Genomic DNA, 55,791 nt, shown 5'->3' with positions numbered 1-55,791 from the left:
GAATGAGCTTTTCAACGAGACGGTTTGCCGTCTCTTCGCCGACAGGAACTGCGACGGAAACAGCCATGCAGCGCTCGCCGGCCGAACCGTAACCGGCGCCCATCAGCGCGTTCACGGCCTGATCGAGATCGGCGTCCGGCATGATGATCATGTGGTTCTTCGCGCCGCCGAAGCACTGCGCGCGCTTGCCGTTCATTGCAGCGGTGCCATAGACGTAACGGGCGATCGGCGTCGAGCCGACGAAGGAAACCGCGCCGATATCGGGATCGGTGAGGATGGCGTCGACGGCACCCTTGTCGCCGTTGACGACGTTCAGGATGCCGGCCGGAAGACCGGCTTCGATCATCAGTTCCGCGAGGCGGATCGGCAGCGACGGGTCGCGCTCGGAAGGCTTGAGGATGAAGGCGTTGCCGCAGGCGATCGCCGGGGCGAACATCCACATCGGGATCATGCCGGGGAAGTTGAACGGGGTGATGCCTGCGCCGATGCCGACCGGCTGGCGGATCGAATACATGTCGATGGCCGGGCCCGCGCCTTCGGTGAACTCACCCTTCTGCAGATGCGGAATGCCGCAGACGAATTCGCAGACTTCAAGCCCGCGGACGATATCGCCCTTGGAATCTTCGACGGTCTTGCCGTGCTCGCTGGAGAGCAGCACCGCCAACTCGTTCATGTCTCGGTTCAGAAGTTCGACGAACTTGAAGAAAACGCGGGCACGACGCTGCGGATTGGTCGCAGCCCATTTCGGCTGTGCCGCCTTGGCGCTTTCGACAGCCGCGCGCAGTTCGGCGTCGCTGGCAAGCGCGACCGTAGCCTGAACTTCGCCCGTGGCCGGATTGTAGACATTCGATGTGCGGCCGCTGGTGCCCGGCACATGTTTGCCATTAATGAAATGACCGATTTCCTTCATGGTGTTCCTCCAGAATGTGATGGCGCAGCATTGCCTTTCGATTTGCACAAATCAATCGCCTGAAATAAGCATCAATTGTGCAAAAATAGACACAAGGAACGTGGCATGAACTGGGATGATGTACGTTTGTTCCTGAGCGTGGCGCGAAGCGGCCAGTTTCTTTCCGCGGCCAGAAAGCTCGGTGTGAACCACGCCACTCTCAGCCGCCGGGTTTCCGCGCTGGAAGCCGCCATCGGCACCCAGCTCTTCCTGCGCAGCACCAATGGCTGCGAACTGACGGAGGAGGGTCAGCGGCTTCTTGCGAGTGCGGAGCGCATGGAAACTGAAATGCTGAATGCCCAGGCCAATCTCGGTCGCGTCGATACGGCGGTTGCGGGAACGGTGCGCATCGGCGCGCCGGACGGCCTCGGCGTATCCTTCCTCGCGCCAAGGCTTGGCAGACTGACGGCGCGGTATCCCGATCTGAAAATCCAGCTCGTTCCGGTGCCGCGTTCCTTTTCGCTGTCGCAACGTGAGGCCGATATCGCCATCACCATCGAAAGGCCGGAACAGGGCAGGCTGATGTTTTCCAAGCTCACCGATTATTCACTCGGCCTCTATGCATCGGCGAATTATCTGGCTGACTACGGACCGCCTGATGATGTCGAGGCACTGAAACGCCACCGGCGGATCGGTTACGTGGAGGACCTGATCTTTTCGCCTTCGCTGAACTTCACCGGCGAAATCATGCGTGACTGGGACGCCGCCTTTGAAATCTCAAGCGCTACCGGCCAGACGGAGGCAGTACGATCCGGTGCAGGGATCGGCATCCTGCACAATTACATCGCGGGCCAATATCCGGAACTTATACGGATCATCCCGCATCTCACCATCAGCCGGTCCTATTGGACGGCTTATCACGAATCCGCTCGCCAGTTGGTCCGTGTCCGCACGGTGGTCAATTTTCTCCAGGAACTCGTGGCCGAAGAACGACGCATCTTCACCTGATATCCGAAGCCCCGGCGTAATAGTACTATTAATTACGCAAACCCGTCCGTTCTGGACTTGACAAAGGACGGCTGGTTGGACGACCAATGCCACCATTGGGAGATCGGAACTGACATGTCGACTATGATAAAAAAGCTTTCGCCGACGGGCCTCGGCGTGGCCGTGATGCTGCTTGGAATGCTGCTGTTCGCGTTGAACGACGCCATGGGAAAATGGCTCGTATCGACCTACAGCCAGGGCCAGGTGATCCTTATCCGAAGCGCCGCGGCGCTGGTCATCCTTGTTCCGATCGTCTGGAGAGCCGGCCTCTCCGGCCTCGTGAAAATCGAGCGGCCCGGCCTTCAGGCGGCGCGCGTCTTTTTCTCCACGGCCGAGCTTTTCTGTTTCTATTTCGCGGTCGCGGCGCTGCCCCTGGCGGACGTCATGACCTATTGGCTCGCGGCGCCGATTTACGTGGCTGCGCTCTCCCCGTTTCTGCTCGGAGAAAAGGTCGGCTGGCGTAGATGGACGGCCATTGGCATCGGTTTTGTCGGCGTTCTCATCGCGCTCAAGCCGAGCTCGGCAAGCCTCACCTCCGCTGCACTCTTTTCTATCCTCGGCAGCGCTGCCTTTGCATTCATGATGTTGTCCGGCCGCCAGCTGCGCAATACGCCCGACACGGTGCTCGCCTTCTGGCAGATCATCGGCGCGGCGCTTGCGGGCATTGTCGCCGTGCTCGTCACGCCGTCGGGATGGCTGCCGGTGCAATCCGGTTTTGATCTTGCCTTCCTCGGCCTGCTCGGCGTCGTCGCCATGGCGGCGCATGTGCTGGTCAACCGGGCGCTCAAACTTGCCGATGCTGCAACGGTTGCGCCGCTGCAATATACGCTGCTGCTCTGGGCGGTCATTTTCGGATGGCTGTTCTTCGGCGATGTGCCCCAGACAAGTATCGTGGTCGGCGCGGGCCTGATTGTTCTTTCGGGCCTTTACATCTTCTTTCGCGAAAATACGCTCAAACGCCGTCGCGAAACCGCCGAAGATCTGGCCGCAGAGCAGGTTTGATCTCTGGTTGCGATCACGGGACTTGACGAAGGCGTGATCTTCAGGGAGTAAGAAGGGGCCCTGCGATGATTTGTCTCGCAAGGGCAGAGGAAACAAAGGTGCCGGGCCCCTCTGGCGAGAGTTTTACGGCGCTCTCGTGATGTCGGTACCGCCTGCAAAATTCGCCGGCGGATTAAAAACTATGAAAAACCTGAATGTGCTTCGCGCGCGTGCTTTCTGCGTGCGGCCTGACGCCCCGCGTCGGTCTGCAACCGTCCTCGTAATGAACGGTGACCGGACATGAGCGCTGCCCAGAAAACCACGCTCTCCTACTTCAAGTGGGCTTTTATCGTCACCATCGTCGGTCTCATCCTCGGCGGCTATCTTGGCTGGGAAATGACCGGTACGGTTGGCGGTACCGCGACGATCTTCTTCATCTGCGTCGTCTTGGCGGTGCTGGAAATCTCGCTTTCTTTCGATAACGCCATCGTCAACGCGAACAAGCTGAAGGACATGACGCCGGTCTGGCAGCACCGCTTCCTGACATGGGGCATTCTCATTGCCGTTTTCGGCATGCGTATCGTCTTCCCGCTGCTGATCGTTGTCGTCGCCGCCAATGTCGGTCCCTGGACGGCCATCGTCATGGCGGCAACCCAGCCGGAACGTTATGCGGAAATCATGCAGGATGCCCATCTGCCGATTGCGGCTTTCGGCGGCACCTTCCTGATGATGGTCGGTCTCAACTTCTTCTTTGACCATGAAAAGGACGTGCATTGGGTGCGCTGGATCGAGGAAAAGGCTGCGACCTATTCTTCCGTCAAGGGCATCGAGATCGCCTTCGTGCTTGTTGTCATGCTGATCTTTTCGCGCATCATCGGCGCCAGCGACAACCCGGAACTCGGTCCGGTCGCGGCCAACACGTTCTTCCATTCGGCGATCTGGGGTCTCTTGACCTTCCTGCTGGTAGAAGTTGTCGGCGGCATTCTCGATCGTAGCCAGGAAATGCTGGAAGGCGCAGCAAAGGGCGGTTTCGGTGCGTTTCTTTATCTCGAAGTGCTTGACGCCAGCTTCTCCTTCGACGGCGTGATCGGTGCCTTTGCGCTGACGCAGAACCTGTTCATCATCGCCATCGGCCTCGGCATCGGCGCCATGTACGTGCGCTCGATGACAATCATGCTGGTCGAGAAAGGAACGCTTGCCGAATATCGCTATCTGGAGCACGGCGCCTTTTATGCGATCCTGATCCTGTCGGTCATCATGTATGTGCAGACCATGGTGCATATACCTGAAGTCATCACGGGCCTTGGCGGCGCAACCCTGATCGGTATCTCGCTCTGGTCGTCGATCCGCTATAATCGGCAGCAGAATGCCGATGCAGTCGATGCCGCACGCGGCGCAGAGATTTGATCCACAATACCCCTGTCTTCCGCCGTCACGGCGGGAGACAGTTTTTAAGCATTGAGTTCGTTCTTGCCTCTTTTTATCGCCATTTACGCCTTGCAAACGCCTTCGCCGCGCGCGTCATTTATCCATTAAGTCCCTGATTTAAAATATAGTTGTGCGGCGCAGCAAAACTGGCACGATTTCTGCATCTCATCTTGCAAGTCCAGAGGGGACATATGGCCCAAAAATGGGTCAACAATTACCGCCGCGCCGCGCGATCTTTCGGATCTGCGCCGTGCGGCGGTTCTGTTTGTGGGGATGGTTCTTGAGTTTTTCGCGCTGTTGCATGAAAACGATAGGACAACGACTGGAAGGTTTATCGGCTTGCCTGCAGAACTTTCGCCCACGGCCGCCCTCGGGCTCTGGCATCGCGTCTCGATGGCGCAGGTCACGGCCGATGCGCCCGATTTGACCTTGCGTCAGACAGCCATCCTGCTGCAGATTTATCTTGTGCCGCCGCCGCATACCGTGCGCGGCCTCGCTGGCCTGCTGGGCGTGACCAAGCCGGTCATCACCCGCGCGCTCGACAGTCTCGGCACGCTAGGGCTGGTTGACCGGGCCCGGGATGAGCGGGACAGGCGCAATGTCGTGATAAAGCGCACCGTCGCAGGCGCGCTTTATCTGGAAAAATTCGGCGATCTGATTATTAATCAGGCCCGTAATATCTAACCTCTGGACGTGAACCCCATGATGCTCGACCGCCGCCTGAATGTCTTCCGCTCCGATCTCGCCGACGAAAAACTGCAAGGGGCGGTGCAGGCCGATCGTTTCGTCAGCGGATCTCCCGCACAGGTCGTGGTACCTGTCATCGGCCTGCGGCCCACGCCGGACCTTGTCGCCGGTATCGATACCGAACTGCTGTTCGGCGAGACCCTGCGCGTTTTCGACAGGGCGAACGGCTGGGCCTGGGTGCAGGCGGATGCGGATGGTTATGCGGGTTACGTGCCGGAAACGGCCATTGGTGATGTCGTTGCGGCTACTCACCGTATCGTTGCTCCCCGTACCTTTGTTTATCCTTCGGCCGAACTGCGCAAGCCACCGGTGGCGGCGCTGTCCATGGGCAGCCTGATCCGGATCGTCGGTGAAGAGGAGACCCGTGGCACCCGGTATCTCATGACCGAAAATGGCGAAGGCGTCATTGCCGCCCACTGCCGGACCGTCGATGCTGCCGCTGACGACGACTATGTCGCGGTGGCGTTGCGCTTCATCGAAACCCCCTATCTGTGGGGCGGTCGCTCCGGATTTGGTATCGACTGTTCAGGCCTCGTACAGCTTTCCATGGCGATGGCGGGCCGGCGGGTGCTGCGCGATACCGACATGCAGGTGAAATCGCTCGGTGTGGAAATAGAGCGGGACGAGTTGCGGCGCGGCGATCTGGTTTTCTGGAAAGGCCATGTCGGGCTGATGGAAAATGAGGAAACGCTGCTGCACGCCAACGGCCATACCATGAATGTCGCGCGCGAAAATCTCGCTGCAGCCATTGAGCGCATCGGTTGGCTTTATGAAAAGCCGACGGCGTTCCGTCGCCTGGAGGACTGAGGGAGCGCTTCACGAAATTGTTCCCGTCTTGCCCTTTGTGCGACAGCCGTCGCCGGCCTACATGCTGTCAATAATGGTACGGGACGGACACTGATGAAGACAAGAACGGCGGCACGATTGGCAGCGATCCTCGCGGCGGTCTTATTGAGCACTTCGGCAGAGGCCCAGACGGTGTTCCAGAACGGTTTTGCCCCGGCACCCGACGCCTATGCCAACCTGCCCGGTGTAAAAGACCCTCGAACGCTCCAACCCAAGGTCCGTTATAACTGCCATAGCGAACTGGGAAGTACCGGATATTCACGTGGGCCCTACCGGACCGTCTTCGGCAGTCGCGGACTTCCCGTCCAGGGTTACCGCTGCACCGATGAAAACGGTATTTCCAGCTTTGGCGGACGTAACCCCGTTTCCAAGGATTGGTACCCCGGCATCAATCCCGTTGATCCGACTTTCTGACGCGGCGTGCCCGTAGCCCCTGGCTGAAAACGATAATGAGGTTGCCGGGAAATCAACGCGCGGGCGGGCTGGTGAGGCATTTGCCGGGCCGGTGCTCTGGACTTGTTGTCGCTTTTTCAGATAAATCTTCCGCATGACGGGTTGATACCTGCCGGGGTGCGGATTGACATCGGCTATTCTGACCTTTGGCCGATACTGGGGAATGCAAGTATGACGAAGACCGATATAGCCACCCGTGTCCACAATCATACCTGGAAACTTGACCCGATCGTCCGCAGCCTGATCGATACGGATTTCTACAAGCTGTTGATGTTGCAGATGATCTGGAAGCTTTATCCGGAAGTCGACGCGACGTTTTCGCTGATCAACCGCACCAAGACGGTGCGGCTGGCCGAGGAGATCGACGAGATGGAGCTGCGCGAACAGCTCGATCATGCGCGTACGCTGCGTCTTTCCAAAAAAGAGAATATCTGGCTTGCGGGTAACACGTTTTACGGCCGCTCGCAGATTTTCGAGCCGGAATTTCTCTCCTGGCTATCAAGCTATCAGCTGCCGGAATATGAGCTTTTCAAGCGCGACGGGCAGTACGAGCTGAATTTCCACGGCCGCTGGATGGACACGACGCTCTGGGAAATCCCGGCGCTCGCCATCATCAACGAGTTGCGTTCGCGTAGCGCCATGCGCTCGCTCGGTTATTTCACGCTGGATGTTCTCTATGCCCGCGCAAAGGCCAAGATGTGGGAGAAGGTTGAGCGGCTGCGGGAACTGCCGGGCCTGCGCATTTCCGATTTCGGCACCCGCCGCCGCCATAGCTTTCTGTGGCAGCGCTGGTGCGTCGAGGCGTTGAAGGAAGGCATCGGGCCGGCCTTTACCGGTACGAGCAACGTGCTGCTCGCCATGGATTCGGACCTTGAAGCCGTCGGGACGAACGCGCATGAACTGCCGATGGTGGTCGCGGCGCTGGCGCAGACTGATGAGGAGCTGGCTGCCGCGCCCTATCAGGTCCTGAAGGACTGGAACCGGCTTTACGGTGGCAACCTGCTGATTGTTCTGCCCGACGCCTTCGGCACGGCGGCGTTTCTGCGCAATGCGCCGGAATGGGTGGCTGACTGGACGGGTTTCCGCCCGGACAGCGCACCGCCGATCGAGGGTGGCGAGAAGATCATCGAGTGGTGGCAGAAGATGGGTCGCGACCCGCGCAAGAAGATGCTGATCTTCTCCGATGGCCTCGATGTCGATGCCATCATCGACACTTACAGGCATTTCGAAGGCCGCGTTCGCATGAGCTTCGGCTGGGGCACCAACCTCACAAATGATTTTGCTGGCTGCGCGCCAAAAACCATCGCCAGCCTCAAGCCGATCTCCATCGTCTGCAAGGTCAGCGATGCCAATGGCCGGCCGGCTGTGAAACTCTCGGACAATCCGCAAAAAGCAACCGGTGAACCGGCCGAAGTGGAGCGTTACCTGAAATTCTTCGGCCAGGAAGATCACAAGGAACAGAAGGTTCTGGTTTGATCAAAGCGGGGCGCTCCGGTCGACGAAGCGCCCCTAAAGCCGTTATTTCGTGAACTGATGTGCGATATAATGGAAGAGGGCGCGAATACCCTGCGCTTCTCCACCGATCGATGAGTGGTGCCTTTCATTCAGCGACCAGCCGTAAATATCGAAATGCGCCCAGCGCCGGGTGTTGGTCACGAAACGCTTGAGAAACAGCGCGGCGGTGATCGATCCGCCCATGCCGCCGGAAGGCGCATTGGTAATATCGGCCGCGCGCGAGCGAATGTCCTTGTCGTATCCCATATAGAGCGGCATGCGCCACAGCGGATCGTCGGTATCGATGCTGGCTTCAGCGATGTCATGGGCCAGATCGTCGTCGTCAGTGTAGAAGGGCGGCAGATCGGGACCGAGCGCGACGCGGGCGGCGCCGGTCAATGTTGCCATGTCGATCATCAGGTCCGGCGCATCCTCATCGGCATAGGCCAGAGCGTCCGCCAGAACGAGGCGGCCTTCCGCATCGGTATTGTCGATCTGCACCGTCAGCCCCTTGCGGCTCCGGTAAATGTCGCCGGGACGGAAGGCGTTGGAAGAGATGGAATTTTCGACCGCGGGCACGAGGACGCGCAGGTCGACCGGCAGCTTCGCGTCCATGATCATCAGAGCCAGGCCAAGGACATTGGCGGCGCCGCCCATGTCCTTCTTCATCAGGGCCATGGACGCTGCGGGTTTTATATCGAGACCGCCGGTGTCGAAGCACACGCCCTTGCCAACAAGCGTCAGACGCGGATTACCCTTTTTACCCCAGTTCATTTCCAGAAGGCGTGGTGCGCTTTCGCTGGCGCGGCCGACGGCGTGGATGAGGGGGAAGTTTTCCTTCAGCAGGTCGTCGCCGGTGGTCACCTTCACCTTCGCCTTGTAATGGGCGGCAAGGGCCCGGAAAGCGATCTCCAGCTCATCCGGTCCCATGTCGTTGGCAGGCACATTGATGAGATCGCGCGCGAGGAAGACGCCCGCGAGAATGCGCTTGATCTCGCCGTCTTCGGCATCCTGGGGAATGAGCAGCTTCGCCCCGCTGGTTTTGGTGGTCTTGTATTTGTCGAAGCGGTAGCTTCCGAGACCGAAACCGAGAGCGAGGCGATTGGCCGTCAGTGGTGCGGTCTCGATGTGCCACTCGCCTTCAGGCAGTTCGCGGGCGAGTTTACCGGTGATGAACGGGATTTCAGAGGGATTGCCGCCAAGGCCGAGAAGCACGCCGCCGAGCGAACCATCGGCAGAGGGAACGAGCAGGATGGCACCGGCCTCCGCCTTGAACCCTGCTTTCTTTGCCCAGTCCAGAGCGACGGGGTCAATGGCGCCCTGCTCGATGTGGGCGGGCGTGACTGCGAAAACCGGCAGTGTACTGCCTGCCTTTGAGCTGAAAGGGGTCGGGCGTTCGATGAACTGATAGGGCGCCATTATGTGCTTCCGTAAATGTCGAGAATCGGTGCGATTAACGCTCTGTTAGGGTTAACAGATTATTGCTTAAGCGAAAGTTGCGTCATGTGAGTCTGTCGTTTGTCGGGCGCAAGATTTGTCATTCTTGGGCGAGGGCGCTGCCATGACTGCTTTTTCTTTGGCTGAGACAGGCCGGACAGGGTTGCTGCGGGGCGCGTGTTTTGCAGCATTGGTTCTTGCGGTTTCTGGATGTGCAAGCACCAACAAACCGGACCGGATGTCTACCGGCTCCATTCCCGCCGCCGCGCGCTCCTATGATCACATGAACATGGACCAGCTTCGCCAGGCGGAAGAAACCGCCGGCAAAGCCTATGAACGCAATCCCAAGGACAAGTCGGTGGGCATGAATTATGCCAGCGTCTTGATGATGACGGGCAAGAACACGCAGGCTCTTGCAGTCATGCAGCAGATAGCCATCGCCAATCCCGCCGACCGCGACGTGCTTGCCGCGTATGGCAAGGCACAGGCGGCTGCGGGACAGCTGGAGCAGGCGCTTTCAACCATCCAGCGGGCGCAGACACCCGATCGACCCGATTGGCGCCTCTACTCGGCCGAAGGCGCGGTGCTTGACCAGCTTGGACGTTCGAGCGAAGCCCGCTCCCGCTATCGGCAGGCGCTTGACCTGAAGCCGAACGATCCGAGCGTGCTTTCAAATCTCGGCATGTCCTATGTGCTGTCGAGCGATCCGCGCACTGCCGAAACCTACCTGCAATCGGCCATCGCCCAGCCTGGCGCCGACAGCCGCGTTCGCCAGAACCTCGCGCTCGTTGTCGGCCTCCAGGGTCGCTTCGCCGAAGCAGAGCGCATTGCGGTACAGGAACTCTCGCCGCAGCAGGCCCAGGCAAACCTGACTTATCTGCGGGCAATGCTGTCCCAGCAAAATTCCTGGCAGCAGCTCGCAAAAAAAGACGGAAAGGCGGCGGGCTGATGCTTTGCGCGATGCCGCGTCCTTATATCCGGAACTTGACGCGTCGCCGCGAAATTCGGGCGGCATGTTTTTCAGAACGTGTCCAGCACGCGGATGATGGCAGGGCCTAGAATGACGGCGATGAGGACCGGCAGGAAAAATACAATCATCGGCACGGTCAGCTTCGGCGGTAGTGCAGCCGCTTTTTTCTCCGCTTCGTTCATGCGTTCGTCGCGGCCTTCCTGTGCGAGAACGCGCAGCGCCTGAGCGAGCGGCGTTCCGTAACGTTCCGCCTGAATAAGCGCTTGCACCACGCTTTTCACGGCTTCGAGCTGTGTTCGCGTGCCGAAATTCTCGAGAGCGACCCGCCGGTCTTGCAGGAACGACAGTTCCGCCGTCGTCAGCATCATTTCTTCAGCCAGTTCGGGTGACTGCTCACCCATTTCCTCTGCCACGCGGCGCATCGCGGCCTCCATGGACACGCCGGATTCGATGCAGATCAGCATGAGGTCGAGCGCATCCGGCCAGGCTTTCTTGATCGACGCCTGCCGTTTGTTCATGCGGTTCGACACATAAATATTGGGAGCATAGAAACCGATATAGCCGAACAGTAACACAGCCATCAGCCGGACCATGAAGGCTTTGTCGGAGAGATTGCCGAGCACGAAGATCCAGGTGAAGGCTACGGCCAGAAAAATGAAAGGCAGGATGAAGCGGGCGGCGAGAAACGTGTTGAACGCGTTTTGGGAACGAAGCCCTGCTGCCCGCAGCTTGTTCATCGTGTTCTTGTCCGCAAGCGCTTCCTGGAGGTTGAATTTTTCCACGATGCGCCGGGCGGACTTGTTATTGTTGCCGCGCAGGGAAGTTTTGCCTTCCCTGGTAACGGTCGCAAGCCGCTCGCGCTCGCGGCTGCGGATGAGATCGCGTTCCGACGACACGGCTTTCATGCGTTTGGCGAAATCCTTCCGCTCGAAAACCGGCATGATGAGCGTATAAAGGGTGGCGAAAACCGCCAGCGTCACCAGAACGGCGACGATCGTTTGCGGATTGGTGAGGCTCGAAAGAAAACTCCCGCTCATTCTGCGCCCTCAAATATCGAAATTGATCATTTGGCGCATGATGAATATCCCGATCAACATCCAGACGGCCGACGCCCCAAGAATGATATGGCCGCGAATATCGGTAAAAAGCACCGATAGATATTCGGGCGAGGTAAAGTGCACCAGCATCATGACGACAAAGGGCAGCGAGCCGATGATGACCGCAGACGCCTTTGCCTCCATCGAAAGTGCATTCACCTTGGCGCGCATCTTCTTGCGGTCGCGCAGAACTTTTGAAAGGTTCGACAGCGCTTCGGAGAGGTTGCCGCCGGCCTGCGCCTGAATGTTGATGACGGTGCTGAAAAAGCTCACTTCAAAAAGCGGCATTGTCAGCATCATGCGCTCGATCGCCTGGGGAATGCCGATGCCGACCTGCTGTGCGTCGACAACCCGCTGGAACTCCGTTTTCACCGGCTCCTGGCCGTCAGATGCGATCAATCGCACCGCGTCGTTCAGCGGCAAACCGGATTTGATCGAGCGACACATGACATCAAGTGCGTTGGGAAACTCTTCGAGGAATTTCTTCTGCCGGCGCTTGAGGAGGAACGCCAGTGCCCAGCGCGGCAGCCCCAGCGCGATAACGGCGCCTATCGGTAGGGCGATAAGCAATGACAGGCCATAAAGAAGTGCGATGAGGGTGGCAAAGCCCGCCGCGCCGACGCTCAGCAGCTGAAACTGTCGCAGGGACAGCGTCAGCCCCGCCTGAACGAGCTTTTCGCGCAAACCGACATTTTTGGCCTTTTTTGCCCTCTCATTTTGTTTTTTTTCCATTTCCCGCAGGTTGTCCTGCATGGATTTGCGGCGTTTGCTGAGCTCATGCACGCGGTCACGTGCGGCTTTGATGTTGGTGTGGTCCGTCTCGGCGGCCTGGACCCGCTTGAAGCGGCTGGTGGTCTTTTTTTCGACCTCTATCTGCTGGAAAAGAAAAGCGTAAGCGAGCGCGCCCGCCGAAACGGCGACGAGTGCGGCCAATAAGAGGATTGTCGGGTCCATGGCGGTCGCTTTCCCTTAGGAGGTCTTTTCCATTTCATCGAGCGCGGCGGCCAGGCGTTTTTCCTCACCATAATAGCGTGCACGGTCCCAGAAATGGGGTTTGCTGATGCCCGTCGATACATGTCTGCCGATCAGTTTGCCGTTGGCATCCTCACCTTCGATTTCGTATCGCATCAAATCCTGAGTGACGATGACGTCGCCTTCCATGCCGATCACTTCCGTGATCTGGGTTATTCGGCGTGAACCATCACGCAGGCGCTGCGCCTGTATGACGACATCGATCGATCCCGAGATGATTTCACGCACGGTTTTGGCCGGCAGGGTGAAGCCGCCCATGGCGATCATGGATTCGATGCGGCTGAGGCACTCGCGTGGTGTATTGGCGTGCAGCGTTCCCATTGAACCGTCATGGCCGGTATTCATCGCCTGGAGCAGGTCGAATACCTCCGGTCCGCGCACTTCGCCGACGATGATGCGTTCCGGCCGCATGCGAAGGCAGTTCTTGACGAGATCCCTCATCGTGATCTCACCTTCCCCTTCGATGTTCGGAGGCCGCGTTTCGAGTCTGACGACATGCGGTTGCTGCAGCTGCAGTTCGGCGGTGTCTTCGCAGGTAATGACGCGCTCATCCCTGTCGATGAAGCTCGTCAGGCAATTGAGAAGCGTGGTCTTGCCGGAGCCGGTGCCGCCCGAGATGACGACGTTGCAGCGGACACGACCGATGATCTTCAGCAGTGTCGCGCCTTCGGGTGTGATCGCACCGAAACGCACGAGCTGGTCGAGCGTAAGCTTGTCCTTCTTGAATTTTCGGATTGTCAGCGCCGGGCCGTCGATGGCGAGCGGCGGCGCGATGACGTTGACGCGCGAGCCGTCCGGCAGGCGGGCGTCGCATATGGGGCTCGATTCATCCACACGTCGGCCAACCTGGCTGACGATGCGCTGGCAGATGGAAAGCAATTGCGCGTTGTCGCGGAAGCGGATGTCGGATTCGATGGTCTTGCCGCCGACTTCGATGAAGGTCTGGCCAGAACCATTGACCATGATATCGGCGATGTCGTCGCGGGCAAGAAGGGGCTCAAGCGGCCCATAACCGAGAACGTCATTGCAGATGTCTTCAAGCAGTTCTTCCTGCTCGGCAATCGACATTGCGAAATTCTTGATCGTGATGATGTCGTTGACGATATCGCGAATTTCCTCGCGCGCGCTCTCCGCATCAAGTTTGGCGAGCTGCGAAAGGTCGATCGTATCGATGAGCGCGGAAAATACCTGGCTCTTGGTATTGTAATAATCCTCCGTGCGGGCGCGCTTTTTTTGCGCCGGCTGCGTGACCGCCGTCTGTCGCGCTACGGGTGATTGGCCCGGCTCGAGCGTGTCGATGGAGAGAGAGCGCGGCTCGGGCGCCGCCACCTGCATGGGGACAGGTGCGACGGGATCCGGCTTCGTGCTTCTGGCTGGGCCCTCGGCCCCGCGTTTTCCGAACATCGGCGTTTCCGTCAATAGGCGCGGAGGGAATCCCTACTTGCGCTTGAGAATATTCTTAAGTCTGTCCAGACCGCCGCGCCGGCTTTTGCGCAGCACCGTGCGACCGGTGATGGTATGGGCAATTTGCGAGAAGGTTTCTGCGATCTGGGATTTTTCATCCATTTCGCTAATCATGCGTCCGCTGTTTGCGGCGTTTCCAAACAATTGCGCCTCGAATGGAATGATCGCAATCGGCTCGATTTCCAGCGGGTCGAAAAAATCCGCCGGAGCGATTTCGGGTCGCTTCGGCATGCCCACCTGGTTGAGGATGAGATGCGGCAATTTATCGTTGGGGCGCAGTTTTATCAGCGCGTCGAACAGGTTCTTCGTGTTGCGAAGATTCGCAAGATCCGGAACCGCGGTGATGACGACCTCATCCGCTTCCGCAAGCACAGCCCTTGTCCAGTCGCACCATTGGTGGGGAAGGTCGAGGACGGCGACGGGGGCGCTACGCTGCAAAACCTCAAGGATCGGCAGAAAGGCCTGGCGGTCTAGATCGTAAGTCCGGTCAAGAAGCGACGGTGCCGCGAGCAGCGATAGGTGATCGGAGCATTTCGTCAAAAGGCGGTCGAGAAATACCTCATCCAGCCGCTCCGGCGAGAAAACCGCTTCCGCCATGCCCTGGGCCGGATCCTGATCGAAATCGATATTGGCTGTGCCATAAGCCAGATCCATGTCGGCGAGAATGGTTTCCGTCGAAAACAGGGTCGAGATGCCGAAGGCGCAATTATGTGCGACCGTCGAGGACCCCACCCCACCTTTGGCGCCGATGAAGGCGATGTTGCGGCCAAGCGGCTCCGCTTCGGGGTCGACGAAGATCGCGGCGATCGAAGCCAGAAGATCGGCCATGTTGACCGGGGCGACCAGATATTCGGAAATACCGTTGCGGATGAGGTCGCGATAGAGCGTTATGTCATTGTGGCGGCCGACAATGATGACACGGGTGGAGGGATCGCAAACCTCCGCGAGAGGAGCAAGGTCATCCAGCAGCGAAGCCGGCGCGCTTGCCGTCTCCAGAATGATGAGATTTGGCGTAGGCGAGGCGGAGAACATCGTGGCCGCAGCGTTGATGTCACCCTTCGTCACCCGCAATGTTACCTTGCTCATGCGCCTGTCACCGGACAATGCGTCCATGACGCCCTGCATGTTGTCGCTGACGCAGAAGGCGTGGATGGAGATGCGGGGCAGGGGCCGCAGGCGGTCCATATCGGAGGTGCGCACCGGCTGCAGGGTGTCTGCTCCGTCGCTTGACTTGATGTCGTATTCTACAGCGCTCATCGTCTTTCCTGCCGTGACAATTGTTGGGACCGCATCAGTTTGCGGTGGCCGTGTTCTTGCCGTTACGATACGTATCGATAACCACTGCGCGGCGCTCGGCATCGATGGGGCTCATGCCGCGCGGGCCGACCAGATCCATCGGATTGGCGACCTGAGCCGCGAGATTGCTTTGCGAAGCGCACCCGAAATTGTACCAGTTCTTGTTGGCGAAGGTGTTGTCCGAAAGGTCTTCCGGCCACTGGCCGCATTGCCCGGTCATGGCGGTAATAGCGACATAGCTCAGTCGGATGGGGGCGGAGTCGCCGTTCGGCGAAGCCGCATAACGTGTCTCCATGATCTTGCCCGGTGCGACCCCGGCGCCGGACAGCGTAGTGCGGATCTGTTTCGCCATTCTAGCGGCGCTTGCCGAATTGGCTGATCCCGACGGCATCTGGATGTTGATGACACCCGTCGACATCGACGCATAATTCTGGGCGAAACCACGTATATTGTCCGCCATCGCCGTGGTGAGACGGCTATCGCCTGCCGAAACCGGTATATCAAGCGAATGTTCCGCTTCCGACAGGGTGATCGGATGGCGGGTCCGGTAATCGTCGGGAATGGCGTTGGTCGTGAGCGGATCGCGCGCACAGCCTTGCAGAAGGCCGGCGGTGAGTGCAACCACGGCGACAAGCCCGGCGCGCCCCAGGGAAGAAGAGGAGGATGTTTCCCGCATGCTGTTTCCTGACCTGAGGAGGCCTGTTCTGAAGAGGCGGTTTCGTGCGCGTGTCGTCATTTGTAGATGAACCCCACCGATCCCTGATAAGGAGCCGCCTGAACCTGGTCCTTGCGGCCATAGACCTTGTTGACGCGGTTCATGAAATACATGGCTGCATCGTTTTCAGGATTGAAATTGTCATCCGGGCGGGCAATCTGGTTGCGCGCGACCGGGCGCACCAGATAGGGCGTTGCAATGATGACAAGTTCCGTTTCGTTGCGAAGGAAGTCCTTGCTGCGGAAAAGCGTGCCGAAAATGGGGATTTTCGACATGCCCGGAAGCCCCGACATGGCCTGGCGGATATTGTCCTGAACGAGACCTGCGATCACGATCGAACCGCCCGACGGAAGCTCGACCGTTGTCGATGTCTCGCGTTTACGAACGGACATGTAAGTCGAACCCGGGATGTTGCGCCCGTAATTTCCGGTGACGACGTTGCCCTCATAGGTCGGTTCGGACACATTGGTCTCTATCTTGAGGCTTATCCTGCCGGGTGAAAGCACCACTGGCCTGAAGTTCAAAGTGATACCGTAGTCGACTGTTTCCGTTTCGCGTTTGACGGTCGCGATACCTGTGTCCTTGTCGAGCGAAACATCCTGTTCCGCGGCAATTCGAAAATCCCCGCCGACATAAAATTTGGCCTGTTCGCCAGAGATCGCCGTGAGGCTCGGTTCCGCCAATGTCCGCATTACCCCCGCCTGCTCCATGGCATTCAGGTAAGAGGCAAATCTCAGGGAGCCGGAGCCAATCGCGCCGCTGGCGATGCGCGTGGCGCTGTCGATGGTATTCCCGAGGTTGGAGGGATTTGAGAACGCGAAACCGTTGTTGCTTGTCGAGCTGCTGATCGAGCCGTTGAAGCCAAGTTGCTTCAGCACCTGTCTGCTGACTTCAGCGACGGTCACCTTCAGTGTCACCTGGTCCTCGCCCTCGATCGTCAGCATATTGACGATCTGCGATACCTGACGATTTTCGGCGAAAATTGCTGCGTCACCCCCGTTATTTCCGCCCGTCAGCGAGATATTTCGGGTGGTGGCTTCACCGCCTTTCAAGAAGGCTTCGGCAAGCTGAACTGCACGCGCCGAATCTTGCGGTGTGCGTACCGATCCGGTGAGAACGATATTGTCGGAGACGATTTCGACTTTGATGTCGGATTCAGGGATGAAGCGACGAATATTGGCTTCAAGACCAACAATATCCCGCTCCACTTCCAGATCAAGGCTGACGATCTCGCGCCCACCCTCGCCGAAAATGAAGATATTGGTCTGACCGACTGTTTTTCCGAACAGGTAAATGCGTTTCGATGTACGCGTTACCGCATCCGCGAGGCTGGGATCGGCGACAAGAATGTCATGGGCGTCCTCAGGCAGGTCGATGACCAGCGCCTTGTTGAGACCAAGCTTCAGCCGCTTGCGGATGCCCGAGCCGCTTTCAGTGATCCGCACGATACTGGCGCTTTGAGCCTTTGCTTCACTGAAGCGCAGAAATTCGGGCGAATGCGGGTCCGGAACGCCTGAGAAGGCCACGCAGAACGCCAGCCCGCCAACCAATGATGAACGCAGGTCTTTTGCCAGACGCCTTGTCATGAACCCCCCGGTCATTGTGTTGCTCCTTGACCGCCCTTGACAATGGAGCCGGATTTGATCACCTGGATTTCTGGCTGCCCTGCACCGCCGTTGAGAAGATAACCGGCTGACAATGTATCGTTCTCCTGCGCATCGGCGACGGAGCGCAAGGCCAACGTCAGGCGATCCGCCATCTGCTGCGCGACGGTTATGATCTTTGCCTGTTCGGGGGTCAGTTCCAGTGTTGCTGTTGCGCCAACGACTGCAGAAATGCCGTCTTCGCCTTCCTTGATCTGCTGGTCGATCGCCAGGACGCGGACGTTGTTCAAGACATTCTCTGTCAGAAAATTACCGCCGTCACCCTTCCGGACCATGATGACGTCGACGCGATCATTGGGCAGCACGAAACCGCCGGCACCGGTTGAAACGGAAATCTCCGTCGCGACGGCGCGTTTGCCCGCCGGCAGAAGCGAAGACATGATGCGTGCACTGGAATCGACCACTTTTTCCGGCCGTATCGGCTCGCCCTCGAATAGGGGCAACCGCACGACTGCACCGGCAAGGTCTTTAATCGCGTCCGGATTTTTTGTGTCGGTTATGAAACTATCGACCACGTTGCCCTGCGGCCAGGGCGTCCAGCGAACAGAACTGTCATTCAGGCGGCTGCCGACGGGAAGATTTACTGAAGAAACCAGAACGTTGACCGTCGGCTCCTTCTGGATGATCGTTTCCGCCTTTTCGATGACCTGCTTCGTGCCGGAAATATTCATGGCGACAAGGCCGGCAAGACCGGCAGCCACCAGAGCAACGGACATAATGACGATACGCGACGGTTTCATGCTCGATCCTTGAGGGAATCAGATTCTTCTCACCTCAGGATGGCGCGCGATTGGTGTAATTATGGTTAATATTGCGCTTGGATTTGTAGTTAATGATGCCTTAATTCCGGCGAGGCAGTAATTCTCTCTAGGAGAGGCTGGCGATTGCCGCTTTTACTATTGGTGCGTCACCATAGGTCAGGAATCCTGCAATGGCGATGCCGATCCCATAGGGAATTTTTTTTGCCACGAGCAGCGAAGCCGGCACGGGAATGCCGCTGGCCATGATTTCCTGGGCGCGCGACCGCAAGAGCAAAATGCCGAGGGTCAGCAGTCCTCCAACGAATGTCACTGAAAGCAGAAATTCAACAAGGGAAACGCTGAAGCCGTACCACACCGCTGCGCCAGTCAGGAGTTTCGCGTCTCCACCACCCATGACGTTTGCCGCAAAAAGCGCGAAGCAGGCAGCAAAAACTACGCCCGCCGCGGCAAGGCTCATTCCGAAAGTATGCCAGCCCATGCCGGAAAAAGGCGCGATCACGATGAACGACAGCAGCAAAATCAGCGGAATCCGGTTGGGGATAGTCATGCTTAGCAGGTCGGTAAACGCCGCGAATGCAAGGCAAAGCGGAAGTGCCAGGAAGATGACGGCTATAACCATGAAGGAAACTCCCGTTTATTCGAACACTTACAGGCGGTGTGCACAGGTATTCCAGGTATTGAACACAATGTGAAATGCCGCTCACAAGTTTTGAGCGGCATTTCGATTTCAGATTAGAAGCAATTAGAAAGTTGTGTTGCGGGCAGTCGTCATTACGCCGCCGATGCGGTCGAAGAGCGCGTCGAGCTGAGTGCCGACGACGCCTGCACCGCCAACGATTGCGACGGACAGCAGGGCAGCAATCAGGCCATATTCAATTGCCGTAGCGCCGGATTCGTCCTTGAGGAAACGAGCGAAAATCTTGGTCATGAGTATCTCCTAACTCTTGTGTAGTTCAGCACGCCGACAACTGTTCTCCGTTGTTCGGTTGCCTTCAAACTACAGACGAGCGATTTCCAAGCGCTTAAAAAAAACGATTAACTCAAAGTAAACGGCAGGATGAGTTTCCTTTGGTAAATAAACATGAAAAGTATTTAATGTATTTCTATATTTGCTTATAAACAAACTTCTTCTGTCGAAGGGCTGTTCTCATTTTGGGAAAACGGGTTCCTCAATGAGACACAGATGTTCAGTTATGATGCGGGGCGGCGCAGGTCGGGAATGCCAGGAATTATGCATGGTTACCGTGCGCATCACGCATTTTCGTCACTTAACGCTTCATTCACTAAAACCACGCATTCTTTGACGCGGTAAACTGCTGGTTAGTGAGCAAGGGCAAAAAGCGTGTCATCCGGAAAACTGACGAAAATTGTGGTCGGCTTGTCGGTCATTCTGGGAGGGGCGTTCCAGCCCGGTTTTGCCCAGGAAGACATATTGCGCGTCTCGATGAATCACGCCCGCGTCCTCCGTCTCGACCGTCCTGTCAGCAAGGTTATCGTCGGCAACTCGAAAGTTGCCGATGCCACGGTTGCCGACGCCACCACGATCGTTCTGACCGGCCGCAGTTTCGGCACGACAAATCTCGTACTTCTCGACGCCGAAGGGAATCCAATCGTCGATGAGCGGATTCTCGTCTCCATTGATGAAGGCAATACGGTCCGTGTTTTCCGCCAGACGGAGCGAACCGTTCTTTCCTGTACGCCCAATTGTGAGCAGCATTCGCAAAACAGTGGCGACAAAGACGCCCAGCCGTAACAAGGCTTGGTCCGCCTCAATCCGAACGATCGAGCCGCCGTATTCGATGACGTGAAGGCGTGAGCCTTGGCTCGTCATCTGCATCTTTTCCTAAGGGTAAGATTCGCGCTGGACGTCAGCAAAACGAAAAACCGCAACATGTACCCCTGCGTTCTGCAGGAGGGCCAAATGTTGCTGTTTTTTCGTCTAGGTATTTGATCTGGCTAAGATCAAAAATGGAATGGTGCCCAGAAGAGGCCCGTGGGCACCAAATCGAACCTGGAGAAATGGTGGATCTCTCTGTAATTTCAAGTGTTTGTGGTCTATCCGGTCTAAGTTGATATCTTCTCTGTGTACCTCAAGCAGTTAAGTTGTGTACCTGACATCCAACAATTATCAATCGCTCACCGTTCCCGTCTAACCGTTAAGGCCCTTATTTTTCCGTATTTTACGGAAGGTTCGAATGAGACCTTGTCGCCTACTGCGGGGGAGTAACCGTCAGCCAGTTGTTTCCATTGAAAGTAGTGATCCGCCTGGTCAGGGCCGCCGCGTATGAACCCGAATTTTCCTTTAGTTACAACAGTAACAGTTCCAATTTCTCGTGTTGGGCGGTTGTTTTTAACTTGAATTTTACGCCCGACATTCAGGGCTTTTGAAAGTCCGTAAAAAATCTCGTAATCGACGTAGTGCCGGATTTTCGGCGAAAGATTCGATGGAGTTCGCTCCTTGAAGCACCAGCGAATGAACGGTTCTGCGCTTGGATTATCTTCATCTAATTCTTTATAGCAAATTACGTTCAACTCATACAAAAACTGAAGAAATGCATCTGCAGATTCTAAAAACTGAGGAACTTTTACCGACTGAGAATTGCATTCAGCGATAAAAGAAATATGAGAATCTACAAACTCCCCATAACTAAACCTACTCTTTCCTCTGAGATGGCTAAAAAAACGAAGAAAAGTTTCAAAGTCATCTTGTGAATAATAAAAGAGTAGCTGGTCTCGAATCTCTCCAAGTAAGTAGTCAGCATGTGCGTCTCTGAATGATGGATCGTTAAAATCCTTGTCGGAAACGGTTTGTGCTGGCCCTTTTCTCTCGAGTATCTCCTTCATAGTTCCCATCATAGCATTTATGTCACGTGGCCTATAGTAGCTGAATCGCAAGAACGAAAGGAAAGAAGTGATTCGTTCATCGTCACGGTCTTTTGCGCTAGTGGTCTTAAACGGGAAGTAGTATTCCCAGCCTTGCCCTTCACTCATTGGTTCATCTTGCTGAGCGCTCAAAATTCTATCTGCGACTTTATACAAGGCCGACGATCGAAAATTATTGTAGGTAGTCATCCAGTTGAGGAACACCGAATTATCGCGTATTTTCGTATTAACGTTATGCAATCCCGTTCTGAGGAATATATCCGGTCGGACTAACAGAACAACTCTTACTCGGCCCTTTGAATCTTTGATGTTTGATAAGAAGTCGTTATTGATTGCCCACACAGCGTCAATAAGGCCGCGAACACATTCAAAATATTCATCGTAAGGAATATCACTTGGTCTGACATCAATTCCATCAATGAATATTACGTAATCTTCGTCGAGTTTAAGAGCCTCGATTGCATCCTCAAAGGCTCGACGTATATCGAGTAAGTTTTTCTGGAAGGTGGAGTTACTATCTTTCTTCTCGCTCTTTATCTTTGATTCTACACCGGACTTCATTTTATCGTACTTTGCTATCAGGGATGCAGAAAGCTCCGACGACTCGACGAAATTGAGAACTTTGATTATTTCCGGCGCGAATGCATTACTATAGAACTCATCAAGCGCCATTTTGAGCGCGTTGAGCTTTGTGAAGCGACGCAAAAACTCCGGCGTGTTGGATCTCTCCAAGATGCTCGCGGCTGAAAGGATGAGTAGCAACGTTCTCCAGACGTCCGAGTATTGACTCAAAGGCAGATGGCCTCTGCGCTTAAGTTCCATAAATTTATGATATTCCGTCTGTCTAACGTCATAGCTAAAAGAGTTTACGTTTTTATATTTCGTATTGCTCAAATAAGTCGAGTAGGCTGTTTTCCCGGTACCTTTTTCGCCCACTAGATAATATACATTATGATTAAGAAGCTTCTCGAGATACTCATCGCGTACAAAGTACTTTGCCAGCAACTCTTTGTTCGCTCTCTTTCTGTAATTTTCCGCGTTTGTGAAACCCAGGTTTAGCTCGGTGAAGGCCTTCATAATGCACCCCTTATTTAAGTTGAAACTTGATGACATATCGCACAGGGGTTGCGCAACAGATTTTGTGTGAGATTTTTAAATCAAAATTCGCCGAAAAATCGGAGGCACCGACCTCGACAGGTGATGAGCCGCATTCCCCCCCTTGGGGGTCGCCCATAAGGGAGCGCATGGAACTCTACGTCTTGCTCTTGATAGGGACTGCGGCTTTCGGTGGATACCTTTTGGGGCTGGAAGGACGACGCAGCGCTTCTGGCTTGATGGGGACCATGCTCGCCACTTTAGTTTTCGCTGTCCCGGTGGGTTTCTGGTTCGTATTCAATTTGTTTGCTTTCGTTTGGAAGGGAGGGCGCGGCAGCTTTCGGCCAAATGATGTTAGGGATGTGCTGACACTGTTGGTTGCGGTCGTGGCATTCTGGATGTGCGGTGTTCTCGTCGGATCGGTGCAACGGATGTGGCGAGGCTGATAGTCCAACAGGGCTTGGTCTAGCTGGACTGCTCGTCATCGCTCCTCAATAGTCCAACACGAATGGTTGTTGACTTTTTGGACTATTTGTCCGAAAGGATTAAAGAATCTATTTGGACTATGGAGGCACACATGACCAATGCCAGCTATCGCGGACAGCTTGTCGGATATGCCCGCACCTCGACCACAGATCAAAAGGCAGGACTTGCCGCACAGGTTCGGGACCTAGAGGCTGCCGGATGCGACAGAGTATTCAGCGAACAGACATCGGCCAAGGACGCTAAGAGGCCAGAGCTTCGAAGGGCGCTGGATCACCTCCGGGAAGGCGACACGTTCATCGTGACCAAGCTCGACCGTCTTGCCCGTTCGGTGGCTGATTTAGTGGCGATTGTCGGCACCCTGACGGCCAAGGGCGTGAGCCTCCGCATTCTCGCCATGAACCTCGACACCTCTACACCCACGGGAAAGCTGATGCTGAACCTATTAGGCTCCATCGCGGAGTTCGAGCGGGAATTGATGCTGGAACGCCAGCGGGAAGGCATTGCCGACGCCAAGGCCAAGGGAATGTACAAGGGACGCGCACCAACGGCCCAGAGAGAGGCACAGACGATCATTCAGCTACGGGATGAGGGAAAGACCGTCCCGCAGATTGTCGCCGCCACAGGGGCAAGCAGATCGAGTGTATTCAGCATCCTGAAAGAGGCCGGAAAGACGAACAAGGCCGGAGCCTAAGCCAATTCAATGTGAGAGGAGGGCGAGGGAAACCCTGAGCTTCCTCTCCGCTTGTGCGACTTCGATCATTCTCGCCGTGTCGTCCACATTTAGCCGCTCGTCTGGCCCCTCTCGGTAATGCCGAAAGCGACCGGCTTTCATTTCTGATAAGTCGGCATCTAGGCACTCAGGCGCTTCGGTGTATGTGGCTTCGATGTCATGGGTCATTGCCGCCTCCAATTTGTTCTTCAAATGTTCCGCGAGTCGAGCGCCCTTGTCAATCGCTAGAAACGGGCATGACCGGATTTCCTTGCTGCGACATTCTGTCCATTTACTCCCGATAGTGGGAATTCACGATCTCCGCTGCATTGCTCAACAGCCGCAGCCGCAGGGCTATTCTCGTGTCTCGATAGTGGGACGATTTCTCGCCATTTGTTCCCACTATGGGGAACCTCCCGGTAATGGGACAACATATTGATTTTCAACATCAAAATGATCTGCAAAATGTCACTTCATAACCGAACCATAGGAGCAAGAGACATGCGGACGACCCAAGCAAAGCCTACCAGCCTCTCCCTCTTTGTTGATGCCCTGCTCGAAATGGAGCGTACAGCGGAGGCCAGCGGCCTCACAGCCCGCTATGCCCTGCGGGCAGCAATGGACGCCATGGACCAGTCATTTCAGCTTGCGAGCCTCCTAGCATCTGGAGCCGACCCGCGATCTCAGGAAGTGCGGGTGCCGTTCAAGTTTGTTGTCGGGAAGCTTTTGCAGACTAATGAGCTTCTCGGATTGCCGAATGACAGCCCGGAAGCGATGTGCCTTGACATCCTACAAGGTGGCGCGGAACCTTAAAGTTCGGGGTTAACCACGCCGCAGGAGTGGGCTGCCAATTACACCCTAGTTAAGGAAGTCTCACTCCTCGGATCATGCATTGATGTTGGACATGGGACATGGTGGACATCAGTGGGGTAGGGGGCAGCTCCGTCACACATGGGAACCCATAGTGGCAACGTATCGAGACACCTACGGGGATAGCTCCTCCTTGTTCCTCCCTCATCATTCGTGATCGATCATCCCAATGCAGGGGAAGCAGAAGAGAAATTACACCCTAGTTAAGCTCCCTCGTCCTCATGCTCCTCACCGTCATCATCACGCATCGAAACACGACGCAAGCTCCTCTTGTCCTTGATCGGAGGGGCTTTCGTGGCGTTTCAGGGTCATGAACGTCAACCGGAAGTGATTACGATTTCCATGCCCTGTTCGGCTTCAACTCCGGGCGGGGCTCTCTTCCTAGTGCTTTGAACACTAGCGTCCGTGTCTCCCATCTGTTCGGCAGAAGCGACACCGGCGCACCACATCGGCCCACCCATACCCCACATCAGCCGACCTTTCGTCTCCCGGAGCTATCCGCAGGAGCGGGGTCTTCTTTTTACTCATTTGTATAAGGAGCCTACGAAGGCATGACCTCGCAAGCAGCCCGCCCTCAGTGCCTTGGCTACATCGATCAACAGGGTCGCAAGGTCCTCAAGGTCCCACTGGACAAGCAGGGCAAGCAACACGCCATTGTCCTTGAACGGGACTACCTGAACGTCCGCCGAAGTGGCGCAACCGGGACATGGCTAGCCAACGGCGACAACGGACGGACCTATGTCCGCACAAACATCCCAACCGGTACCGGTTACGTTCTTGGCACCATCGCCCGGATCATCACCGGAGCGGGACGCGGTGTCGCCATCCGATACGCTGACGGAAACCCTTTGAACCTCCTCCCGGAAAACCTTGTCTGGCGAAAGGGCAAGGCCAAGAGGTGCGACCATGAGATTGCTTTGACAGGGGCCGCAGCATGATCGAGTTCGGCCCCGATAATCGCCCCTTCACCACCATCTTCGCTTCTGGAACGGGACACGATCAAGCTTGCCGCCGATCCCAGTCCTACCTCGAAAGCCTTGTGCCCACGAGCATAGGAAAGTGCCTCAAGTGTAAGTCGAAGGTGATGTGTAATCCGGGATGGGTTGGCGTCTGTACTCGCTGTTCGTCGGCAGCGATGCAGTTGCATCTGAACGGCCCACCTGTTGCCACCATGAGCATCACGCCAGTGGCACCGGACCCCGCCCCCATTCGTGACCCCGAGCCTCCCACAGATCGTCACGGCTTGGACGGACTGGACGATTGGTGACAGTGAAGACTGACCACCACGGCACATGCCGACTCCTCAACGATGAATGGATCAGAGACGATGACCCCGACAGGGACCGCAAGATGGCGGACCGTCTCTCCGGTAGCGAACCCGGCATGAGATCGATGCATGGTCCCAACCGTTTCGCCCAACCTCACCTAGCACCGGATTGGAGGCGCGAGAAACACGGCCTCCTCTCCACCAAGAAACCCAAATAACCTGCCCTACAGGGCCACAGAAGGAAACACATCATGACCCACGTCACCTACAGCAATGAAACCTCCCCGGAAGAACTGGACGCCTTCAAGAGGGAATATGAGCGGATCAATCCTCGACAGGACGGCAAGCAGGTCGTCGGCGTCTACGTCAACGGCGGCGGCACTCAGATCGATACCGTCGATGGAAAGCAGGTCGTCCAGAAGAAGTTTGAAGGCTCCGTCGCCGTCAAATCGGCATTGCGTCCCGGTCACATCATGATCGGCGGCACGGAAACCACCATCGACGCCGCTCTAGCAGCCGGTCTCATCACCCGCGAACAGGCGGCATCCGGTTCTTTTAATCTGCCCGTCCAGCCACAGGCCAAGGTTGAAACGGGCGTAGCGGATAAGGCCCCGGAACAGAGCCAGAAGGGGCCGGAGGAGCTTTCGGAGGCCGCACAGGCGGCGAAGGAGGCATCCGAGACCCTACAGGAGCTTGACGCCACCGTGGGCGCTGCGGCGGTCGATGCTGCCCTAGAAAACGTTATCGAAAGCGGCTACCTCCCGGAGGCCGATGAGCTACCGGAAGGAGCAGACCTTGGCCATGTGGTGAAGATTACGGCGGGTTATGTCGCACAGGCAAACAACGTCCTTGCCGATGTCCACGCTAATGTGCCGCTCCTGATGGACTTCCTGTCTGACGACGAGTTGCGGGACGCCAGACGAGCCACCATCGGCAACGCCCCCGACAGCCTCCGAGACCTTGGCAGGATCGCGGTTGATCGGCTTGCGATGCTCCCGCAGACGAACCCGGAGCGGTTTGCCGAGCATCTGGAGGGGATGTCCCCTGCCGAGCGTAAGGCACTAAGACGGACCCCGAACGGGGAATGGACTGTGACTGTCCCCGGCTATCCCGAAATGGGATTTGGGGCCGCTGTACGGGCCGGGATCGTCCGTCTATGAGGGAGCTTATGACCACGAAAGGGGCCGCGCTTAGCGGTCCCTCAGTTGCTCCCGATGCTATCCCGGAAGTGTGCCGAGCGGTCCCCTTCATGTCGTCGCTGGAAATAGCGGCAATGACAGGTAAGCGCCATTCCGACGTTCTCCGGGACATTCAGCGGGAGCTATCGAAGATCGGGGAAGACGAACGCAAATTTGCGTCGGTCTACCTTGCGGGCAACGGCGAGCGCCGCCCCTGCTACTGCCTCCCCGGCACCTACCTCCTGTTCATCGCATCGGCCTATGACGCCAAGCTGCGTTTCCAGATCATTCAGCACTGGGAAGCCCTAAATAACGGCACCGCGCAGCCGGTCAAGGATGCCGCCAACGTTCTCGTCCAGCGCCTTGTGAACGGCGGGCGCAAAGCCCGGGTGCTGGAGCTTCAAGAGGCCCACCAGCACGCAAGGCTGGAAGGTAGGCTTCTGACGGCAAGAGAACGCAACTTGATCCTACTCCCCTGAAATCAACCAAAGGAATGAACATGCCCACGATCAAACGCCAGCTTTCCGAGGCCGAATTATTCATCATCCACGCTACTGCCAATGACCAGCAGAAGGCCGACGAACGGGCTGCAGTAAGGGCCGCAGCCGAGGCCCGGAAGCAAGCCGAGCGGGATGCTTACGCCGCTATGGTGGCGTCAGGCGGTAGCCGCAAGCTTCACCCGGACTAATCTTTCGAAGCGCCGCAATCTGTGAGGGGGACACTCTTTCCCCCGGTCCCCACGCAAACAACATCGCCTCGTCCTTGTGACGGGGCTTTTTCATTTGGAGAATTGAATGAACAATCCATTGGCATCTGCCATCGTCCGGGAAGCCGAACGGATCGGCGCAAACCCCGCAGACCTCGCTACCGTCATGTCCTACGAGACTGGTGGCACGTTTGACCCTTGGAAGCAGGGGCCGACAACGAAGTGGGGGCAACATATCGGCCTGATCCAGATGGGCCAGCCGCAACGAGAGAAATACAACTATTACAAGGGTATGCCGATTGAAGACGCCGTTCGAGTCTCGGCGGATTACCTTGTGGATGCAGGTTTCAAGCCCGGAATGGGCCTCCTCGAAATGTACTCGGCCATCAACGCCGGGGGTATCGGGGAGCAGTATTATGGCCGTAGTGACGCCGGGGCTGGCGGCGCTCCGGGAACAGTTCGGGACAAAGTCCAATACCAGATGGGCTCCCATAAGCAGAAGGCAGTCGCCCTGCTGAACGGCGAGTTCACTCCCACCGGGACGACCTACTACACGTCAGCCGACACTCGTGGTCCCGAAATCCAGACCACCGCGAATGATGTCGTCATGGCCCCGCAGCCGAAGACTTATGTGGAGCAGAACGCCAACCCGGAACCCGAGCCGTATTCCTTCCTTGAAGGCGTCGGCGCGAACTATGAGAGCTTCGGCATCACGTCGCACCTCACACGGTGGATGGGGGAGAGCGGGACAGACCCGTACTTCACTATTGGCGATGAGCGCGGCACGCACCTCACCAAGCAATACCCTTCGCAATACCACGACTTCCTTCTTTCCTCGGGTTCGGAGTTCAATCTTCGAAGCCGTGAGCAGTGGGTTCGGGAGGACTTGGTTCGTCAAGCCCGTATGGGCGTCTCCGGCACCGCAGCGAATATCTCGCAGGGCTTGGTGGCGGGAGCCATTGATCCCGTCTCCGTGGCGGTAGGTGTCGGTACTGGTGGTATGGGCGGCGCAGCCTTGGGCGTCGGTCGCGTAGGCCGTGCGCTTTATGGTGCCGTCTCTGGTGCAGCAGTCAACGCCGCTCTGGACTTCGCTTCCGGCGAGGTGACAGACAACCCTTATGCCGATCCGGTTACGGCCGGAACGTTCGGTGCCGTGTTCGGTGCCTTCGGTGGAGCCCTCGCAGCCAACCGTGGTTCATCGTTCGAGGCCCATGCGGCCTACGATACAGCGGCCAGCGTTCGGCGCGGCATCAAGCCCCCGGAAGTGGCCCCGGAAGGCGGCTCGATCCAGTTATCCGGCTCGGGAGGCGCAGCGCGTAACCCCGAAATGAGGGACAGCCTGATTGGACTTGATCGCGGTCTGTCCATCGAAATGTCCGACGAGAGTGTGCCGAGAGGCTTCGGCGGGTGGTTCCGAAAGGGCGACGTGACAGGTCAGATGACCACGGCAAAGAACCCGTTCACCCGCCTGATAGGCGCTCACTTCTTCGAGGAGACCGCTGGTTTCACCGATCACAGCGTTGTCCCGGACAGCGTAAACTCCCGCTTCACAGCGGCTCACCGGAAGGCCGAGGGCAACTTCAACGCCTCGTATCTCCCGGCCAAGAACGCCTTCATCAAAGAGGCGGGGCTTTCCCGGCTGAACCTAACAGGACAGGCCAAGCTCGAACGAGACTTCAACCGCATGGTTGCGGACTATATTTGGGACCCGGCACCGTCACCGGATTCAAACCCCCATGTGGTCAAAGCCGCTGGAGCGTTCCGCAAATCTATGGCCGACTTCGCTCGGGATATGGAGGAAGCGGGTCTCTGGAAGGGCGGACCTGACGCCAATTACGTCCCGCTCGTCGCTGACCATAATGTGATCGCGCATGTGGACCAGATGGTTCACCACGAGGTCATGGAGAAGTTCTTCAAGGACGCCATCAAAGACCACGGTGGCGCTCGGATTTCCGATGACCTGGCCGCCCGCATGGCGAAGGGATATTGGGCCAACATCCGAAAGGCTGGCTACGGGATCGAGGACGCCATGTCCAAGTCGCTCCATCTGGAGGACAGGGACGGGTTCAAGAAGGCGTTTCAAGAGGCGCTAGAAGATCAGGCGAACCTCACAAACAAAGAACTTGATGAAGTTTTCGACATCCTCTCTGGCCTCATGGACACAGCGAAAAAGACGGAGGGCGATTCCTCGAAAGGCGTTGGCTACCTCAAGCGCCGTACGCTCATGAACCATAGCTACAAGGCCACGATCCAAACCCGTGACGGGAAGCTGATTGAGCTTCGCCCGCGTGACCTGTTCGAGCAGGACGCCGAGCTTCTGTTCCGGCGATACTCCCGGTCAATGTCGGGCAGAATTGCCTTCGCAAAGACGAAGATTTTCAACCCGGAGACGGGAGAACTGATCGTAGACGGCATCCGCTCCACTAGCGACCTCGACAAGCTCAAGCAGTCCCTCAAGGAAAGCTATCGGCTCATGCCGGGGAACCTCGCGGACAAGGAAGGCGAACTCAAGAACGCGCTGGAGAACATCGACTTCGGGTGGGCCAAGATCAACGGCATCCCTGTCTACGGCTCGGAGAAGGCCCACGCGCAGTGGGCTCGTCGGGTCAAGTCGATGCAGTTCATCCGGCTCATGTCGAACATGGGTCTCAATCAGGTTCAGGAAACGTGGAAGATCGTCTCCCTGACGGGGTTCCGTGCGGCCTTGTCGCAAATCCCCGCCATTCGGGAAATGAACCGTGCAGTCTCCACTGGCAAGCTCGGGAAGGACAAGCTCCTCAACGAACTGTCTGACATGACCGGCATCGGTATGGACAACCTCTGGAACCGCTACGACCTGCGTCTGGACGATGATCGTCTCGGTGCGCAGACGGGCGGGCGGCTCACTCAGGTTGTCGATAACGTCCTCGACGCGGGACAGCGGCTCACGGCCAACGTCTCATTCATGCGACAAATCCACGACTACCAGCAGCGTTGGGCGATGAAGGCCATCACGCAGCAGATCGCGCATATGGCTCGTAAGACCCGCAACGCGGATGGGTCCTTCGATTATTCGAAGCTCAAGCCCCGTGATCGGGACCGGCTGGCTTCAATCGGCCTCGGTGAGGCTGACGCGAAGAACCTGTTTAGGGACCTTCTGGAACACTCCGAGTTCGATGGGAACAAGATCGTCGGCATCAACACGATGAAGTGGGACCCGGCGACAGTCTCGAAGTATCGCGTGTTTCTCAATCGGTACACCGACCGCCTCGTGCAGCAGAACGATTATGGCGCTTTGTCGAAGTGGATGAGTCGCCCGATTGCGTCGATGTTTGTGCAGTTCCGCACCTTTGTTTATGGTGCTTGGGCCAAGTCCACCCTCTGGTCTCTGAACCACGGCGCACTCACCGATCCCAAAATGCTTGTCCTACTCATTGGCGAGCTTGCAGCGGGCACGGCCACCTATGCGGTGCGTCAGTCCGGTCAGGCTGTAACTGAAGATGGATGGAGGAAGTATTGGAAGGAGACCATGGACCCGGCTAATCTCTTGAAGAACGGCTTCGCCCGCACAGCGACTGCCTCAGTTGTTCCCATGTTCCTAGATAGCGTTCTCATGGCGACCCCGCTTGGTCCACAGTTCGGTCAGGCTCGTGCCTCCGGTTCGGCCACTGACGTATTCGTGGGCACTCCCGCAAAGGATCAATGGGATAGCGCCGTGGGCTTCACGAGAGGTGCAGCAAAGTCCATTTGGGCGGGGGAAGATATGACCCAAAACCAAATCCGGCAGGGTATCCGGGCGTTCATGCCGCTCGGAAACTGGATACCGTTAACGGCGGCTCTCGGTGCCTTGATCGAGGATATGCCGGAATAGTAGAACGGTCCCGCTTTCGGGCGGGGCCGACGCTCTTAAACATTGGGCTGATGCATACGTTCAGTCAGAAAAAAGATCCCATGGAGCGTGGTGATCAACATGGAAGACAGCCCCAATAGCAAGGCAGAGCCCAAGCAGAATTTTATTATAGATAGAAGCCAAGGTCCGTATTGCATGGCTTCCATAAAGGATACGAAGCTCGGTAATGTAGGGGCGAGCGCGTTGATTCCCAAGATTGAAAGACAAAGCAAAAACGACAAGACTACAAGGTACGAGAAAAGATAAGACAGAAATTGACGACGACTTAGATCGTGAGGGACAAATTTTCCACGAACAAGAATGCTGATCGATGGAGTGGGTTCAGGCATTGTTGTGTCCATACCTCGCCCTCCGAACGTAGCAACCGCAGCAAGCCCAGCGAAATAGAACCCTGGGAGCGTCGATAAGATCGTCTGCAAGCCATTAAAAACGCCGTTCGTCCCTAGCCATTTAAAGTCTAAGCCCAGACCAAAGTAAAATGCAATGCAAGCTGTATATATAAGGAGAGGTAGCCAAGTCGTGTACTTCCGCATGTCAGGGTGGCTTATATTGCGATAAGCAAACCCTCTCGTTAGCTCATACAGAAGTTCCCTAAGCATTTAGATTGCCCTATAAGATTTAAACTGTACTACAGCCGGGTCCGTCAATCTCGTCACTACCGTCTTCGATGAATGGGCTAGTGGTGGAAAAATAGAGCCGATTTCGAAGCTCTCCACATATAAATCGCTTAATGGATGCCCGGTGGTGGAATTCAGTTCGACAGTGACGAACCTTTTACTTCCGGGCCGCTGGTAAGAAACTTTAGCAGTCCCGAAATCGCCTGAGTTCGCTTTCAACGCACGTTCGATGGAACCCCAAACCTGCATTGGCAAATTCTTGAAGTCGATATCCAGTTTCAGTTCTGTTTCTGATTTTCGTAGGAAAGAGGCACCGGCAATCGGTGTGACCGCTTCACTTCGAATGAGGCTGATCCCGGTTAAGCGCCCGTTGTTTATGTCTTTGATCATTGATGCAGAGGGGCGCCCGCGCAACTCAATATGCGGACAACAGCGCTCCATTCGAGGTTCATTATCCTTGTTCAAGCCCCCGCCGGGGTGGGGATACTTATAGAAATCGGCGTTCTCATTGTATTCGTAGTTCAGCATCTTGCTCAGTATGCGCTGAACCAGTCCCGCCGATATGCCCGGTACTCGCTCGATCGCACAGGTATAGACGTTCGGCTGCGCCTTCTCCATCTTAGTCGAGATAATTACATGACAAGCGAAATCCGCGCCGATTTTTCCCTGCTTCACATGCTCAACATACTCCCCATTAGATGGGTCTGAATAAACGCTGTTGGGTGCCGCAGTGTCTGAGAGACGGAGCAAAATAGTAATGCAGTTTTCTTGATCATCGCGGACGATATCGCCGATTAGGAGCGTCGCTTTATCATTGTTTAGTGGATAGACACGTTCGTTTTTCCACATTTTCTCCCAAATTTTGTAGGTCTCGTCAAAGGATGGAACTTTAGCTCCGTCTTTCCTCGCCGCCAATTCGAGGTCATAAATATAAAACGCCCGCCGATCATTTTTCATTACACTGCCCCGTCAGAATATACCCTATGTTCTCAACAGGGTTGTATTCCAATGAAATCACAATCTTGCGTAAGATGCTACTAATTCACGAGGTCCTCACACGAATATTTGCCGCCAAGTCTAGGGCTACCTTCACTGCCTTAAGCGCCACTTCCAGCCGCGTATCGGCTCCGCCGTATCGTTCACCCATGCCTCCGCGAGAATGTCCAAGAACGAGGTCCTGATCGCTATCGGGAACACGCGCACTGATCATACGGTCTTTCATAGTGTGCCGGAGAGAGTGGACCACAATCTTAGTATCTTGGGTCACTGACCGAATATGTTTCATCAGGCTGGCGGAGGCAACGTCAGCGCCCCGGACCTTGCCATATCTGGGGAACAATACTGTCCCGTTTCCAGCAGCCGTGACGGCTTCCTTGGCGGCTTCCAACGCTTCTCCGACCAAGGGGACTCTACGCACCGATCCTGCTGTCTTGAGGCGTCTGTGGGCGTGGTGGACAAGATCGAGATACGGCACCGGAGCCTCAAGCTTCACGTCGCTTACTAAAAGCCCAGTTACCTCACCGAGACGGCAACCGGTTCCCTCCAGTATCCGCCATATCTGCCACAGATCGGCCCCTGCATGAGCCTCAAGACGGGTTCGGATGGCGTTTAAAGTTTTGCCCGGGATTGGAGAGCGTTCCTCTCTCGCGACCGTCTGGAGTCTGATCTCCAGTCTTTGGAATGGGTTCAAGGCGTCTCGTAAGCCGAACTCTGTAATGCCGAAGCCGATCACAGCCCGGATGTCATTCACGTATCGGCGCACAGTTGACGGCTTCATATCGAGATCACGGAGCATATGGTCTCTCACTTCGCGGGCATCCTCACGAGTGAGGCGGTCAAGAGGTCTGTCACTCTCGATTGCATGTGCGAGATAGCCCATGACGCGCTCCAACCGCAGGGCCTTCTGCTTCTCGTTTATATCGCCTGTGATTCTCTCGTGCAGATAGAGTCGTTTAGCGTCTGCTAATGTCGGTGAGGGACGGGGAATGCGGCCCTTGTTTGCCATCAAATTCACCGCCTGACGTTCGACAGGATCAGGCACCCCTTTTGACAAAACGCTGTCCCGAATCAAGTCAGCGGCTTCGGGATCGGCTCCGGTCAATTCACGGCTACCTATGTAGACCTTCAATGCCTCCAGTTCGGAAGCCCTTCGTTTTGCCAAACGATGGATTTCAAGGGGAGTTAGATCAGTAACAGAGCGCGCCGCTTTCCGCGCGTCCTCGACTACTCTCTCAAATTCGGCATTGACCTTGGGATAGTTCCGCAGGGCTTCCCGCTCGGTCTGACCGAGAAGTCGCTTAAATTCTCTCTTGCCTATCACTTCCGCAGCATCCTTGGGGATGCGTCTACGGTAGTGGAATGTACCTGCTTTAGTGGAGACTATGTGTTTCAGTGTGAGACCCATGTGGACCTTCCGTGTACCTCGTTGTGTACCGGAAGGACTGACTAAGCCTTGAAACTATTGAGAAAACTACGTTTCTCCAAATGGAATGGTGCCCAGAAGAGGACTCGAACCTCCACACCCTTGCGAGTACCAGCACCTGAAGCTGGCGCGTCTACCAATTCCGCCATCTGGGCGACGGGAGCGATGTACGAGGGCAGCCGCCCGGTGTCAACAGGCTTTTTGAACTTTTATGACGGTCATTGATTTTAAAGGGAAAAAACTTGTCTGGTGCTGTTGAAACCCGTCGCCGGGTCAGGTGTCGAGGCCTTCGTGCTTCGTCCTGTCGACATGACCGAGGTCTCGGTCCGGGTCGATGATGTCGCGGATTCTCTGTTTGAGCTCTTTTGGACCGGGAAAACCGCCGTCACGTTTACGTTCCCATATAATGGTACCGTCCACCCCGATCTCGAACACGCCGCCGGTCGAGGGGACAAGGCTCACTTCGCCGATATCCAAGGCGAAGGTTTGCAGGATCTCCTGCGCCATCCATCCAGCCCGCAGCAACCAGTTGCACTGGGTGCAGTAGCGTATCGTTATGCGCGGTTTGGTGTCGGTCATCATCACGTCTCCTTCGCGGCCGAGTCACGATAATGTTAACTTTAACCCTCATGTTTTTACCCGGCACATGCTTGTTCTTATCACGGGGCTTTGCGAACAGATAAGTCAATCGAATGCTCAAACAGAGATATCCTATGGCCCAGTTCGACAATCATCGTCAGCGTCTGTTCGTTCCCGCCGTTGCACCGCTTTATAACGGGACACACGATGTGGTGGAGACCATTTTGCGTGTCACGGCGGGACTTCTGCTGGTTACCCATGGGTTCGGCAAGATTCTCAATCCCTTCGGGGCGGTCGGCATGGTGGAGAGCCTCGGTTTTTACCCGGGCGTCTTCTGGTCGCCGCTGCTGGCGGCAACGGAATTCTTCGGCGGTATTTTCATCGCCATCGGCCTTTTCACGCGGCCGGCATCCTTCGCCGCCATGATCGTCCTTCTGGTAACGGTCTGGTTCCATGGTGTGGTGAAGGCGGAAGGTCTGGGCGGTGCGGAAAAATCGATTCTCTGGGCGGCGATTTTCCTGTTCTTCGCGATTCGGGGCGGCAACCGGCATTCGGTCGACGCGAAGCTCTCGCGGGAATTCTAATATCCAGTGGCAGGGCCCATGCTGTGCCACGCCACTGCTGCCGTACCTCTTGAAAATCCCGTTTCATCATGATGAAGCTTGGATTCGATCGGCGAAACCCGCCGGCTGAATCATCTGTTATCATCAAGAGGTCGCATGCGCGTCGCAATTATCGAAAACATGGCGGGCACGCCGCATGGACAACTCGGCGTGGCATTGGCGGAGGCAAATGCGGAGGTACGCGTCATTCGCGCCTATGCGGGGGAACCGCTTCCGAAAGATGCGGGCGGTCATGATGCCCTTATCGTTCTGGGCGGGGAGCAGAACGCACTCGACGATGCCCTCTATCCCTATCTTCCAGAGCTTGCGCGTTTGATGAAAACCTTTGGCGATGCGGGCAGGGCAGTCATGGGTGTTTGCCTCGGCAGCCAGCTGCTGGCCCGCGCTTATGGTGGCGATAATATTCTTTCCGGTCCACCGGAATTCGGCTGGCAAAAGGTGTCCCTCACGGAAGAGGGCATATCCGATCCGCTTTTGGCCGGGCTGGATAGAGCTTTTCCGATTTTTCAATGGCACTGCGATACATTTACACTACCACCCGGTGCCACCCGGCTTGCGACCAATGCCGCGACACGGAATCAGGCCTTTCGCCTCGGACGGGCGGTCTATGGCACACAGTTCCATTTCGAGGCCTCCGCCGCAGTCGTTGACGGCTGGTGCGAGGCCTTTCCCGCTTCCATCGAAAAAATGGCGCCCGGCTGGCTGGCACAATATCCCGATCATCGCGACCTGCGCGCAGGGATGGCGGATGCAGCGGGTCTGGAGATTGCCCGTGCCTGGGTGCGGCTCATCTGACGGATTTTCTGTTGCGAATATCATGGTGCCAGACCAGAATTGCGTGGAGTTCATTTTTCAGCGCGAAGGAGCCGCAAAGCCCATGTACAAATTCGAGATCTATCAAGACAAAGTCGGAGAATTTCGCTTTCGCTTCAAGGCTTCGAACGGCGAGACGATGTTTGTCTCTGAAGGCTATAAGGCCAAGGCCTCGGCCATTCACGCGATCGAGTCGATCAAGAGAAATTCCCCCGGCGCCGATACCGTTGATCTCAGCACCATGACGGCCTGAGTCGTACAATGAGAACCGGAATGCAATTTACCTGCCAGAAACGAAGGCGCATTGGTGGGTGCCGGCGTAAAGATAAGATTCAGTCTTTTTTGATAATCTTCCGTTAGCATTTGTATTTCGAGGTCTCCGGGTGGCGCCAGTGCGTCCCCGATTTGTTTTGCGTACGGGTTCTCATGCGTTCATCGGCTGTGCCAGCACTTCTTTTCGGTTGCCTTCTGCTTGGCGGCTGCACGTCCAGTTCCGGTCCGGAAAGCCTGGTTGCTGGCTTGCCGTCGAAGGAAACCACGAGTTCTGTCACGCCATCAGCGCCGGTGCCGCAGGCAAGCGTCGGCTCGCAGCCGATAACCGCTCAACCGCGGCAGGAAGTACTGGCCTGGGGTGGGCCGGTGCCGGAAGAGCCCAAGGCTTTTTCCGCCGTCACGCCGAGGGCGTCGCTGCCGCAGGATGCGCCTGAAATCCGTTTGCCGGTCCCGCCGCAGGCCGGGATGATACGGCCGGCCGAACGGCCGATGGAGCGCCCGGTCCAATTGGCCATGGCGGCGGCTCCGGCGGCGAGCGCCGGTGCGCAGATCCGCTCGCGCATTTTCCGTTCCAGCTTCAGCGATGCGAAACCGATCAATTTCGGCCGGGTTCAGCCGCGGCATTTCCAGGTGCACGGCGTGGATGTGTCGCGCTGGCAGGCCAATATCGATTGGCCGTTGCTGCGCACCCGCGGGGCCAACTTCGCCTTCATCAAGGCCACGGATGGCGGCGATCACCTTGATCCGATGTTCCGCACCAACTGGCAGGGTGCAAAGGCCGCGGGCATCCGCCGTGGCGCCTATCACTTCTTCTACTGGTGCCGTTCGGCCAGCGAACAGGCAGACTGGTTCATTCGCAACGTGCCACGCGATCCCGACGCGCTGCCACCGGTGATCGATGTGGAATATAACGGCGAGTCGAGCTGCAAGATGCGCCATTCCCGTGAGCGCGTTCTGGAAAAGATGCGCGTCTTCATGAACAAGCTCGAGCGCCATTACGGGCAGCGGCCAATCATTTATACCGCGCCGGATTTTTACAAGGATAACCTGACCGGCGAGTTCCAGGACTATCCTTTCTGGCTGCGCGCCGTCGCCCAGCACCCATCGGTGGTCTATCCCGGTCGCAAATGGCTGTTCTGGCAATATTCCGGCTCGGGCCTGTCACATGGCGTCGATGGCCGCATCGATCTCAATGTCTTCAACGGCAGCGAAGATGCGTGGCACCGCTGGGTGGATCGCCGTTCCAGCTGAAGGATCGCCCGTGTCAGCGCGCGAATCTTCTGGCGCCCGCGACGCACAGCACCACAACCAGCGTAACGGCAATCATGGCAGGGCTTACCTCTTCGTGCAGCAGGGTTGCGGCAAGCGCGAGGCCGAAGAACGGCTGCAGCAGCTGCAATTGTCCGACTGCCGCAATGCCGCCCTGCGCCAGGCCGCGATACCAGAAGATGAAGCCGATCAGCATGCTGAACAGGGAAACATAGGCAAGGCCGCCCCAAGCCTGGGGATCGATGCCGGCAAGCGTTTGCGGCCCTGTGAAAAACGCGAGCGGCAGCATCACCGGCAGGGAGAGAACCAGCGCCCAGGAAATGACCTGCCAGCCCCCCAGTCTGCGGGAAAGGGCGGCACCCTCTGCATAACCAAGTCCGCAGACGATGATTGCGCCGAGCATCAGGAGATCACCGGCAAGCGAGGCCTCAAGCCCGGTCGAAAATGAATTCCACATCGAAAAGCCCGCCACCAGGGCGCTGCCCAAGCAGGAAAACAGCCAGAAGGCCGGGCGCGGGCGCTCTCCTCCGCGCAGAACCGCAAAGATTGCGGTGGCCAGCGGCAACAGCCCGACAAAAACAATGGAATGCGCCGAGGTAACGTGCCGGAGGGCAAGCGCCGTCAACAGCGGAAAGCCCACGACAACCCCAAGCGAGACGATGAAGAGCGATGTCAGATCATGGCGCGCCGGGCGCTTTTGCCTGAAAACAAGCAGCAGCACCACCGCCAATAGACCCGCAATGCTGGCGCGGGCCACAGTCAGGAACACGGGATCAAAACCCGTCACCGCAACGCGCGTGGCGGGCAGCGAGCCGCTAAATATCACCACGCCCGTCAGACCGTTGAGCCAGCCGCTTGTCGCCTTGTCCATCGTCATCTCCTGCATTTTGTCCTTCTTCCTCCGGAACTGCTGGCGGCAACAGCGACAGTCATGTACAATTTAAAGAAACTGTTATGGTTGATGTTCCAGTACGGATGGAGAGAGTTGTGGACGGGCGGCTTTCAACCCTCGCGCAGATCGAGCCCGGTACGCGCATAGAAAAGGTCATGGCGAGCATTCGCCAGCGCATTGCTTCGCGCAGCCTCGTTCCAGGCGCGCGCCTGCCTTCGGTGCGCGGGCTGGCGAAAGCCATGCAGGTTTCCACCTCCACTGTTGTCGAAGCCTATGACCGGCTGGTGGCCGATGGCACGATAAGCTCGCGGCCGGGCTCCGGATTTTTTGTAGCCGGTCCGCTTGCGCCTCTGTCTCTCGCCGATATCGAGCCCCGGCTGGACAGGGCGGTGGACCCGCTATGGGTATCCCGCCAGGCGCTGGATGAAGGGTCCGTCCTTGCCAAGCCCGGTTGCGGCTGGCTTCCCGCGTCCTGGATGCCGGAAGAGGCAATGCGGCGGGCGATCAGGGGGCTTGCGCGCGCGGATGCCGCCCTGCTGACGGATTATGCGAGCCCGATGGGGCTTCTGCCGCTGCGGCAGCTCCTGTCGCGCAGGCTGGCCGATCACGGGGTTCAGGCCGGGGCCAGCCAGATCATGCTGACCGATTCCGGTACCCAGGCAATCGATCTCCTGTGCCGCTTTTTGCTGCAGCCTGGAGATACGGTAATCGTCGATGATCCATGTTATTTCAATTTCCACGCCCTTTTGCGCGCGCACCGCGTCAGGGCCATTGGCGTGCCCTATACACCTACAGGGCCGGATCTGCCGATTTTCGAGCAGGCGCTGAAAGAGCACCGGCCACGGCTCTATATCACCAATTCCGCGATCCATAATCCCACTGGCGCGCGGCTCTCCGCCGTTCATGCCCACCGTTTGTTGATGTTGGCCGAACAGTCGGGACTGACCATCATTGAGGATGATATTTTCGCCGATTTCGAAACTCAGGCCGCCCCGCGTCTGGCGGCTTTCGACGGCCTGAACCGCGTTGTCCAGATCGGTAGTTTTTCAAAAACACTGTCGGCTTCCGTGCGCTGCGGTTTCATAGCAGCGCCCCTGGCGTGGGTGGAAGCGTTGACCGACCTCAAGATCGCCACCGCTTTTGGCGGAGCGCATTTCTCAGCCGCGCTGGTCCTGTCGCTTCTGACGGATGGCAGTTATCGCAAACATGTCGAGGCGCTTCGTCTGCGGCTTGCGGCGGCGATGCCGGAGGCGGCGGCGCGCCTCGTCTCACTTGGATGCGTGCCGTGGATCGAACCGCAGGCGGGCATGTTTTTATGGTGCCGCCTGCCGGAAGGCGCGGATGCTGCCGATGTGGCGCGCCGCGCGCTCGCGCAGCAGTTGGTGCTCGCACCGGGGAATGTGTTCAGTTCCTCGCAGAGCGCGTCCGGTTTCATGCGTTTCAACGTGTCGCAAATGGGTGGTCCACACGTCATGACCGTGCTTGCAGATGCTCTTCGTCAGCCGCCGTTTCACCTTCGTCCTGACCGCAGGGGCGGCTGATCGGAACAAAATCGCGGGAACGTCGTTTTCTCGGCAGAATGAAGAGGAGGAAACACCATGACATTCGATCCCAACAACCCGCGTCCGGACCGCGATCTTCGTCCGGAACTGAATATCAACAACGAACCGCGTGCCCGCACCTCGTCGTCCTGGGTGCCGTGGCTGGCAATCATCGTCGTCGTATTGGTGGGCGTCTTCGCCTGGTCGCAGATGAGCGGCCCGACCACCGATCCGGCCACGACGTCGTCCACTACGCCGCCCGCTGCGACGGACCAGGCGCCGGCACCGATGGCACCGACTACCCCGGCAACGCCGCCGGCAAATAACGCCGCCCCGGCAAGTCCGAACACGGGTGGAACCCAGACCCAGCCTTAATGGCTGACTGGACATGATGAAGCCGCCTGCTTCCGAGCAGGCGGTTTTTTCGTTTGCACAATCGCTGGTTTACTCGCTCAGAGCTGGTCCATGGCGGAAGGATGATTGGAGACTTTTGACCAGCGGGTGATCGATTCTGCCGCCAGCGCCGAAAGCGTAATATTCCCGAAGCGGGATAACAAAATGCTCTCCGCCTCGGTCATGGCCTCGAAAAGTGCAGCATTGACTGCCTGTTCAATAACACAATCCGGATTGTCACCTGCCAGACCGATAGAGAACAGGTCGGGTGCGCCAAGCGCTCTGTAGATATCGAGTAATGTAATCTCATTGAGTGGGCGCGCCAGAACCCATCCTCCGCCATGTCCTTTTTCGGAAGAAACATATCCCTGCTCGCGCAGGCCCGCCATCGTCCTGCGCACCACCACGGGGTTAGTCTGCAACATGGCTGCGATACTTTCCGAAGTCGCCGCGCCCTCATGTTTTTCCATATGGATCAGAATATGCAGCACCCGGGAAAGTCGCGTGTCGTGTCTCATTGTTGAAGCCCGCCTGTTTGCATTCACGCTTATCACCCTCCGACTGATGTAACAATATAAGTTGCATGACCATTGACTCGATCTTTCATGTAACAATATAAGTGACATGATATGGACCGGGGTTACGGTCGGTCTCAAACCATGGGTGCATCATGAAATTCGACGTGATCATAATTGGCGGCAGTTACGCCGGGTTATCCGCCGCCCTGCAGCTGGGCCGCGCAAGGAAGCGGGTTCTCGTGGTGGACGCAGGCGAAAGACGAAATCGCTTTGCCAGCCACTCTCATGGTTTCCTTGGGCAGGACGGCAAGGCGCCCGGCGAGATCGTGAGCGAGGCGCGCAGCCAGATCGAGCGCTACCCGACGATCGAGTGGGCGCGGGGCAGGGTAACGGATGCGGAAGGGACTTTTGGTGACTTTGAGGTTAAAATCGATGGCGGCCGCCGTGAAAGCGGCGCCCGTCTCATTCTCGCCATGGGCGTCACCGACGAACTTCCGGATATAGTCGGGCTGAAGGACCGCTGGGGGTCCTCTGTTTTCCACTGCCCATATTGCCATGGCTACGAACTGGATCACGGAAAGATCGGCGTTATCGCGGCTTCACCTCTGGCCATACATCATGCACTGATGCTCCCGGACTGGGGGGAGACGACCTTCTTTACCAATGGCGTCTTCGAGCCGGATGCTGATCAGGATGCGCTTCTGTCTGCTCGCGGGGTCCATGTGGAAAAAACGCATATCCGGGAAATCGCCGGACATGCGGATATCGCTCTGGTGGATGGGCGCAATATTACGCTGGCGGGCCTTTTCACCCAGCCGAAATTGCGTATCGCCTCAGACTGGGTAAAAAAACTTGGCTGCGCCATCGAGGAGGGACCGATGGGATCGACCGTCGTTACCGATCCGATGAAACAGACCACCATAGCCGGCATATTTGCCTGCGGCGATGTGGCAAGGGCTGCCGGCTCTGTCGCCCTTTCGGTTGGCGACGGCGCAATGGCCGGTGCGGCGGCGCATCGGTCGATCCTGTTTCCGCAATGATCAGTGTGAAACGAGGTTGAGCCAGCGCCCCGGTGGCATGCCGAAGGCATTTTTGAAATGCCGCGTGAAATGTGCCTGATCCGCGAACCCGCAGGCGAAGGCTGTTTCCGCAAGGCTGCCACCGGCCCGCATCATCTCCTTGCATTTTTCCAACCGCCGCATGATGAGATAACGGTGCGGGCTCGTTCCGAGCAGGAAACGGAAATGCCGAAAAAGCGTAAAGCGGTCGAGCCCGCTTATCTCTTCCAGCTCTTCCGATCCCACGGTTGCGGCGCTGTTCTCCAGCAGGTAATTCCTGCACCGCAAGACGGCGGCCCTGTCAACTCGCTTGATATTCCCAGTTCTTTCATTCGAATGTTTGCAGAGCAGATCCGCAAGTCGCGCCTGCCAGTCTGTCACAAGTAGATTGTCCGGCTCGCTTTCGAGGTTGGCAAGCACTTCGATCAGGCATAGGCGAAAGGCCTCGTCCTCGATAACGGGATGTTTGGAAAAAGGCAGCGACTTATGTCCTGCCTGCATCATCTTTTCAGGCGGAAGGTAAAGCATGCGGTAGCGCAGGCCCTCATCCGTGCCGGCGCCGCCATCGTGAACTTCGTCGGGATGCAGCACGATCACATTTCCGGGCATGCTGAAATGCGATGCGCCACGATAGGAAAAGGTCTGAACGCCTGAGAGCGTAACGCCCAGCGCATAGGTATCATGCCGGTGCGGCGCGTAAGCATTACCGTGAAAGCGCGCTTCTATGCGCTCGAAACCGTCGCTCGCGGGGGCCTGCACGATGCCCTCGAATTTGCACGAACGTTCAAGATCGGTGGCATGCAGAGGCTGTAGGATTGCTTCTCGTTCGTAACCACAGCCAGATTGAGTTCGCATGTTTGATACCAAGATCGCCGTCGTCCTTCGTGACGACCTTGCCGTTTGGCAAAAATTGAACGTCACCGCATTTCTCATGTCCGGGATCGTAGCCCAGACCGGAGAGATCATCGGGGAACCATACCGCGACAGGGCGGGGAACGTCTACAATCCTCTGTCTGTCCAGCCGATTGTCGTGATGGCCGCGGATCAGGAGGCGTTGCGCAAAATCCATCAGCGTTCTCTTGAGCGTGATGTCACGACATCGCTTTATATCGAGGAAATGTTCTCCACCGGACACGACGCGGCGAACCGTCAGGCCTTCTCGGAATTTTCTCCGGAAACCGCAAAGGTTGTCGGAATGGCGCTTAGAGCCGATAAGAAAATCGTCGACAAGATTACAAAAGGCGCGAAGCTGCACGCCTGAGAACGGTGTTTTTGAAAGGAAAAGGGAGGCCGTAAGCCTCCCTTTCAAAAGCAATCGCGGTACTTCGCCGCTTATTCGTCGTTCATCTTCAGAGCGGCGATAAAGGCTTCCTGCGGAATTTCCACCTTGCCGAACTGGCGCATGCGCTTTTTGCCTTCCTTCTGCTTGTCCAGAAGTTTGCGCTTGCGTGTGGCGTCGCCGCCGTAGCACTTCGCCGTTACATCCTTGCGCAACGCGCGCACGGTTTCGCGGGCGATGACCTTGCCGCCGATGGCGGCCTGGATCGGGATCTGGAACATGTGCGGCGGAATGAGTTCCTTCAGCTTTTCGCACATGCCGCGCCCGCGCCGGTCGGCCGCAGAGCGGTGCACCAGCATGGAGAGCGCATCGACGGGATCGCCATTGACGAGGATCGACATCTTGACGAGATCGCCTTCGCGATAGTCGATGATGTTGTAGTCGAACGAGGCATAACCCTTGGAGATCGATTTCAGACGGTCGTAGAAATCGAACACCACTTCGTTGAGCGGCAATTCATAGGTGATCATCGCGCGGTTGCCGACATAGGTCAGCTCGGTCTGCAGGCCACGCCGGTCCTGACAGAGTTTCAGGATGCCGCCGAGATATTCATCCGGCGTCATGATCGTCGCCTTGATCCAGGGCTCTCGGATTTCCTTGATCTTCACCACGTCGGGCATGTCGGCCGGGTTGTGAAGTTCCTTTTCCGTGCCATCCGTCAGCGTCATTTCATAAACGACCGAAGGCGCTGTCGCGACGAGATCGAGATTGAATTCGCGCTCGAGGCGTTCCTGAATGATTTCGAGATGGAGCAGGCCCAGGAAGCCGCAGCGGAAACCGAAGCCGAGAGCGGCAGACGATTCCATTTCGAAGGAGAAGGAGGCGTCGTTAAGGCGAAGCTTGCCCACCGCCGCGCGCAAATCTTCGAAGTCGGCCGCATCGACCGGGAAGAGGCCGCAGAACACCACGGGCTGCGCGGGTTTAAAGCCGGGCAGGGCCTGCGCCGTCGGGCGCTTGTCGTCGGTGATGGTATCGCCAACGCGTGTATCGGCCACCTCCTTGATCGAGGCGGTGATGAAGCCGATCTCGCCGGGGCCGAGGCTATCGACATTGACCATCTTCGGGGTCAGGACACCGACGCGCTCGATGCCGTATTTCGCGCCCGAGCCCATCATGCGGATCTGCTGGCCCTTGCTGAGCACGCCATCGATGACGCGCACCAGAACCATGACGCCGAGATAGGTGTCGTACCAGCTGTCAACAAGCAGCGCTTTCAGCGGCCCGTTTTCGCCGACATCGCTCTTCGGCGGCGGCAGGCGGTGGACGATGGCTTCCAGAACATCGGGAATGCCAAGACCTGTCTTGGCGGAAATCATCACGGCGTCGGAAGCGTCGATGCCAATGACTTCCTCGATCTGTTCCTTGATGCGGTCGGGTTCGGCCGCCGGCAGGTCGATCTTGTTAAGAACCGTGACCAGCTCATGATTATTGTCGATTGCCTGATAGACATTGGCGAGCGTCTGGGCTTCCACGCCCTGCGAAGCGTCGACCACCAGCAGCGAACCTTCGCAGGCCGAAAGCGAGCGGGAGACTTCATAGGCAAAGTCGACGTGGCCGGGCGTGTCGATAAGATTAAGCACATAGGTCTCGCCGTTATTCGCCTTGTAATGCAGGCGCACGGTCTGAGCCTTGATCGTGATGCCGCGCTCGCGCTCGATATCCATCGAATCGAGGACCTGTTCCGACATGTCGCGTTCGGCGAGGCCGCCTGTCGACTGGATCAACCGGTCGGCCAGCGTCGATTTGCCGTGATCGATGTGGGCAACGATCGAAAAGTTGCGGATATGGTCCAGGGGCGTGCGGGTCGAATTTGTGCTCATGTTCCGCGCTATAGCAGGGGCTTGTCATGCCGCAAAGCGGGAATTTGGTTAAAAGCCTTTTAAAATCGGCTTTTCAGATCGCAAATTGCTCCGGCCAGTCACGGCGGGTGGCCACCTGTCCTTCGGTGCGCAGCCTTGCCACTGCGGCAAGATCGATATCGGCGATCAAAAGGCTGCTTTGCGTCACCGCATCACTTTCGCTTTCCGCGACGATGCCGGATGCTGGCATGCCGTAGTCCGACGGCACGTAAAGGGCAGCGCGACCACGATTTTCATCGACGGCCGGGGACCATGGCGCTTCCCCGGCGGTGGGCGATGACAGGACGGCATACTGGTTTTCCAGCGCCCGCGCCTGCGCGCCGATGCGGACCCGATAGGCACCCGCGAGGGTATCGGTGCAACTGGGCGCGAGGACCAGTTCGACGCCGAGTTCCGCCAGCCTGCGGCCAAGCATCGGGAACTCGTTGTCGTAACAGATGAGAATGCCCAGCCTGCCGATCTGCGTATTAAACGCTTTAAGGCCCTCGACGCCGGCATGGATGTTCCATTGCTCCCGTTCGAAGCGGGTCATGATCTGCTTGTCCTGATAACCGATCAGGCCATCCGGACCGAAAAGCCACGCGCGATTGCGGAATTTGCCGTCCGGGTCCTTCACAGGCGCGCTGCCGGGCTGGAACAGAATTTGATGTTGCCGCGCCAGCTCCTCGCATAGCTCTACCCAGGAGGGGATCATCGGCTGTATCTCTTCGATGGAACGGTGCAGATCAGAACGGATGTCGGGTGGCAACTGACCGGTCAGCGTCATAGCCGAATATTCCGGCAGCAGCAGCAGTTCTGCGCCCTCGCTCTTGGCCTCGCGGACAACGGCGGACAGATGGGCGGTATAGGCCTCCCATGTCTCGATCAGCTCGATGGCATATTGGCTGGCGGCGAGGCGTGTCATGTGTCTCCATCTCCGGCAAGGATGGTCTTCATCCAGAATGACAGGGGTTTGGGGCTCTCGGTGCTTTCGTCGAGGTCCTGCCAGATGAAGCTTGTATGCAGCTCGGGGTGGTGGCGATAACCGCGCTTTTCCCAGAAGGCATTGAGCGGCACGTAATCCGTCGGCCGGCGGGGATGGTCGGCAGGCCGCTCGACAGCGCAGAAGGTGCACTGGTTGAAGCCGAGCCGCTTTGCATGTGCCTCCCGCTCCTCGAAGAAGCGCACGCCGACGCCGTGGCCGCGATAGCCGGGAAGCAGCACGCTTTCACCGAAGTAGAATACCCGGTCCGGATCGTAGCCTGCTTCCACGAATGGCGTTTTCACCTCGTCGGTTTCGGCGGCCATCGGCATGCCGGTGGACATGCCGACCACTCTGCCGTCATCGAGCGCCAGCACGAAGATCGCCCCGTCCGTATCGGCATAGGTCGCAAGATATTTGCGCTCATACTCCAGCGAGCCGTCATAGAGATACGGAAAGGCGCGAAACACCTCGATCCGCAGGCGCGCGAGGTCATCGAAATAAGGTGTGGCGTCAATGCCGGAAAGAGACTTGATTTCGACGGTCATGGGCATTTTCACTCTCGGTTGCACTGGTTATACCGTCATGGAACACCCGCGCAAGCATGAACGGAGAAGACGATGACCGCTGCCGAGACCATCCGCGCCTATTACGATGCCTTCAACCGCCAGGATATGGATGCCTTCCTGGCGCTGCTTCACGATGAGGTGGTGCATGACATTAATCAGGGCGAGCGCCAGACCGGCAAGGCCGCCTTTGCGTCCTTCATGGATCATATGAACCGCTGCTATAAGGAAAACCTTACCGATATGGTGATCATGGCGAGCGAGGATGGAAAGCGCGCGTCCGCCGAATTCATTGTCAATGGCGAATATCTCAAGACTGACGAAGGGTTGCCCGAGGCGAACGGTCAGACATATGTGCTGCCGGCCGGCGCCTTTTTTGATCTGAAAGATGGAAAGGTTAGTCGAGTAACGAACTACTATAATCTGAATGACTGGATTGCCCAGGTTGGCGCCTGACGCCTATTTGCCGTGAAGCACCCGACGGCAAAATGACAATTTCCACTATGAAGGATATTGACTCCATCATGTGAGAGTGAAATTCTCATATGATGGAAAACGAAGATCACATTCTCGAACGCTCGATCGGCGAGCGTATCAAAACGTTGCGGGCTGAAAGCGGCCTGACGCTGGACAGGCTTGCATCCGAATCGGGCGTCAGCCGCGCCATGATTTCCCGTATTGAAAGGGGAGAGGCGAGCCCCACCGCGTCGCTGCTCGCTCGCATCTGCGCGGCATTTGGCCTGTCGCTCTCCGGTTTCTTCGCCGAAAATGAGGAAACCGTTTCTCCGCTGGTGAGAAAGCGCGACCAGCAGCTCTGGAAAGATCCCGAGACAGGCTATGTCCGCCGCGCCATTTCCCCGCCGCGTGTAGGATCGGATGTTGATATTGTCGAAGTCGAATTTCCAGCCGGCGCGCGCGTCGGTTTTCCGCCGCATGCGGCAAGCCGGGGCATGACGCAATATGTCTGGCTTTTCGAAGGCGTGCTGGAAATGACGAACGGCGGAAACGTTCACCGGCTGGAGCCGGGCGATTGCCTTTTCATGCCGGTCGGAGAAGGGCACGTCTTCCACAATCCTTCCGAAAAACCTGCCCGTTATGCCGTTGTGCTGGATCAAAGACAGCGCTGATTTCCCCACAGGAGTTTTTATGACCATCATCCGCATGTTGAACGGGCAAGAGACCATCGATGCCCTGCCAGAACTCTGCGAAGTCCTAGCCGCCTGCGTGAACGGCGGCGCCTCCGTCGGCTTCATGTTGCCCTTTTCCCCGCAGGATGCCGAACCCTTTTGGCGATCCGTGGCTGAAGCGGCAGGTCAGGGTGCGACTATTCATGTGGTAGCGGAAGTGGATGGCAAGGTAGTCGGCACCGTGCAGGTGGGGCTCGCCTCCAAACCCAACCAGCCACATCGCGGCGATCTGATGAAACTTCTCGTGCACCCATCCGCCCGAGGCCTTGGCGTCGCCCGCAAGCTCATGCAAAGGGTGGAGGAGGAAGCGGCAAAACGTGGCCGTACCCTTCTGGTTCTGGATACGGCAACTGGCAGCGATGCAGAGGCGATTTATCCCCGTCTCGGCTGGGAACGGGTCGGCGTCATTCCGGATTACGCCCTGTTTCCGGATGGACGCTTTTGCAGCACGACCCTGTTCTATAAGCGGATCGGCTAGGCCTTTGAGACTGCGGCCTCACTGGCCCGGCTTCAGCGTGCGGTTGAAAGCTGTAAGGATCATCGTCTCCAATTGTGCGTGAATATCCGCGCGGTCTCGTGGTCCGGCCGGTTCGCAGATCGGATCACGCTCGCCGATGGATTTGAGAAATGCATCGGCATCCGGTTTGCAGAGGGGCAGGAAGCTGAAATGGTTGGCGTCGTCCACCCGCAGATAGGTCGCGCCGGGCACGTCGTCTGCGAGTTTATCCGCAAGCACGGCCGGCGGAATTTTACCTTTGCTGCCGAGATTGATGAAGGTCAGCGGAATATCGATCGCTTTCAGGCTCTCCGGTTTGAAAGCCAGCGCCAGGCCGGGATCAACCAGCACGGCGGAACGGATGCGGGGATCGCGGTTCTGCTGCTCGAAATGGGCCTTGTCGAGGGTTTTGATATCCAGCTTCGGAACGCTGACCGGCTCGCCATTGAGGTAACCCCGGCCGCCGGCGAACCACTGGCAATCCATCATCGAAGAATAGTCCTCGCAATAGCGGGCATAGGCATCGAGATCGGCGCGCGCACCCGCAATCTCCATCGCCGCGCTGCCGCCCAGCGAGAAGCCGAGAACGCCGATCCTCTTCGTGTCGATCGCATTCGACCACTTGCCTTCTGCCGTCATGACCGTAATGATCGTTGAGAGATCGTCTGTTCGCTCCCAGATTTTCGGCGTATCGGCGGGCGTGGAATCGCCGCTGGTGGTGCCGGGATGGTTGGTGCCGGCGACGATGAAACCCTCGCTCGCAAGCTTCGCGGCGATCCATGCCATGCCGGACACTCTTGAACCCGAGCCGTGGGACAGAAGCACGAGCGGCAAGCGGCCCGTTTTCACCGCACCATCCTTGAACACGGGCGTGCCCTGAAAAATTCGGTCCTCGCCGGAAGGCGCCTGTGTGCCCTTTCCGTCAGATGGATACCAGACGGTGAGAGCGAGGTCTTTGCCGCGAGCTGGCGAATGGACGGTAGTTTCGCTGATGCCGACGGCGTCCGCCGCAAAAACCGGTTGAGTGACGAAAGCGGAAAATAACATGGTCGCTATGGTGGTGACAGGGCGCATGAAAACCTCGTGTTTCTGGGAAGAACGGGGCTCAATCTGCGCCGCCACGTATTTTTTGCGTCCTTGATCGCGTTAAAGGTCGTACCGAAACGCGATCTGGTCCATGAAGTGCGACAAGGTTTCGCTCCGGGATGGTTATCGTGCTTTTCATTCCCCTGCCTTTCGTCGTGGCGCTGTTGTTGGTGGTCATGTTCATCGTCTTCTTTCGAAGCGGAGACGATGTGCGGACAAACCGCGTATTTTTGGCGCTTATCGCCCTTTGCGCCTTGCAGTCTGTGCTCGTCGGCCTGCGCTGGGGATATGGGGTGAGCCTGGTTCGGTACGTGCTGCCGGTTTTGGCCGCCTGCCTGCCACCACTTGTGTACATTGCCTTTCGTGGCCTGATGAAGGTGGGGCCGGAAAGCAGAAGAGCCATGCTGGCAAGCCTCGTCCTGTCCCCTCTGCTGATCATTCTTCTGGAATTCACATTCCCGGTCGCTATCGATCTTGGCCTGATTGCCCTCTTCGTTGGCCATGCCACCGCCCTGCTGCTGCTCGGAAGAAAAGGGCCTGATGGGCTGGACGAGGCGCAATTTGCGAGCGTCGCTTCGGCACACAAGGCGCTGATCATCGCTGCTGCGGCGCTGTGCGTTTCCGCGATGTTCGATCTTCTGGTGTTTCTCGATTTCGAATGGGCACATGGCGAGAACGTCGCGGCGCTCGTCAGCAACGCCAATCTTTTCGGCCTGTTGCTGATCGGGCTGATGGCGGCCATGGCCGGGAAAAGCAAGGCGTCGCAAGCGGCCGCGGAGCCGCCGGCAGAGGTGCCGCCTCCTTCGGAACCAACACAACAGGACCGCGAGATTGTTGCGGGCCTCGATCGCCTGATGACGTCGCAGGCGCTCTACCGCGACGAAAATCTCAACCTGTCGCGCCTAGCAAAACGCCTCGGCCTGCCGAGCCGGCAGATTTCGGGTGCGATCAATCGTTCGCTTGGCGTCAACGTCTCGCAATATGTCAACCAGCTGCGCATCCGCGAAGCCTGCCGGTTGCTGGAGGAGACGGATCAATCGGTGACATCGATCATGTTTTCTTCCGGCTTTCAAACCAAGTCCAACTTCAACCGGGAATTTCGCCGCGTCACCGGCATGAGCCCGGTCGACTGGCGGGAACGGCAGGTTTGGAAACTGGTCTCCCCCAACAAAACAGCCACCCGGCAGATGCCGGATGACCGTTTGAAGATCGTCGGGAAATGATTGTCGATCAGAGCGTGCCGTTACGCTGCTGGATCATCATGTAGGTGTCATAGGTGTATTCGGCGATCTGTGCCCAGAGATAGGCATCCTTCTTGAAGGCCTGCTGGCTCTCGTAGATTTTCTTGAAGCTCTCGTTCTTGGCCGAAATCTCCGCGTAGGTTTCCTGCGCCGCTTTGTGGCAGACATCGAGGATTTCCTGGCTGAAGGGGCGCAGGATCGCGCCCTGCGCTACCAGTTCCTTCAGCGCCTTCGGATTGCGTGCATCGTAGCGTTCCAGCATGCTGGCGCTGCCCGCGGCGCAGGCGTCTTTCAGGATGCGCTTGTAGTTTTCCGGCAGTTCGTTGAACTTCTGCAGGTTGACGAAGGCATGAACGGCCGGGCCGCCTTCCCACCATGCGGGGTAATAGTAATATTTCGCGACCTTGTAGAAGCCGAGCTTCTGGTCATCATAGGGGCCGACGAACTCGGTGGCGTCGATCGTGCCCTTTTCGAGCGCGGCGTAGACATCGCCGCCGGCGATCTGCTGCGGCGTCACGCCAACCTTCTGCATCACCTGGCCGGTAAGGCCGGCAATACGCATCTTCAGACCCTTGAGGTCGTCGATGGTGTTGATTTCCTTGCGGAACCAGCCGCCCATCTGGGCACCGGTGTTGCCGAGCAGGATCGAGTAGATATTGTGCTGGGCAAGGAACTCATTGAGCAGCTCGTTGCCGCCGGCCTGGTTGAACCAGGCATTCGTCTGGCGCGCATTGAGGCCGAAGGGAACCGAGGTCCCGAGCGCAAAGGTCGGGTCCTTGCCAACGTAATAATAGGCGCATGTATGCGCCATTTCGACGGTTCCGGCCGTCACCGCGTCCGCAGCCTGCAGGGCCGGCACGATCTCTCCGCCCGCGAAATGCTGAATGACGAAATTGCCGCCGGAAGCTTCCTTAACGTGATCGGCGACGATCTGGCCCGCGCCGAACAGAATGTCGAGGCCCTTGGTGAAGGACGACGTCATGCGCCAGGTAATCTTGGGATTTTCTTGTGCGATGGCCGGAGCGGCCAGCGCCGTTGCGGTAACACCGGCGCCCACGGCGCCAGCCTTGCGGATAAATGATCTGCGATCCATGTCGATAAGCCCTGCTATGCTTCATATTACAGGCGAACCGCACGGTACGCCTCCCGCCGGCTACTAAACATTTATCCTTGCGGCCATCAAGAGGGAATGTTCGAAACCTGCGCGCTCCTGCGCGGCGCTTCGTCATAGTTCCAACTCTGCAATCAGGTGCCGTACCCAGGCCCCGCGCCTTGCGGTTAAGACGACGATCGCGTCAACGCGGGATCATCGAGCGCCGGATTGTAAAAGAGCGAGAGCGTCAGGCTTCTGGCGATGCGTTCAGCGGTTTCCATAAACCAGTCGTGCGCCTCTCTGCCCGGTGCAATGTCATCGAGTGTGGCGGAAAACAGCGCAAGCCATTGGGGGAAAAGCTCGGCGGTCATGCCTTTTACGCCAAGATGGGCTTGGACCGGCTTGCCGCCATAGCCGCCATTCTTGAACGCGACGGCCGCCCAGAACTGCTTCATCCTGGCCATATGTTCCGGCCAGCGGCCTGCAAGCCGCGCATCGAAAACGGGCCCGAGCGCGGGGTGCTTCAGCACGCGACCGTAAAATGTTTCCACCAGCAGATCGATGAAACGGGCATCCACACCGATAGCCGCCATCGCTTTTTCTGCCCTGTCCTGAATTTCTGCGCTGTGGGCGGCTCTTGCCGCGGCTGGGTTCTGCATCATCGATCCTTTCCCAACGAATTTACGCCGCTGCGCTGCCATCGGCAATGCGGCGCTTTGACTGATTAGAATTATTCTAAGATGGCTTGATCGCGGGGTGATGCGGATGTATTTAGAATTATTCTAAAAAGGTTTCAGCCATGTTCCACAGTCTTTTCTCGCTTTCCAAACGTCCCTTTTCCTCCCTCAGCGAACAGGAAATCCTGGCGCTCGCCATCTCGTCGGAAGAAGATGACTCTCGCATCTACCGCTCCTATGCCGATCACCTGCGCGCGCAATATCCTCAATCGGCGAAGGTTTTTGACGACATGGCCGAGGTCGAGCAGCAGCATCGAAACGTGTTGATCGACATGCATCGCCGCCGCTTCGGAGAAACCATACCGTTGATACGCCGGGAACATGTGCGTGGTTTCTACGAACGCACACCGGACTGGCTGGTGAAGAATCTCTCACTGGAAAAAATTCGCGCCCAGGCGGAATTGATGGAAGCGCAGGCAATCCGTTTTTATGACGAAGCCGTCAAGCGCACCACGGATGCCTCGACGCGCAAGTTGCTCGGTGATCTGGCGGAGGCAGAGCGCGGCCACGAGGATATCGCGCATATGCTCGAGGAAAAACATCTCGATGAAAACGGCAGAACGGAAGAAGAGGAGACCGCCAAGCGTCAGTTCCTCCTGACCTATGTGCAGCCGGGTCTCGCCGGGCTTATGGACGGTTCCGTGTCGACGCTGGCGCCAATCTTTGCAGCGGCCTTTGCCACACAGGATACCTGGCAGACCTTCCTCATCGGTCTTTCCGCCTCCGTCGGCGCGGGCATCTCCATGGGGTTTACGGAAGCCGCTCATGACGACGGCAAGCTTTCCGGTCGAGGCTCGCCACTGAAGCGCGGCCTGGCATCGGGCATCATGACGGCCATTGGCGGCCTCGGCCACGCGCTGCCCTATCTCATCCCGCATTTCTGGACAGCCACGGCTATTGCCGCGATCGTTGTTTTCGTGGAACTCTGGGCTATCGCCTTCATTCAGAACCGCTTCATGGAAACGCCATTCCTGCGCGCCGTCTTTCAGGTGGTCCTCGGTGGCTCATTGGTGCTGGCGGCCGGCATTATCATCGGCAATGGCTAAAAGGCAAAAGCCCGCGGCGCGTGCCGCGGGCTTTTCGATATAATCGATTTCATGCAGATCAGCGCAACGCGCCGACCAGAACGTCCCGACCATCCTCGATGGAAACCCAGCGGCCCGTATTAAAGGACGCCTGCCGCTTCAGATAGGTGTAGTTTGTGTCGGTCCAGAGCTTCACGTCGTCGGTGAGATTGTCGAGAATATAGTCGCCATCCGTGGTGCGAAGGGTAAGCACCGCATGACCTTCACCATCAGGCTTGCGAACGACTGTTATCAGCAGGTCGGCCACGGAAAATCCACGCTCGATCAGCTTCTTGCGCTTCAGCAGTACGAAATCTTCGCAATCGCCGGCGGTTGTCGGGTATTCCCAGACCTCGTCCTTGCCATAAATTTCCTGGTCGGTCATCGCCACGATGGTCGTGTTGACGGAGGTGTTGACCTCGCGAATGACGCCCCAGCCATAGTCGGTGACGCGTGGCGGCGGCGTCGCCTTGCTGCGAATGTTGCACTCATCGGCATATTTTTGACAGAACTCGTAATGGCCGATCGGCTGGGAGGTGATCCCGCCCGTCACCATGGAAGGGCTTCCCTTGGTTTCCGCCATGGCGGAGGCAGCAGTCATTAGCCCGGCGGCAACTGCAGACAGCAGCGCACGCGCCAGCGGTGCGTTCATCATGAAACCCGTCCCTTAATTCTTAATGAAAAGTTAAGAGAGTTGGGGGGCAGGAGTCAATCTTTAGCAATCAATGGCGCGCAAGACTCGTTGAATATGGTTAAGAGCGTTGCGGAAATGCCTATGTTGCAAGGGCTCTAACCGCCGTGAGCATCCTTTCAATGTCCTGTGGCCGGGAGAGCCGGTGGTCGCCGTCGCGGATCAACGTCAGAACCACGTCGTCGGCTGGCAGGTGTTCCAGAAGTTTCAGCGCGTGTTGATAGGGCACGTCGGGATCGCGCATGCCCTGCAGGATGTGAACGGGGCAACCGGTGGTGATGATGCCCTGCAACACGCGGTTCTGCCGGCCGTCTTCCATGAGCGCGCGGGTGAAGATGTTGGGCTCGGGACTGTATTCCGAGTGCTCCTCGAAATATCCCCTCTCCAGCAGCGATGTCTTTTCTGCCTCCGTCAGGCTGGGCTCTATCAGTTCCGCAGTGAAATCGGGCGCAGGCGCGATGAGGATCAGGCCTGCGACGGATGGGGCACCACCTGTCTTTCGCAGTTCCTCAACCATGCGCAAGGCGATCCATCCACCCATCGAAGAGCCGACGAGAATGACGCTCGACTGTGCCTTTGCACGCACTACGGCGAGAGCCTCTTCCAGCCATCGGGAGATCGTGCCTTTTTTGAAATCTCCGCCGGACGCGCCGTGGCCGGAATAGTCGAACCGAAGGCAGGCAAGGCCGTTTTCCGCTGCAAAGCGATCCAGTTCGACCGCCTTTGTTCCGGTCATGTCTGAACGATAGCCGCCGAGCCACACCAGCATGGGTGCGCTTTTGCCGGAAATCGCCGGACGATGGAGAATGGCAATCTCGCGGCTGTCGTTATCGGGACCTACGCGCAGGAATTCGGCGGCTTGTTCGCTCATGTATATGCAATTCTCCTGATTTTAGTGAACAACGGCGGCGTATTTGCAAAAACCGTGACAACAGGTGATCTTTTCGGGCAGATATGCTATTGACTTCGCCACGGCAATAACGACATTTCCGCCGCTTGTACCAAACAAGCTGTTTTTTGCCGACGTGATCCAGAAACAGATCAGGAGAATACGACCATTCGCAGACCT

At 57.4% G+C, this 55,791-nt stretch carries 56 protein-coding genes and 1 tRNA gene (2 of these 57 running past the window's edge); 30 read left to right on the top strand and 27 right to left on the bottom strand.

Annotated features, from left to right (window positions below; all coding sequences use genetic code 11):
- Positions 1-910 carry the 5' portion of a CoA-acylating methylmalonate-semialdehyde dehydrogenase gene (locus tag WA845_RS04335; RefSeq protein WP_004439286.1) on the bottom strand. It extends 587 nt beyond the left edge of the window, so the window shows 910 of its 1,497 coding nt (coding positions 1-910); its start codon is at positions 908-910; the stop codon falls past the left edge of the window.
- Positions 911-1,015: 105 nt separating this feature from the next.
- Between WA845_RS04335 and WA845_RS04330 the strand changes: the two genes are divergently transcribed.
- The 7 genes from WA845_RS04330 (at position 1,016) to pncB (ending at position 7,867) form a co-directional block, all read left to right on the top strand.
- Positions 1,016-1,897 (top strand): LysR family transcriptional regulator, encoded by an 882-nt coding sequence (locus WA845_RS04330; RefSeq protein WP_112556038.1) that lies wholly within the window; start codon positions 1,016-1,018, stop codon positions 1,895-1,897.
- A gap of 123 nt (positions 1,898-2,020) precedes the next feature.
- On the top strand, positions 2,021-2,938 hold the full coding sequence (locus WA845_RS04325) for a DMT family transporter (RefSeq protein WP_006699764.1): 918 nt from the start codon (positions 2,021-2,023) through the stop codon (positions 2,936-2,938).
- Positions 2,939-3,217: 279 nt separating this feature from the next.
- Complete coding sequence (locus WA845_RS04320; protein WP_004439293.1) at positions 3,218-4,324, top strand: DUF475 domain-containing protein; 1,107 nt, start codon at positions 3,218-3,220, stop codon at positions 4,322-4,324.
- Positions 4,325-4,684: 360 nt separating this feature from the next.
- Positions 4,685-5,029: a MarR family transcriptional regulator gene (locus tag WA845_RS04315; protein WP_112556176.1), complete on the top strand. Its 345-nt coding sequence runs from the start codon at positions 4,685-4,687 to the stop codon at positions 5,027-5,029.
- Positions 5,030-5,047: 18 nt separating this feature from the next.
- The gene (locus tag WA845_RS04310) at positions 5,048-5,899 is read left to right on the top strand and encodes a C40 family peptidase (protein WP_112556036.1); all 852 of its coding nucleotides are present in this window, start codon (positions 5,048-5,050) and stop codon (positions 5,897-5,899) included.
- Positions 5,900-5,992: 93 nt separating this feature from the next.
- Positions 5,993-6,352, top strand: a complete 360-nt coding sequence (locus WA845_RS04305; RefSeq protein ID WP_072493832.1) for a hypothetical protein — start codon at positions 5,993-5,995, stop codon at positions 6,350-6,352.
- 210 nt (positions 6,353-6,562) lie between these two features.
- Positions 6,563-7,867 (top strand): nicotinate phosphoribosyltransferase, encoded by a 1,305-nt coding sequence (gene pncB, locus WA845_RS04300; protein WP_004439297.1) that lies wholly within the window; start codon positions 6,563-6,565, stop codon positions 7,865-7,867.
- A 42-nt stretch (positions 7,868-7,909) separates the two neighbouring features.
- On the opposite strand, the gene WA845_RS04295 is transcribed toward pncB, so the two are convergent.
- Positions 7,910-9,304, bottom strand: a complete 1,395-nt coding sequence (locus WA845_RS04295; protein WP_037089476.1) for a leucyl aminopeptidase family protein — start codon at positions 9,302-9,304, stop codon at positions 7,910-7,912.
- A gap of 256 nt (positions 9,305-9,560) precedes the next feature.
- On the opposite strand from WA845_RS04295, the gene WA845_RS04290 reads away from it, so the two are divergent.
- Positions 9,561-10,271 (top strand): tetratricopeptide repeat protein, encoded by a 711-nt coding sequence (locus WA845_RS04290; protein WP_162719260.1) that lies wholly within the window; start codon positions 9,561-9,563, stop codon positions 10,269-10,271.
- 71 nt (positions 10,272-10,342) lie between these two features.
- On the opposite strand, the gene WA845_RS04285 is transcribed toward WA845_RS04290, so the two are convergent.
- The 9 genes from WA845_RS04285 to WA845_RS04245 form a co-directional block, all read right to left on the bottom strand.
- On the bottom strand, positions 10,343-11,329 hold the full coding sequence (locus WA845_RS04285; RefSeq protein WP_112556034.1) for a type II secretion system F family protein: 987 nt from the start codon (positions 11,327-11,329) through the stop codon (positions 10,343-10,345).
- Positions 11,330-11,338: 9 nt separating this feature from the next.
- Positions 11,339-12,343 (bottom strand): type II secretion system F family protein, encoded by a 1,005-nt coding sequence (locus WA845_RS04280; protein ID WP_004439301.1) that lies wholly within the window; start codon positions 12,341-12,343, stop codon positions 11,339-11,341.
- A gap of 15 nt (positions 12,344-12,358) precedes the next feature.
- On the bottom strand, positions 12,359-13,825 hold the full coding sequence (locus WA845_RS04275) for an ATPase, T2SS/T4P/T4SS family (RefSeq protein ID WP_112556032.1): 1,467 nt from the start codon (positions 13,823-13,825) through the stop codon (positions 12,359-12,361).
- A 33-nt stretch (positions 13,826-13,858) separates the two neighbouring features.
- Entirely contained in the window at positions 13,859-15,142 is a 1,284-nt protein-coding gene (locus WA845_RS04270) for an AAA family ATPase (protein WP_022555427.1), read from the bottom strand.
- Positions 15,143-15,176: 34 nt separating this feature from the next.
- On the bottom strand, positions 15,177-15,857 hold the full coding sequence (locus WA845_RS04265; RefSeq protein WP_022555428.1) for a CpaD family pilus assembly protein: 681 nt from the start codon (positions 15,855-15,857) through the stop codon (positions 15,177-15,179).
- Between the two features lie 56 nt (positions 15,858-15,913).
- Positions 15,914-17,497, bottom strand: coding sequence for a pilus assembly protein N-terminal domain-containing protein (locus tag WA845_RS04260; protein ID WP_112556030.1), 1,584 nt, complete (start codon positions 17,495-17,497; stop codon positions 15,914-15,916).
- Positions 17,494-18,300: a Flp pilus assembly protein CpaB gene (gene cpaB, locus WA845_RS04255; protein WP_022555430.1), complete on the bottom strand. Its 807-nt coding sequence runs from the start codon at positions 18,298-18,300 to the stop codon at positions 17,494-17,496. The genes WA845_RS04260 and cpaB overlap by 4 nt, the downstream gene beginning before the upstream one ends.
- Positions 18,301-18,427: 127 nt before the next feature.
- Positions 18,428-18,940 carry an A24 family peptidase gene (locus tag WA845_RS04250; protein ID WP_037089473.1) on the bottom strand — a complete coding sequence of 171 codons (513 nt, stop codon included), beginning with the start codon at positions 18,938-18,940 and terminating at the stop codon, positions 18,428-18,430.
- Positions 18,941-19,063: 123 nt separating this feature from the next.
- Complete coding sequence (locus WA845_RS04245; RefSeq protein WP_004439309.1) at positions 19,064-19,249, bottom strand: Flp family type IVb pilin; 186 nt, start codon at positions 19,247-19,249, stop codon at positions 19,064-19,066.
- A gap of 414 nt (positions 19,250-19,663) precedes the next feature.
- Between WA845_RS04245 and WA845_RS04240 the strand changes: the two genes are divergently transcribed.
- The gene (locus WA845_RS04240) at positions 19,664-20,074 is read left to right on the top strand and encodes a pilus assembly protein N-terminal domain-containing protein (protein ID WP_004439310.1); all 411 of its coding nucleotides are present in this window, start codon (positions 19,664-19,666) and stop codon (positions 20,072-20,074) included.
- 383 nt (positions 20,075-20,457) lie between these two features.
- On the opposite strand, the gene WA845_RS04235 is transcribed toward WA845_RS04240, so the two are convergent.
- Positions 20,458-22,281 (bottom strand): P-loop ATPase, Sll1717 family, encoded by a 1,824-nt coding sequence (locus WA845_RS04235; RefSeq protein ID WP_337322205.1) that lies wholly within the window; start codon positions 22,279-22,281, stop codon positions 20,458-20,460.
- A gap of 595 nt (positions 22,282-22,876) precedes the next feature.
- Here WA845_RS04235 and WA845_RS04230 point away from each other — a divergent pair.
- From WA845_RS04230 to WA845_RS04200, 7 genes are all read left to right on the top strand, one after another.
- Complete coding sequence (locus tag WA845_RS04230) at positions 22,877-23,476, top strand: recombinase family protein (RefSeq protein WP_337322204.1); 600 nt, start codon at positions 22,877-22,879, stop codon at positions 23,474-23,476.
- Between the two features lie 453 nt (positions 23,477-23,929).
- Positions 23,930-24,307 (top strand): hypothetical protein, encoded by a 378-nt coding sequence (locus WA845_RS04225; protein WP_337322203.1) that lies wholly within the window; start codon positions 23,930-23,932, stop codon positions 24,305-24,307.
- 608 nt (positions 24,308-24,915) lie between these two features.
- Positions 24,916-25,302 carry a hypothetical protein gene (locus tag WA845_RS04220; protein ID WP_337322202.1) on the top strand — a complete coding sequence of 129 codons (387 nt, stop codon included), beginning with the start codon at positions 24,916-24,918 and terminating at the stop codon, positions 25,300-25,302.
- A gap of 580 nt (positions 25,303-25,882) precedes the next feature.
- Positions 25,883-26,791, top strand: coding sequence for a hypothetical protein (locus WA845_RS04215; RefSeq protein ID WP_337322201.1), 909 nt, complete (start codon positions 25,883-25,885; stop codon positions 26,789-26,791).
- Between the two features lie 8 nt (positions 26,792-26,799).
- Positions 26,800-27,288, top strand: coding sequence for a Rha family transcriptional regulator (locus tag WA845_RS04210; protein ID WP_337322200.1), 489 nt, complete (start codon positions 26,800-26,802; stop codon positions 27,286-27,288).
- 20 nt (positions 27,289-27,308) lie between these two features.
- The gene (locus WA845_RS04205) at positions 27,309-27,497 is read left to right on the top strand and encodes a hypothetical protein (protein ID WP_337322199.1); all 189 of its coding nucleotides are present in this window, start codon (positions 27,309-27,311) and stop codon (positions 27,495-27,497) included.
- A gap of 106 nt (positions 27,498-27,603) precedes the next feature.
- Complete coding sequence (locus WA845_RS04200) at positions 27,604-31,365, top strand: hypothetical protein (RefSeq protein WP_337322198.1); 3,762 nt, start codon at positions 27,604-27,606, stop codon at positions 31,363-31,365.
- 638 nt (positions 31,366-32,003) lie between these two features.
- Here WA845_RS04200 and WA845_RS04195 read toward each other — a convergent pair.
- The 4 genes from WA845_RS04195 to WA845_RS04180 all read right to left on the bottom strand — a co-directional run bounded on the left by WA845_RS04195 (position 32,004) and on the right by WA845_RS04180 (position 35,022).
- Positions 32,004-32,978 (bottom strand): hypothetical protein, encoded by a 975-nt coding sequence (locus tag WA845_RS04195; RefSeq protein WP_337322197.1) that lies wholly within the window; start codon positions 32,976-32,978, stop codon positions 32,004-32,006.
- 85 nt (positions 32,979-33,063) lie between these two features.
- Positions 33,064-34,425, bottom strand: a complete 1,362-nt coding sequence (locus WA845_RS04190) for a site-specific integrase (RefSeq protein ID WP_337322196.1) — start codon at positions 34,423-34,425, stop codon at positions 33,064-33,066.
- Positions 34,426-34,511: 86 nt separating this feature from the next.
- A tRNA-Leu gene (locus WA845_RS04185) sits at positions 34,512-34,598 on the bottom strand.
- Between the two features lie 118 nt (positions 34,599-34,716).
- Positions 34,717-35,022, bottom strand: a complete 306-nt coding sequence (locus WA845_RS04180) for a SelT/SelW/SelH family protein (protein WP_037089622.1) — start codon at positions 35,020-35,022, stop codon at positions 34,717-34,719.
- A 134-nt stretch (positions 35,023-35,156) separates the two neighbouring features.
- On the opposite strand from WA845_RS04180, the gene WA845_RS04175 reads away from it, so the two are divergent.
- The 4 genes from WA845_RS04175 (at position 35,157) to WA845_RS04160 (ending at position 37,982) form a co-directional block, all read left to right on the top strand.
- Positions 35,157-35,606: a DoxX family protein gene (locus WA845_RS04175; RefSeq protein ID WP_022555435.1), complete on the top strand. Its 450-nt coding sequence runs from the start codon at positions 35,157-35,159 to the stop codon at positions 35,604-35,606.
- Between the two features lie 135 nt (positions 35,607-35,741).
- Positions 35,742-36,440: a type 1 glutamine amidotransferase gene (locus WA845_RS04170; protein ID WP_035206801.1), complete on the top strand. Its 699-nt coding sequence runs from the start codon at positions 35,742-35,744 to the stop codon at positions 36,438-36,440.
- A gap of 82 nt (positions 36,441-36,522) precedes the next feature.
- On the top strand, positions 36,523-36,711 hold the full coding sequence (locus tag WA845_RS04165) for a DUF1508 domain-containing protein (RefSeq protein ID WP_112556174.1): 189 nt from the start codon (positions 36,523-36,525) through the stop codon (positions 36,709-36,711).
- A 173-nt stretch (positions 36,712-36,884) separates the two neighbouring features.
- Entirely contained in the window at positions 36,885-37,982 is a 1,098-nt protein-coding gene (locus WA845_RS04160; protein WP_060942483.1) for a glycoside hydrolase family 25 protein, read from the top strand.
- Between the two features lie 13 nt (positions 37,983-37,995).
- Here the strand turns inward: WA845_RS04160 and WA845_RS04155 are convergent, their stop codons facing one another.
- Positions 37,996-38,871 (bottom strand): EamA family transporter, encoded by an 876-nt coding sequence (locus tag WA845_RS04155; protein ID WP_112556172.1) that lies wholly within the window; start codon positions 38,869-38,871, stop codon positions 37,996-37,998.
- A 104-nt stretch (positions 38,872-38,975) separates the two neighbouring features.
- Between WA845_RS04155 and WA845_RS04150 the strand changes: the two genes are divergently transcribed.
- Positions 38,976-40,433 carry an aminotransferase class I/II-fold pyridoxal phosphate-dependent enzyme gene (locus tag WA845_RS04150; protein ID WP_112556028.1) on the top strand — a complete coding sequence of 486 codons (1,458 nt, stop codon included), beginning with the start codon at positions 38,976-38,978 and terminating at the stop codon, positions 40,431-40,433.
- A 57-nt stretch (positions 40,434-40,490) separates the two neighbouring features.
- Positions 40,491-40,808 carry a hypothetical protein gene (locus WA845_RS04145; protein WP_004439319.1) on the top strand — a complete coding sequence of 106 codons (318 nt, stop codon included), beginning with the start codon at positions 40,491-40,493 and terminating at the stop codon, positions 40,806-40,808.
- 77 nt (positions 40,809-40,885) lie between these two features.
- On the opposite strand, the gene WA845_RS04140 is transcribed toward WA845_RS04145, so the two are convergent.
- Positions 40,886-41,344 carry an Rrf2 family transcriptional regulator gene (locus tag WA845_RS04140; protein WP_072493836.1) on the bottom strand — a complete coding sequence of 153 codons (459 nt, stop codon included), beginning with the start codon at positions 41,342-41,344 and terminating at the stop codon, positions 40,886-40,888.
- 152 nt (positions 41,345-41,496) lie between these two features.
- On the opposite strand from WA845_RS04140, the gene WA845_RS04135 reads away from it, so the two are divergent.
- On the top strand, positions 41,497-42,384 hold the full coding sequence (locus tag WA845_RS04135) for an FAD-dependent oxidoreductase (RefSeq protein WP_112556027.1): 888 nt from the start codon (positions 41,497-41,499) through the stop codon (positions 42,382-42,384).
- Here WA845_RS04135 and WA845_RS04130 read toward each other — a convergent pair whose 3' ends face one another.
- Entirely contained in the window at positions 42,385-43,161 is a 777-nt protein-coding gene (locus tag WA845_RS04130; protein WP_037089616.1) for an AraC family transcriptional regulator, read from the bottom strand.
- Positions 43,162-43,255: 94 nt separating this feature from the next.
- Here WA845_RS04130 and WA845_RS04125 point away from each other — a divergent pair, with 94 nt between their 5' ends.
- The gene (locus WA845_RS04125; RefSeq protein ID WP_112556025.1) at positions 43,256-43,663 is read left to right on the top strand and encodes a DUF2000 family protein; all 408 of its coding nucleotides are present in this window, start codon (positions 43,256-43,258) and stop codon (positions 43,661-43,663) included.
- A gap of 71 nt (positions 43,664-43,734) precedes the next feature.
- Here the strand turns inward: WA845_RS04125 and lepA are convergent, their stop codons facing one another.
- The 3 genes from lepA to WA845_RS04110 all read right to left on the bottom strand — a co-directional run bounded on the left by lepA (position 43,735) and on the right by WA845_RS04110 (position 47,109).
- Positions 43,735-45,561, bottom strand: a complete 1,827-nt coding sequence (lepA, locus tag WA845_RS04120; RefSeq protein WP_004439328.1) for a translation elongation factor 4 — start codon at positions 45,559-45,561, stop codon at positions 43,735-43,737.
- A 73-nt stretch (positions 45,562-45,634) separates the two neighbouring features.
- Positions 45,635-46,504, bottom strand: a complete 870-nt coding sequence (locus WA845_RS04115; RefSeq protein ID WP_035206605.1) for a carbon-nitrogen hydrolase family protein — start codon at positions 46,502-46,504, stop codon at positions 45,635-45,637.
- Positions 46,501-47,109 (bottom strand): GNAT family N-acetyltransferase, encoded by a 609-nt coding sequence (locus WA845_RS04110; protein ID WP_162719259.1) that lies wholly within the window; start codon positions 47,107-47,109, stop codon positions 46,501-46,503. The genes WA845_RS04115 and WA845_RS04110 overlap by 4 nt, the downstream gene beginning before the upstream one ends.
- Positions 47,110-47,181: 72 nt before the next feature.
- Here WA845_RS04110 and WA845_RS04105 point away from each other — a divergent pair, with 72 nt between their 5' ends.
- The 3 genes from WA845_RS04105 to WA845_RS04095 all read left to right on the top strand — a co-directional run bounded on the left by WA845_RS04105 (position 47,182) and on the right by WA845_RS04095 (position 48,792).
- The gene (locus WA845_RS04105) at positions 47,182-47,583 is read left to right on the top strand and encodes a ketosteroid isomerase-related protein (RefSeq protein ID WP_004439334.1); all 402 of its coding nucleotides are present in this window, start codon (positions 47,182-47,184) and stop codon (positions 47,581-47,583) included.
- 89 nt (positions 47,584-47,672) lie between these two features.
- Positions 47,673-48,254: a helix-turn-helix domain-containing protein gene (locus WA845_RS04100; RefSeq protein ID WP_112556021.1), complete on the top strand. Its 582-nt coding sequence runs from the start codon at positions 47,673-47,675 to the stop codon at positions 48,252-48,254.
- Positions 48,255-48,273: 19 nt separating this feature from the next.
- Positions 48,274-48,792 carry a GNAT family N-acetyltransferase gene (locus tag WA845_RS04095; RefSeq protein ID WP_022555450.1) on the top strand — a complete coding sequence of 173 codons (519 nt, stop codon included), beginning with the start codon at positions 48,274-48,276 and terminating at the stop codon, positions 48,790-48,792.
- Positions 48,793-48,810: 18 nt separating this feature from the next.
- On the opposite strand, the gene WA845_RS04090 is transcribed toward WA845_RS04095, so the two are convergent.
- Positions 48,811-49,884, bottom strand: a complete 1,074-nt coding sequence (locus WA845_RS04090) for a poly(ethylene terephthalate) hydrolase family protein (RefSeq protein ID WP_112556168.1) — start codon at positions 49,882-49,884, stop codon at positions 48,811-48,813.
- Between the two features lie 140 nt (positions 49,885-50,024).
- Between WA845_RS04090 and WA845_RS04085 the strand changes: the two genes are divergently transcribed.
- Positions 50,025-51,119 (top strand): helix-turn-helix domain-containing protein, encoded by a 1,095-nt coding sequence (locus WA845_RS04085; protein ID WP_162719258.1) that lies wholly within the window; start codon positions 50,025-50,027, stop codon positions 51,117-51,119.
- A gap of 7 nt (positions 51,120-51,126) precedes the next feature.
- On the opposite strand, the gene WA845_RS04080 is transcribed toward WA845_RS04085, so the two are convergent.
- Both WA845_RS04080 and WA845_RS04075 read right to left on the bottom strand, forming a co-directional pair.
- A complete protein-coding gene (locus WA845_RS04080) occupies positions 51,127-52,230 on the bottom strand; it encodes a TRAP transporter substrate-binding protein (protein ID WP_004439343.1) in 1,104 nt (367 codons plus the stop codon).
- Between the two features lie 185 nt (positions 52,231-52,415).
- Positions 52,416-52,889: a group III truncated hemoglobin gene (locus WA845_RS04075; protein ID WP_044459978.1), complete on the bottom strand. Its 474-nt coding sequence runs from the start codon at positions 52,887-52,889 to the stop codon at positions 52,416-52,418.
- 140 nt (positions 52,890-53,029) lie between these two features.
- Here WA845_RS04075 and mbfA point away from each other — a divergent pair, with 140 nt between their 5' ends.
- Positions 53,030-54,013 carry an iron exporter MbfA gene (gene mbfA / locus WA845_RS04070; protein ID WP_006699734.1) on the top strand — a complete coding sequence of 328 codons (984 nt, stop codon included), beginning with the start codon at positions 53,030-53,032 and terminating at the stop codon, positions 54,011-54,013.
- A gap of 58 nt (positions 54,014-54,071) precedes the next feature.
- On the opposite strand, the gene WA845_RS04065 is transcribed toward mbfA, so the two are convergent.
- Positions 54,072-54,686, bottom strand: coding sequence for a transglutaminase-like cysteine peptidase (locus tag WA845_RS04065; RefSeq protein WP_004439350.1), 615 nt, complete (start codon positions 54,684-54,686; stop codon positions 54,072-54,074).
- A gap of 118 nt (positions 54,687-54,804) precedes the next feature.
- Positions 54,805-55,593 (bottom strand): alpha/beta hydrolase, encoded by a 789-nt coding sequence (locus WA845_RS04060; RefSeq protein ID WP_112556017.1) that lies wholly within the window; start codon positions 55,591-55,593, stop codon positions 54,805-54,807.
- 186 nt (positions 55,594-55,779) lie between these two features.
- Between WA845_RS04060 and infC the strand changes: the two genes are divergently transcribed.
- Positions 55,780-55,791, top strand: partial view of a translation initiation factor IF-3 gene (infC, locus tag WA845_RS04055; RefSeq protein ID WP_004439353.1) — the beginning only. 525 nt of this gene lie beyond the right edge of the window; only the first 12 of its 537 coding nucleotides appear in the window; its start codon is at positions 55,780-55,782; its stop codon lies off the right edge, out of view.

The organism is Agrobacterium sp. CMT1, assembly GCF_037203725.1.
Lineage (GTDB): Bacteria > Pseudomonadota > Alphaproteobacteria > Rhizobiales > Rhizobiaceae > Agrobacterium > Agrobacterium pusense.
Note: the sequence above shows the minus strand (reverse complement) of the source record. Positions and strands in the feature narration are given on the sequence as shown.

Excerpts from the sequence above, each read along its gene's own strand:
- WA845_RS04190 (WP_337322196.1), bottom strand. The coding sequence starts at position 34,425 with ATGGGTCTCACACTGAAACACATAGTCTCCACTAAAGCAGGTACATTC.
- WA845_RS04165 (WP_112556174.1), top strand. The coding sequence starts at position 36,523 with ATGTACAAATTCGAGATCTATCAAGACAAAGTCGGAGAATTTCGCTTT.
- WA845_RS04140 (WP_072493836.1), bottom strand. The coding sequence starts at position 41,344 with ATGAGACACGACACGCGACTTTCCCGGGTGCTGCATATTCTGATCCAT.
- WA845_RS04155 (WP_112556172.1), bottom strand. The coding sequence starts at position 38,871 with ATGGACAAGGCGACAAGCGGCTGGCTCAACGGTCTGACGGGCGTGGTG.
- WA845_RS04275 (WP_112556032.1), bottom strand. The coding sequence starts at position 13,825 with ATGTTCGGAAAACGCGGGGCCGAGGGCCCAGCCAGAAGCACGAAGCCG.
- WA845_RS04075 (WP_044459978.1), bottom strand. The coding sequence starts at position 52,889 with ATGCAGAACCCAGCCGCGGCAAGAGCCGCCCACAGCGCAGAAATTCAG.
- WA845_RS04195 (WP_337322197.1), bottom strand. The coding sequence starts at position 32,978 with ATGAAAAATGATCGGCGGGCGTTTTATATTTATGACCTCGAATTGGCG.
- lepA (WP_004439328.1), bottom strand. The coding sequence starts at position 45,561 with ATGAGCACAAATTCGACCCGCACGCCCCTGGACCATATCCGCAACTTT.
- WA845_RS04170 (WP_035206801.1), top strand. The coding sequence starts at position 35,742 with ATGCGCGTCGCAATTATCGAAAACATGGCGGGCACGCCGCATGGACAA.
- WA845_RS04295 (WP_037089476.1), bottom strand. The coding sequence starts at position 9,304 with ATGGCGCCCTATCAGTTCATCGAACGCCCGACCCCTTTCAGCTCAAAG.
- WA845_RS04080 (WP_004439343.1), bottom strand. The coding sequence starts at position 52,230 with ATGGATCGCAGATCATTTATCCGCAAGGCTGGCGCCGTGGGCGCCGGT.
- WA845_RS04180 (WP_037089622.1), bottom strand. The coding sequence starts at position 35,022 with ATGACCGACACCAAACCGCGCATAACGATACGCTACTGCACCCAGTGC.
- WA845_RS04245 (WP_004439309.1), bottom strand. The coding sequence starts at position 19,249 with ATGACCAAGATTTTCGCTCGTTTCCTCAAGGACGAATCCGGCGCTACG.
- WA845_RS04145 (WP_004439319.1), top strand. The coding sequence starts at position 40,491 with ATGACATTCGATCCCAACAACCCGCGTCCGGACCGCGATCTTCGTCCG.
- WA845_RS04260 (WP_112556030.1), bottom strand. The coding sequence starts at position 17,497 with ATGACCGGGGGGTTCATGACAAGGCGTCTGGCAAAAGACCTGCGTTCA.
- WA845_RS04250 (WP_037089473.1), bottom strand. The coding sequence starts at position 18,940 with ATGGTTATAGCCGTCATCTTCCTGGCACTTCCGCTTTGCCTTGCATTC.
- WA845_RS04105 (WP_004439334.1), top strand. The coding sequence starts at position 47,182 with ATGACCGCTGCCGAGACCATCCGCGCCTATTACGATGCCTTCAACCGC.
- WA845_RS04205 (WP_337322199.1), top strand. The coding sequence starts at position 27,309 with ATGCCCACGATCAAACGCCAGCTTTCCGAGGCCGAATTATTCATCATC.
- WA845_RS04330 (WP_112556038.1), top strand. The coding sequence starts at position 1,016 with ATGAACTGGGATGATGTACGTTTGTTCCTGAGCGTGGCGCGAAGCGGC.
- WA845_RS04235 (WP_337322205.1), bottom strand. The coding sequence starts at position 22,281 with ATGAAGGCCTTCACCGAGCTAAACCTGGGTTTCACAAACGCGGAAAAT.
- WA845_RS04160 (WP_060942483.1), top strand. The coding sequence starts at position 36,885 with ATGCGTTCATCGGCTGTGCCAGCACTTCTTTTCGGTTGCCTTCTGCTT.
- WA845_RS04090 (WP_112556168.1), bottom strand. The coding sequence starts at position 49,884 with ATGCGCCCTGTCACCACCATAGCGACCATGTTATTTTCCGCTTTCGTC.
- WA845_RS04280 (WP_004439301.1), bottom strand. The coding sequence starts at position 12,343 with ATGGACCCGACAATCCTCTTATTGGCCGCACTCGTCGCCGTTTCGGCG.
- WA845_RS04230 (WP_337322204.1), top strand. The coding sequence starts at position 22,877 with ATGACCAATGCCAGCTATCGCGGACAGCTTGTCGGATATGCCCGCACC.
- mbfA (WP_006699734.1), top strand. The coding sequence starts at position 53,030 with ATGTTCCACAGTCTTTTCTCGCTTTCCAAACGTCCCTTTTCCTCCCTC.
- WA845_RS04320 (WP_004439293.1), top strand. The coding sequence starts at position 3,218 with ATGAGCGCTGCCCAGAAAACCACGCTCTCCTACTTCAAGTGGGCTTTT.
- WA845_RS04115 (WP_035206605.1), bottom strand. The coding sequence starts at position 46,504 with ATGACACGCCTCGCCGCCAGCCAATATGCCATCGAGCTGATCGAGACA.
- WA845_RS04325 (WP_006699764.1), top strand. The coding sequence starts at position 2,021 with ATGATAAAAAAGCTTTCGCCGACGGGCCTCGGCGTGGCCGTGATGCTG.
- WA845_RS04210 (WP_337322200.1), top strand. The coding sequence starts at position 26,800 with ATGACCACGAAAGGGGCCGCGCTTAGCGGTCCCTCAGTTGCTCCCGAT.
- WA845_RS04290 (WP_162719260.1), top strand. The coding sequence starts at position 9,561 with ATGTCTACCGGCTCCATTCCCGCCGCCGCGCGCTCCTATGATCACATG.
- WA845_RS04135 (WP_112556027.1), top strand. The coding sequence starts at position 41,497 with ATGAAATTCGACGTGATCATAATTGGCGGCAGTTACGCCGGGTTATCC.
- WA845_RS04100 (WP_112556021.1), top strand. The coding sequence starts at position 47,673 with ATGATGGAAAACGAAGATCACATTCTCGAACGCTCGATCGGCGAGCGT.
- WA845_RS04060 (WP_112556017.1), bottom strand. The coding sequence starts at position 55,593 with ATGAGCGAACAAGCCGCCGAATTCCTGCGCGTAGGTCCCGATAACGAC.
- WA845_RS04175 (WP_022555435.1), top strand. The coding sequence starts at position 35,157 with ATGGCCCAGTTCGACAATCATCGTCAGCGTCTGTTCGTTCCCGCCGTT.
- WA845_RS04125 (WP_112556025.1), top strand. The coding sequence starts at position 43,256 with ATGTTTGATACCAAGATCGCCGTCGTCCTTCGTGACGACCTTGCCGTT.
- WA845_RS04270 (WP_022555427.1), bottom strand. The coding sequence starts at position 15,142 with ATGAGCGCTGTAGAATACGACATCAAGTCAAGCGACGGAGCAGACACC.
- WA845_RS04265 (WP_022555428.1), bottom strand. The coding sequence starts at position 15,857 with ATGCGGGAAACATCCTCCTCTTCTTCCCTGGGGCGCGCCGGGCTTGTC.
- WA845_RS04110 (WP_162719259.1), bottom strand. The coding sequence starts at position 47,109 with ATGACCGTCGAAATCAAGTCTCTTTCCGGCATTGACGCCACACCTTAT.
- WA845_RS04285 (WP_112556034.1), bottom strand. The coding sequence starts at position 11,329 with ATGAGCGGGAGTTTTCTTTCGAGCCTCACCAATCCGCAAACGATCGTC.
- WA845_RS04150 (WP_112556028.1), top strand. The coding sequence starts at position 38,976 with ATGGAGAGAGTTGTGGACGGGCGGCTTTCAACCCTCGCGCAGATCGAG.
- cpaB (WP_022555430.1), bottom strand. The coding sequence starts at position 18,300 with ATGAAACCGTCGCGTATCGTCATTATGTCCGTTGCTCTGGTGGCTGCC.
- WA845_RS04095 (WP_022555450.1), top strand. The coding sequence starts at position 48,274 with ATGACCATCATCCGCATGTTGAACGGGCAAGAGACCATCGATGCCCTG.
- WA845_RS04310 (WP_112556036.1), top strand. The coding sequence starts at position 5,048 with ATGATGCTCGACCGCCGCCTGAATGTCTTCCGCTCCGATCTCGCCGAC.
- WA845_RS04200 (WP_337322198.1), top strand. The coding sequence starts at position 27,604 with ATGAACAATCCATTGGCATCTGCCATCGTCCGGGAAGCCGAACGGATC.
- WA845_RS04215 (WP_337322201.1), top strand. The coding sequence starts at position 25,883 with ATGACCCACGTCACCTACAGCAATGAAACCTCCCCGGAAGAACTGGAC.
- pncB (WP_004439297.1), top strand. The coding sequence starts at position 6,563 with ATGACGAAGACCGATATAGCCACCCGTGTCCACAATCATACCTGGAAA.
- WA845_RS04220 (WP_337322202.1), top strand. The coding sequence starts at position 24,916 with ATGACCTCGCAAGCAGCCCGCCCTCAGTGCCTTGGCTACATCGATCAA.
- WA845_RS04305 (WP_072493832.1), top strand. The coding sequence starts at position 5,993 with ATGAAGACAAGAACGGCGGCACGATTGGCAGCGATCCTCGCGGCGGTC.
- WA845_RS04065 (WP_004439350.1), bottom strand. The coding sequence starts at position 54,686 with ATGATGAACGCACCGCTGGCGCGTGCGCTGCTGTCTGCAGTTGCCGCC.